The organism is Arthrobacter sp. 05L421 (assembly GCF_056397785.1).
This window is the reverse complement of record NZ_JBFTOC010000026.1, coordinates 1-41,914: the sequence shown is the minus strand read 5'-3', so window position 1 is coordinate 41,914 and position 41,914 is coordinate 1. Positions and strand designations below refer to the sequence as shown.

Genomic DNA, 41,914 nt, shown 5'->3' with positions numbered 1-41,914 from the left:
ACCCTCAAGGGGCAATTGTTTTTTCGAGTCACGCGCCAGGCAGAACGGCCGGCATCAACACTGCCAGCTAGTCCCAGACCAGCCACTGCAAGACTCACAGTTGTTTTTTGGTTGCTGGCAAGCTCGCTTGCTCGGCGGCCGACGGAGCCTTGTCTACCCGCAGGGCAAGACCCGTGGAATTTGCGGAGGAAATCAGCGACGAAGGAGCGCCGGAGAAGATTGCACGGGCCGCAGGCCCCGGGAGGAACGACCGGGGCTAGACGGGGTGGAGCGGACGCCTAGAATCCGGAGGACAGCAACCAAAAGACGTCGTAGACAAGACAGGGCCGGGGTCTCCGGAGCTCTGCGACGGAGGCACCGGACCCAACAGCCGGCCGCGCCAGCGGACGCCCGACTCCCTGGCCGGAGCGCAGCGGAGATCAGGACGCAGGAACGGGTTGTGCCCCCTGAGGGTCAGCTGGAGCTCTCCGCGCAGCTCAAAGCTGTCCCCATTGGGTAAAACCCTTTCCCTTGAAAGCCCAGCTACGACCCTCGATAGTTCTTTTGTCAGCACTCCCGACTACACTGAATTAATCGAACATATATTCGAATAAAGGTGTGTTGTGAGCGTTACTGTCGGTCCCCGTGTGATAGACGCGGGCGTGTCGTTGTTGTCGGTGCTGATCTCCCCGGTCCCGGTCGCGGCCGGGTATCCCTCGCCGGCGCAGGACTACTTTGATGGCCGGATCGACCTGAACGAGCACCTGATCAAGGACATCACCAGCACCTACGTCGTGCGGGTGTCCGGGGAGTCCATGGAGGGCGCCGGGATCAGCGACGGCGATGAACTGATCGTGAACCGGGCGCTGGAACCGGTGGACGGGTCCGTGGTCGTCGCCGTTCTGGACGGGGAACTGACGATCAAGCGGCTGCGGATCACCGCCGCCGGGGTGGTGCTGCAGGCGGAGAACCCGGCGTACCCGGACATCCGCGTCGCCTCGTTATCGGACCTGGTCATTTGGGGCGTGGCGACGCGGTGTCTTCATCATGTCTAGGGCGGCGGTGATGCGGCGGATGCCGCAGATCGCGCATGTGGACGTGAACTGCTTCTACGCCAGCGCGGAGCGGGCGTTCGACCCCTCCCTGGAAGGGAGGCCTGTCATCGTACTCTCGAACAATGACGGCTGCGCGGTCACCCGCTCCCCGGAAGCCAAGGCCCTGGGCATCCCGATGGGTGAGCCGTGGTTCAAACTCGCCCCGCGGGCCAAGGAATGGGGCCTCGTGGCGCTGTCGAGCAACTACGAGCTCTACGGGGACATCAGCGCCCGCGTCATGGAGCTGCTGGGCCGCTACTCCGCCTGGCTGGAGGTCTACAGCATCGACGAGGCCTTCCTCGGCGTCAAAGGCACCCCGGCCGAACTCCTCGCCCTGGGCCGGACCATGAAAGCAGCCGTCCGCCGCAACGTCGGCGTTCCGGTCTGTGTAGGGATCGCCGCCACGAAGACTTTGGCGAAGCTGGCCAATAAATGGGCGAAGAACAACCCCGCCTTCGACGGGGTCTGCCACTGGGACTCCGTCCCCGCCGACCACCGGGAGGCTCTGATGCGGCGCCTGTCCGTCATCGAGATCTGGGGGGTGGCGACCCGGCTGACCAAACGCTTGAACGTGATGGGCATCTTTTCGATCCTGGACCTGTCCCGGGCGGATCCGGTGATGATCCGGGACCGCTTCTCCGTGGTCATGATGCGCACCGTCCTGGAACTGCAGGGCACCCCCTGCATCCCGATGGAGGAAGAGCGGCTCGGCCGGGACCAGCTCATCTTTTCCCGTTCCTTCGCCGCACCCATCACCACCGCCGCCGGGATGCGGCAGGTCATGTCCGTCTACGGACAGCAGGCGTCGGCGCGGCTGGCCAAACACGGGCTTCAAGCCAAAGTCCTCACCGCGTTCGCCGGCACCTCCCACTTCAACCCGAAAGACACCTCCTACCCCTCCGTCTGCATCCCGCTGCCGATGCCCACCGCGGATCCGGTGATCCTGACCAAGGCCGCCCACGCGCTCCTGCCGCACATCCACGAAGGCGTGAGGTACGCCCGCGCCGGGATCATGGTCACCGACCTCCGGCCCACCGGCAACCAGGCACCCCTGTCCCTGTTCGAGAACCCCCACGAGGAACGCCGCGTCGGAACACTCCTGGAGGACGTCACGCGCCGATACGGGCGGGGATCCATCGGCCTCGGCCACGCCGGAATCAAGGCCGGCCTGGACTGGAGCATGAAACGGGACATGCTCTCCCCCCGCTACACCACCCACTGGGACGAACTCCCCCTCGTCAAAGCCGCCTAAACCCACCACTCCACCCGCACGACCGCACCACGAAAGAACAGTTATGACCCTCACATCCGAAGCCCCCAGCCGCACCAGCGAAGTCATTCAGGTCCGCTTCGACCCGGACGGCAGTCCCCTCGCCGTCCGGCACGACGGACGGATCTGGATCGTCGATCCCGACACCGATTCCCAGCAATGGTTCGCCCGCGACTCATGGTGGGAGACCCGCCGCACCGCCGCCATGGGCAGCGGCGACATCGTCAGCATCGAATACTGGCGCGTCCAGGTCCTCGGCGCCAACTCGGCCCTGCGGACCTTCACGTTCCGCCGCGAACCCCTGGCAACACAGTGGTTCCTGGAAAGCATCAGCGACTAGGCAACAGTGACCCCGCAAACGATCAGTGATCAGACCTGGGCCGGGATCCGGACCGAGTTCACGCTGCCGGCCCTGGAGCTGGGCATCCCGCACAACTGTGAGTCTTGACAGTGGCTGGTCTGGGACTGGCTGGCAGGATAGGTGCAGGCCGTTCCGCCCCGTCGATCACCTGAAAGCCAGCCCTGTTCCCCTGCTCCGTACGCTCGAATCCTTCCGCTGGCGCTAACGCCTGCCCTTGACGGCCCCGGCGGGGTGCGTAGCGTTGGCCCATGGGACTCCTCTACGACAACCCGGACCTCGCCGCCATCACGCTGACGCGGCTCGCCGCCGAAGAATCCGAGGGCCCCGGCACCCTGGAGGGGCGCATGCGCGACTACCTTAGGGACCTCGAACAACGCAATGGGACCGCCTACCTGGAGCTGATGGCCATCACCCTCGCCCGGATCCACTTCAGGTCCCTAGACGATCTGGCGCGGGCCACCAGGGCAGACTCAGCAGCCCTGCTGGATGCCGCCGAAGTCGACGCCTTGGAGGCCCTGTAGATTGCGAGTGGGCATAGGGTGTTCCGGCGGAGATATCCGGCACGATTGAAGGCAACGGGCTGGAAGAGAGGCAGCAGCTTAGCGGCGCTTCACGCGCAACCGTTTACCGCTATCTATGGCACGGCGCGTAACGCCGCAGGAGTGTGCGCATCATCTGAACGCGGCACGGCAGGTGCTGGCCGTACCGGAAACCAGAGACTGACAACGACCGGTGCTTGGAAGCGAGGCTGCCTCTACCAACACTCATGTAGTTCGTGCTCTTTTTCGTAGGGCGTTATGGTGACGCGACACTTCGAACACTGGGTTGAATGGATAGTCGACCGACAGTTACACCCGTTGCATCCCGGACATTTCGGCTCATCGCACTGGCGGCACCAGTCACTGTCGGCGTCTGAGCAGTGCTCATCGACGGCGCACCCATCGTTGCCGCAGAGGTACCAGGCGATCTCAATTTTTCCCATCCCAAAACGGTGAACCGGAGTGAGGGCAACGAATACATGCGTTGCCTCTTCATCGAGAACGGCCTCCACTTTCATGTCGTGGAGCTCGCCTCCCCTTTGGTAAACCATCCCTTCCGAAAAGACTCTGCGGTGTAACAAGCCATCGCCGGCTTCTTTGGCTAGCCGGGCGAAGCCGGGCTGGACCATTCCTCGTTTTGGTGGGTACTGCTCATACGTCACCTCAGCCTGCACGACTTTCCCCTCGAGGTCAGCAACGGCCAGAATCCACTTTTCCCGGTTCCTCAAGGTCCCAGCTACATGTTTCAACACGGCTGATCGAGAAGCAGCTGAATCGGAGTAGAGGCAGGCCATCACCAGGGCCGGAGACTGAACAGCCTGATCTGAATTTTCCGCCGGCAGAGAGCGCAGAAGGACCTCCGCTGCAAACTGGTCGGAAACACTTTCCTCGACTTTGCGTCGCTGCAAAGGGTGAATGTCGTCCATTAGGACAAAACCCCATTCAGCGTGGTTCTGCTGGTGGTGGTGTCCGAGTTCATGAAGGAGTGTGAAGTTGTTGCGTCGTCGTCCGGACGGATGCAAGTAGATGGTTCTGGTCTTGCGGTCGTAATATCCGCCGCCACAAGAACCGTTAGGGAGTGCATCTTGAGTGCTTATGATCAAGTCGGGCATCTCCGCAATGGCTGCCCAAGGATCCTCCTGAAGCAAGGGAAGATCGAGCTCCCGCGCATCGCCCAGCAGAGCCTGCGCTATGCGCGAATAATCTCCTGACGCAGCAAGCCCGCGCCAATCCGTCACTTTAGATCCTTCGGTCTTGGACTGTGCGTCGAACGGCATCACGCAGCTTATTTTCCATCATCTCGTCACTGTCCTGACGTGCAGCCAAAGCGTAAGCGCTCCTTGCCGATTCGGTTCGCACTGACTCCTCATCAGTTTGGAGTTCGTTGCAAGCCCACTCCACATCAGCTTTGTATCCCGGGTGTGAAAGCAAATGCCACCAAGTGGAGGAAGGGTCGTATCCCTGGATCTGATCGCGGGACACCTCTAGGTGGTCAAGTAGAAGGGCGGCCAAGTCCTCCGGCAATGCCTCTTCGGCATCCCAAAAAGTGCGCACGTCGGCCACGCTCAGATGCAGTGCATCCGCCATGCCGCGTGCGCTTCCGCCAATCTTCTGGACTTTCTCTTTGCTCAAGAAAAACGATCCTTCGTCCGAGCGACCTGTATGGAAACACAGGTCCGTCCAATGGCGGGTTAGTTCCTGAGCGGCTTCCAGATTTCCAGGTTCGCTGGCAAATCCTGGGGCAACCTGGACGTCCGGCTCCTCATCCTCATCGAGGCATGCGGCGATACGTCGAATCTCTCGCGGCGGCAATAGGTGGCCCAGAGGTCTTTCCAGAAGGTGCAGACCCAGGCCTGTTTCCCTCGTCGGCCAGACGGTGACAGTTACGCCGAGAGAACTTTCGACGAGGAAACCGGGGGCAAAGGATGGCTCGGATGGTAGGCCTACGGGCCATCCGAGAATGAAGCCGTTCTTAACAGAAGCGACTAAGACATGGCCCAGGAGTTCTCCATCCCAGGCGAGGGTCCACATGTCGCCGGCCCGAACTTCATAGTCTCCAGTGCCGGAGAGCCAAAAGGCAGCGGCCTGCGCGTTCAGTACGTCGGGAACACTCACGGATGAATGGTTCTCCGGATCAGTTCCACCAAAGCCAGCCAACTGCTACTCGTACTCCTCGGTTTTATTGGTGTCGATTTCTGTATAGCTCTAATAGCTGAGATTTTTCAGGTTCATTGAGTCCGCCTCGGAACTCGCAAGCGGGCGTTCCGGTCTTTTCGCGCAACACGTCATGCAGCCAGCGCAGTGACCAATGGCCATCTTTGTCTAGCTGAAGTGCGGTCTGGGCCGGACTTGATACGTCACCGTCCCACGGCCGACCATCCGTGCTTGATCGGGCCATGGCCTTCCAGGTCTCAGAATCTGGCTTTCCTTTGGCAACACAAGCCATCGGCCGGGAGCGCTTACCGACACTAATCGGCTTAGTCGTGGTGTTTCTAAAAACATAGTAAACGTCCCCATTGTCGGGTTTGCTATCCGGCATGGCTCCAATAATAGGCTGAGTATTCCACGACCCGAGTGTCTTCCTGTTGTAACTGTGGTTGCGCTTCACCTTGGCGACGTGCCCGATGAACTCGACAATCGTCCGATGCCGCTACAACGGCCGGATGGCAGAGCCTGGACCAAAACACCCAGCGTCAGCTCGAGGGCATCCAACTGCACCTGATGTTCACCGACACAGCAGGGATGCGTGTGCGGCCAGCCTGTCCCAGGTGATCATGTCAGTTGTCCGTACTTTCCAGGAAGGCGTCGGCCGCGTCTGCCACCTCTTTCAGTCGCCCGTTGCGAAGAGACTCTGCCGGAGACTTTCCCCCCAACCGAGGATTGGGTCCTATGAACCAGTTGCTGGCGGTGTTGTCATTCTCCGATTGGCTGAGTTCTGTCCAGATGCGGTATGCGAGCATCAACCTCTGCCTTGATTCTTCGCTAGGTTGCGATCCGTCGTCGGTGGACCACTCTTGAGGAAGTTTCTGGTCGTTGACGTTTGCCAGCGCCGCCACCGTCACGGGGCCAAGGCGGCTTGTCAGCTGTCGAACAATTTCATGGATATCCATACGCATGGACTTAACGAATACTTCACGCCTCGTACGCGACACGGTGAAAAGGGGTGGTCTATCGAAGGGAGCCGGAGTGGTTGGTACCTCGCCCTCTAGCGACGGGACGCTTCCCGATTGCATTGCATCCAATTCGACTCGTTTTGCAGCAATGTCCTGTGACCCTGGACTGGTAGGCGTCAGGTACGAGATGGAAGGAAGGGCAGGAATGGGTCCGAGCGCCGGCTTGTTATGCAGCGGCCGTTGATGGATGCTTCGTAGGAGCTGTTCCATCCCAGATGCGTCAAGACTTTTCACATGAAAACGTCGGAGCCTGTGGAGGTCGAGAGGAACGGCCTCCATCTCGACTCCGGGTAGTAGCGCAATGACAGTCCGCCTTTGAAAAGCACTCTGGTCGCTGTTAAAGAGGCCCTTGAGAGTGTCTGCTTCGGCTACAGCGCCGGCGCCTGATTTAGGAGAGTTGGTTCCCTCCCATCGCTGCCTCCAAGCAGCGGAGGCAGCAATAATAACCAGCTCGCATTTTTGAACTTCGAGCTGTCCCCAGCGCGTCCAGTCGATGGACGCATCGTTTTCGTTCCAAAGGTCCAGATCAGCGTCGACACCATTGAGCCTTAAGAGCGTTGCGAATTCGACGACGTTACCGATCCACTTCTCGGCCTGTCGGTCGGACCAGTTCTGGTCGCGATGGGCCCAACTCACAAGTGCTGTCGGTGCGCTGGAACCAATCATGGATCGAGTTTACGTTCCCCAGGCAATGAGTACTGGCGATTGGCCCCCTAAGCGACGGTCGCCGACAGCAGTTTGCATGAGATTGCGTCCGAATCAGCGACTCCTGTGCATCTGGCGCTGTCGTGATGATCTCATGTGACGCTTCAGAGTGTCGGGATTATTGCAAACGAAGGATTCCGAGAACGCATCGAATCGAGAATCCCGGGGTTGATCGCTCATGGAAGTGGCGCGACGTCCTCCCGCGGAAAATTGGCTCGACGAAGAAAAGCGGCAGCCAGCACCCCGGTTCTCACAAATAGTTCTCGAATCGGTACAGTCGAACTAAGACCCCGAACCGAGTTTTGAGAAGAGAACACCCCCATGACCACGCACCGCATCGGCTACGCCCGGGTTTCCACCCGGGACCAGAACCTGGACCTGCAGATCGCAGCCCTCAAGAATGCCGGATGCGACAAGATTCACGAAGACACGATCAGCGGCACGAAGTCCCAACGCCCCGGACTTGACCAGGCGCTGGACAACCTGCGCGAAGGTGACACTCTGGTGGTGTGGAAGCTGGACCGCCTCGGCCGCAGCGTGAAAGACCTCCTAGATTTCGCCGGCAGACTGAACGACCGCGGCGTAGGATTCGTCAGCCTCACCGATGCGATCGACACCACCACGGTCTCCGGACGCTTCTTTTTCAACGTCATGGCATCCCTGGCCCAGATGGAACGGGAACTCATGGTCGAACGCACGCAGGCCGGGCTGCAGGCCGCACGCGAACAAGGACGAGTCGGCGGCCGCAAACGCATCATGACGGATGCCAAGATCCGCTCAGCCCGAAAGCTCCTCAACCAGGGAACACCGCCCCGAGAGGTCGCAGACACCCTAGGAGTCTCCGTGCCCACCCTCTACCGATGGGTCCCGGCAACGGGCGCGACCGAGGCACCAAAGAAGTAGTTCCTGCTGGTTGGTGCAGGCGACTTCTGAAAAATGACTGTTGGTGCACAGGACTATTGAGCAGAATGCATTTCCGTGCAGGGCGCTTCTGACATTTCAATGTCCATACTCGTCTGCACTATCTGGCAAGCTGTTGCAATGATCACAGAACGGGAGCCTCAAGACTGGCGTGAGCTGCAAAGGGAGGTCGCTCGCATCCTTGCTGAATGCGGCATGGAATCCGAGGTCGAGAAGACGCTCACACTGGCCAGGGGAACAGCTGAAATCGACGTATTTGCAGTGGAAACCATCCGAGGCCGCACAAGCACTATCTTCTGCGAGTGCAAACTTTGGAAGAGCTCAATCCCGCAGACTGTGATTCACGCGTTTCGCACGGTCGTGGCCGACGGTGGCGCAAATGTTGGCTACGTCATCACCTCGAGTGCCTTTCAGTCGGGGGCTCTCACTGCTGCGGACCTGACCAATTTGCGCCTAGTGACCTGGCACGAGTTTCAGACTGAGTTCGAAAGCACCTGGATTGAAAGCTACCTTCGGCCCGAGGTGACAAAGCGCCTCGACGACTTCATGACGTTGACCGAGCCGCTCTTCCCGAATGCGTTCGATGAATTGAGCGAACCGGAGCAACAGAAATTTCTGGAACTGCGAGAGAAACACTGTGAGCTGGGGATTATTGCGATGGAGTTTTCGTCGTACGTCGCGCTCCTCGGCCGTCCCCTTCCCACTCTTCCTCTTAGGGGTCGATTCACACCAAGTTCCAAGGCCGAAATCCCAGCCGGTCTACTCGATGCGACGGCTTATGGAGATTTCTTGGACATTCTCATACCTTCCGGCGAGCGGGCAACCGCCGAGCTTAGGGCGGCTCTGCGGTCCGAAAAAACCTCTTCTATGGAGCCCTAGCCGATGAGCATCCCCGCCCGCGGGTCGTATCCAACTTGCGAGCACTTCGGTGAGCAGATCCGCGGCAGCAAGCTCGGCCACAAAATGACAAGAGAGTGGTACGGACACCCGAATCGGAAGCCGAAAGATCGACTGAAACGCGAAGTGTTCGGCGAGGAATTCTGGGCCGCCTCGGCTTGGGTGTACCGGGACGAGGATTACACACAGCACTCGGATGCTTACCTGCTGGTCCAGCGTGACGCAGCACTGGTGAACTTCGACCTGTCCATGAGCTACTTTGCGTCCCTGGACGTGGACGAGTTCGAGGAGGCCCTGGGGCACGTCCTGGCCAAGGGACGGACTTTCAAGCCAGTTCAGTCGTTGAAGGATTGGGACGGCGTGGCCGGCGCATACGTAATGGTCTTTGACGAGTACCGGCAGTTCTACGTCGGTAAGGCGGACGACATTCGTAGGAGGATCAAGCAACACTGGGGCACCCGCAAGCACTTTGATCGGCTGGTCTACGGGACTAAATACGACTCAATCTTCCCGGCAGACGAGTTGCGCGCTTTGGATACGACGCGGATCTTCGCTGCCCGTAGTAAAAACCCATTCGCGGTGGAACAACGCGCTGAGAAAGCTGCCGACCAGCGCTTTTGTCTGAACCGCATGAACGGCGGTTCTCCGAGCCCGATGATGTTGATGCTTAGTGCCCTCAATCCGCACCGCCGGCCAAACGGCGTAACTGCGGATCCCATGTCATGGGATGACTACGACCGAGCGTGGGACGGCGTCGTAGAAACAGTTGCCCAGGCAAGAGCCTCTGGTGGTTCCAGCCTGGCCGCCCAGCTCGCCGGCTTGGACATGACGCTCTATTCAGTCGCCCGCAAGGACGGCACTCGGTTCATATGGTCAAGGAGGGACGCTATCGCTGGCGCCGTTGCCCGCGGCGAGCTGAGCGTGGAGGAGTTCGCTGCGTTCCTAGAAGCTATGGGCGAGACGATCATCTGGCCAGACGACTGACGCGCAGCAAAATGCGGCCCCGTTCGTGCTGACATATGACTCATTCCCGACGCCTCCAGCAACAGCAGCCAGGCTGGGTATCTTGCGGCGTGCCCATCAATTCAATTCACTCCTCACGGTTCCACCTTGACGAGCGGGGCGAGGTTGCCACGCAGTGCTTTCGCTAGGATTGATTGTCCTAATCGGTCAAGATGCCGACTCGCAGCGTCAATCTGGCACAGTCCGTTCCGGCTGACCCGTAGCAGCTCTCGAACGCGGCGAACAATTTCTCTCTGCTCCTCAATGGGCGGCAAAGGCACCGGCATGGCACCAAGTTTGGTGCCGTTGATATTCGATTGGCTGACGCCGTCGGTTTTGACCTGACGAGCCCATGCTCGACCCCACGCCGAGTTTAACCAGAAGTTGACGAAGTCCGGCTCAGCTACATCCGTAGCAAATCGGACGCGGATGAGATAGGACGCAAAAGTCATGGCGTCGCCTTCGTGGAAGACTGCGCTCTTGCCGACCAACTCTGGGCTATTCGTTCGATTGAACAGTAGGTCCCCGTCGGCCAATAGGAGCGATTGGACCTGATCATCGAGGGGGCAGTATTTTAGATCGCTAGTATCGAGCACCCCCCCTTGAAGGTTGCCCATACGGAGCATTGGCACTCCTGTGGGGCTGGTGTCCGCCTTGCGTGAGGTTCCATACTCCAACAAAACCGAAGCCTGGCCGACGGTGCTCATGACATAGCTATCTGGCAGCTCGGGGTGACCGAGCTCTGGGCCTTCGTCCGCACCCGTCTTGCGGCGCTTAGCCCTGCGATCACTCAGTCGCTGAAGAGCATCTGCAACGGTCGGGGCTTCGGGATTCTCCAACCGCCAGTCAGCAGTTAGCGTGCCGGCGCATGCTGCTACCAAGACCGCCTGGCGGTGGTTCGTAAGTAGATTTCGGGCACGGCTGAGATTTTCTCCAACGATCTTGCGGCTTTCCTCCATGGCAGACAGTCGCTGCACTATCCGGCGCTGCTCCGGAAGGGTGGGCAGTGCCACTTCGAACTGCGCTATGGATTTCCAGGACGTCCGCGGAAGCTCCATGCCAGCAGACGAGTGGTGCGCAAACTCAACGAAGGCATTCGAGTTCATGATCCGAGCTAGATACTCGACCGTCAGGTCAGGCGTATCTTGGAACACAAGGATGTCAGTTGAGGCAATCCCGTCGAAGTCCGGGAGCGCTACTTTGTTCAGATAGGGCCGGAGCTTGCCATAGAGCAAGTCACCAGCCCTAAACTTAACCTTCTCGCTCCTGACGTCCTTACCGCGACCGTGGCCTAAAATACGGCGACTGTGAGCCTCGATGTGTTCTAAGCCGATATAGGCCGCGTCTGGCATATCGGCTGGTGAGACCTTCTCTGAAACTGGCGCAGTAACGGATCCAAGCCGTCGCCAGCGCCAACCGTCTGGCAGGTCGGCGGGGTCCATCAAGCGTCTACCTCGTCTCCGACGAAGTGTCGCAGCTCTTCTATTTGGGCCACAGCCGCCTGCAATTCGGCCAGGGCGGCGCTCAAGAGCTCAGCCGGATCGCCCATCTCATCCGGATCGTCGAGCTCCTCGTCGCGCAGCCACTTGAAGCTGTCGATCTTGTAGTCGCGCTGCTTGACCTCATCCATACCAAACACTCGCCAGCGGCCGTCGATCGACGTGCTTTCGCTGCGAGGAGACACGCCATTGGGGTCCGTGCCGTAACAGGCCATGAATTCGTCAAAGAAGTCGTCCGTCAGCGGACGTGCAACCTTGGTGATCTTAGGGACATTCGCGCGGGCGTCATACAGCCAAACCTTGGTCGTTGGCCGGCCTTTAGTGAAGAAAATTACGTTGGTGTTTGTCCCCTCCGTGTAGGGGGTGAAAGTGCCCCTCGGACACCTCAGAATGGTGTGGACGTCGGCGTCCTTCATCAGAATCTCAAAGACCTCACCTGCCTTATCTGCGAAGAGAACGTTGTCCGGCACAACAACGGCCGCACGTCCGCCCGTCTTTAGGATCGTCAGGACGTGCTGCAGGAAATTAAGCTGCTTGTTAGCCGTCTCGATGGTGAAGTCTTCGCGTTGCGGTACCTGGCTCGCGCCTCGGTTACCGAAAGGCGGGTTGGTAAGGACCACGTCGAAGCGCTCGTTGCCAGGCATCTCATAGATGGAGTCACCAAGTTCAATATGTGGTTCAACCTGATGCAGGTAGAGGTTCATCAGCGCCAGGCGGCGTGGTCGTGCCACCAACTCCTGACCGTGATACGTCGCCGTCTTGACGCGGCGGGCGGTCTCACGATCCAGCGCGCCACCGGTCTGATCCTTCAGCCATTCGTAGGCAGCAACGAGGAAGCCACCAGTGCCACAAGCGGGGTCAGTGATTGAGAATGAACGACTGGCTCGGGGATCGGGCTGAATCAGGCTGACCATGGCACGGATAAGGGGGCGCGGCGTGAAATACTGACCGGCACCCTTTTTGCCTTCGGCAGCTGACTTCTCCAGCAGCCCCTCGAAGGCGGCTGCCTTAACGTCCACGCCAAGACTGGTCCACTCGGTCTCATCTATGGCTTTGACGAGACGCGCGAGCGTGGCCGGATTGGCTAGCCGATTTTGCGCGCCACCGAAGATGTCACCCAGCATGCCGGACTGTTTGCCAAGGGTGGTGAGGACTTTGGTGTAATGCTCGGTAAGGGTGGTACCCGACTGCTTACGCAGATGAGGCCAGTCGCAGGGGACCTGCGCCCGCTCACCGCTCTCCTCCGCGTACGCCGGCAGGGTAATGCCCTGTTCATTAGCCATCTTGAGAAAAAGCAGGTAGGTCAGTTGCTCGATGTAGTCACCGTAGTCCACGCCATCATGGCGCAGCGTCGAGGCATAGCCCCATAGTTTTCCAACAACATCGGTCATGCGACTGCAAGCTCCTCGTTTAGTTGTGCCAGCCACTCGTCCAGCTGACGGTTGAAGGCGCTGTTAGCTCGGCCCCAACCGCCAGGGGCGGAGAGGATTGGGATGAGGTTGAAGTCTTCACGATCGATCGACAGGTTTTCCACGAGATGCCGCTGGATCAGGGCGAGCCATTCCTGCTGCTCATCGGTCAAACTGCGGCCGGCTGTCACTTTGGCGATGGCAGCCTTGACGCGTTCCTCGGCCGTGAGTAGCGGCGCTGTCTCGGTAACGGCGTGCTTCACCATAGAGATGATGTCGACCAGCGACTTACTGTACTTGGCGCGGTGGGCCCGCTCCAAGTTCACCTCGGTAAAGTGCTCCGGCGCCCGGCTGAGCGCTTGACGCAGTTCATTCAGTGCCGCCGGGTTCCAGCCCTTGGGCCGCTGTAAAAGCACGCTGAGGGCGTCGATTGCACCCGCCTCTGCTCGCACAAAGTCAGCGAAAGCCGTTAGGTAGTCTTCGGGCTTGTACTCCTGGCCCCTTGCGCCGCGGATCATCCACTGGGAACTGACCTCATCGATTGCTGTAGTGGCGACGACAAAACTGCGGCTGCCGCGCGGATAGTTCTCTAGCAGCTGCAAGAAAGCCGGGTCGCGGAGCACCCGCATCGTGCTACTGAAGGCGTTTCGCAGAAGGGCTGGCAGCTGGCTTGACCAGTCACCGATATCGCCATCCGGTATGAACGCTGCGAAGGCGTCATAGGCCTCACCGCTCATCCGTTTTGCGACGCGCTGAAGCCTCTTGACCAGGCGTCGGACGTTGTGGTCACGGTCTTTGTTCTGCCAGATCTCCTCAATGATCTGTGCCGTTGTCTTGTTGTCACTTTCGACTGGCTCGGCGGTGATCCCGGTGGTGTTCTTGAAGTAGGCCAGCAGGCTACCGTCGAAGCAGTCGAACACCACGAAGCGGTCCTTGTCCGGCGCCTTGTCGCCGCCTAGGCGCGTTCCGCGGCCCAGCATCTGTTCGAAGAGTATGCGCGACTTGACGGGACGGAGGAAGACGAGGAACTCCAAATCAGGGATGTCGACGCCAGTCGTAAGTAGGTCGACAGTGACAGCAATACCCGGCTTGGGACGGTTACGGAATTCGCGGATTCGCTGCAATGGTCGATCGACCCGACCCGTTATCTTGGAAGCAAAATCATCGCCGCGACCGAAAATGTCACGTGCCATCTCTACCAGCTGGTCGGCGTGGGAGAAGTGCGGCAAGTCGTTGGCGGCAAAGATAAGCGTCTTAGGGAAGCGCCCGTTCTCGGTCTCGAAATCGTCGGTGTAGCTCTTCAGCTCTTCAAGGATCTTGCGGTTGGAGTCCGGTGCCGTGACCTTGCGCTCGATTTCGCTGGCATCGAAGGCTCGTTCGTCTTCAAGCAGATCGAGCCTCACGTCGCCAGTCTCCGGATCCACCTCGTCGATCTGATCTCCCTCCCGCAGGAAGACGCCGTTCATGCGGACGTCCGACTTGACCTTGACGACGTCATAGTCCACCAGGTACCCCTCGCGCACCGCCCGCTCATACTCGTAGCGGTAAATCGTTCGTTCAAAGTAGGCGGCAGTGTGGGCCGCCGGCGTGGCCGTCAAGCCGATCTTGATGGCATCGAAGTGGTCGAGGGTGTCACGCCAGACGGCTCGTTCTCGACCCGAATATCCGCGGTGACATTCATCGGCGATAATCAGATCGAAGGCATGGATGGGTATGTCTAGCTGCTCAACGTCGGCATCCACCTCGTCGTCGTCCATTCGCAACGCCGCTGCTCCGAACAGGTTCATCGACATGCGCTGGATGGTGGCTACGTAGACGAAAGCATCGCCCAACTTTGGCGCAGTTAGCAGCGACGCTGGCATAACAGTGGCGTCGAACTTGTCCTCCTCCCCAAAGTCACCGGCCTTGAAGGCCTGCGAGTAAACGGGGTAGATCTTGTCGAACTTGAGGCCCGGCTCAGCTTCGAATGAGGCAAAAGCTCTCACGGTTTGGGCGGCGAGGGCCCGGCGGTCGGCCAAGAACAGCACCCTGCGAGCCACGCCCGACTTCATCAGCCGGTAGATTTGGTTGACGCTCATGAGGGTCTTGCCTGTACCGGTGGCCATGGTGACGAGCATCTTGCGCTTACCGTCCACCAGTGCCCGCTCAATCGCTTGGTTAGCCTCGACCTGGTAAGGGCGAATACCCTGCTTGAATGGAATGCCACTGAGACTAGCCAGCTCAGCAGTGGAGTCCCGGGCGAGCATCTCGCTGAGAGCAGACGGTGTATGGAAGCCGGCGACCTGGCGGGACCGGCTCTGTTCTCTACGTACGTCGTGAAAGTGGATCTGCTCGCCATTCGTCGAGTACAGGAATGGAACGCCGAACTCACCGCGGATTAGCTTTGGCGCGGGGATGCCTCGCGAATAGCGCTCAGCTTGCGTGAGGACACCTTGCGGCCCGACTGTGGTCTTCTTGGCTTCGACGACGCCCCGTATTACCTGCTCGTCGCAGAGGACATAGTCAGCGGGCCCGGCTGCTGTCGGCCACTCCTCAACTGCGGTCGGCTGACCCGGCACGGTGTTATTCACGGCTCCCCTGGACGCGACCGTCCACCCCGCGTTTTTCAGACGGGGGTCGATCCGCGTCTTTCGGGTCTCTTCTTCGCTTGGCATATTTCCTCTAGCTGTATAAGTCTTTCCTAAGCGGTATCTGTACTGTCGCTGAGCATAGTCGAGACATGCAATTTGGAGCTTTGATATAGCGCTCATTGACGCGATTCCGTCGCCAGCCAATCAGACGAAGAATTCCTGCGGAACTCCCATCTTCTCTACAGTCTGAATGGTGCTATCGGAAAGAATTTGGATAGAACGCCCTGGCGCCAGGACGGGAATCCTTCGAGGAGGGTCCAGTGCCTGCCGGCCGCTCTCTTGTCATCCATCCCTGCTCGACTCGATCTCGAGTGAGACCTAACTATTTGTCATGAATCCGAATGGCCTGTTGGTCTTCTGGGATTCCGCGTTCGGGTCGGCGGAGCAAAAGCGGATGTTCAGCTATCCTTGAGCCGCCTGCCGCCGGGAAGATTTTCACCCCAGGACGGGTACATCTCTCCATTATTGTGTTCGGCTTCGCGACGGGCTGTCTCCGTTTCGATGGCTTTCGCAACGAAGTGGCTCCAAGTGTTATCCCCTTCGGCATAGCTCGTCGCCCGGTAGGCGGCCCGCGCCCGGTTCCGCAGCGCGGCGGGGATACTCACCGTCATATTCGCTGTTTCGGTTTCTTTGGGCGCTGCCTTCTTTGGCGTCTCCGGCCGGTGTCCGGGGAGCATCCGTGCCAGGGGCGCCTCGACGGCCGGCGCTGCGGTGCGTCGCGGGGGCAATCCGAGTGCGGGTCGGCTGGGTGTCGGTTCGGCGCTCACGCGTTGACCTCCTGGGATTCTGCGACGGCGATGCGGCGGGTAACTTCCATGGCGACCGCGTGGAGGTCCTCCGCCACGCTGGAGGCCGACTTTGGCCCGGCATTGCCGGCCTTCGCTTCACCGCGCAGGACCTCCCACCATTTCGGTCCCTTGCTGAGCTCCCGCTCGAGCTCGTGGGCCAGCAATCCACGCTCACGGCATGCCTGGGCCGTGGCCTCCGCGTGGCGGATGCTCATCGGGAACAGCACTTCGTCTGTGCCGAAATCGGCGGTGAGGTGGTCGCGGGTGACCTTGTGTACCTGCTTGGAATTCGTACCAGTACCGACGAGGACGACGCCCAGCAGGTCCAGCGAGGGATTCAGGCCGACGACGCTGTCCATGCGTGCCGCGACGGCGGCGACGCCCTTGCGGCTGGACATGTCTGTCTTCAGCGGTACCAGTGCGTAGCGGGCGGCAGCTACCGCGGCAGCCTGCAGGGGCTCATTTCCGGGCGGGCAATCCAGCAGGACCAGATCGTACTCCCCCGCGACGCTGGCAAGCAGTTTGGCCAGAGCCAGCTGCGCAGCGTCACGGTCCTTCTGGGCTTTGGCTCCAAGGAATGCCGCGGCATCGTCGAGATGGGGGCCGCCGGCAATGACATCCAAGTTGAGCCGTACGCCGGTCAGCAGGTCAGGTTCTCCCCCGAAACACAACGAAGCCGCCAGACTTCTGCCGCCGTCACCCTGGTCGGCGTAGCCGAGGTCCTCGGCCAAGTTTCCTTGAGGGTCCAGATCCACGAGGAGTACACGCGATCCGCCCTCGGCGAGGAGTCCACCTACGTTGGCCACCAGGCTGGTCTTGAAGACCCCGCCTTTGCCGTTGATTACCGCGATAACGCGGCTTAGGGCACCGCGGTCCAGATCGTGTTTCATCAAATCCCCTTCCAAAGTGAACCAAGCGTAACCAGCAAAACAGGCTTTACTTGTGAAGCTGGTTTCCGTGTCTTCACTTTTTTCACTTGTGAAACCAGTGAAGCAAGTACATACCTTTTGACTTTGTTTGCTTCTTTCTCTTTTTTCACTTGTGAAACCAGTGAAGCACGTGCATATGTGTTGACATGTCCGGCGTCTGCCCGCGCCGGAGCGTTATGCCACCCTCCACAGCGTCCCGATCAAGTCCAGCTCGCTTTCAGAGGGCGGGATCCAGTAAAGGTTCGATTCAGGATCTTCCACTTCGTGTTCTCCAAGGTCAGGTACTAGATTCCTGTCCAGCCAGGCGTGCCACGCTGCGCGCTGCATGCGATGGCGTCGAATCTGGGCTGCTGCGTCGTCAAGGGCCCCGAGTCGGCGGGCGAGCGCTGTCAGGCTGGTCCCGGCGGTAATGGTCCACTGACCGTGCCGGCGTTGGATCATGGTGTAGGTGCTCATGGCGCCCAGCGCCATTTCGACAGCTGTACGGCTGAGTCCTGTGGACCGGACGATTGCCGCTGTGGTGGGGGAGAAGCGTCCGCGTTCGATGGATTCGTAGACGAGGGCAGCGACGTCGCCCAGGGCACGGAATACAGGGCGGATGCCATGGATTTTTCCGCGACGCCAGGAGAGTTCCCGGGCAAGTTGTTCAAAGTGCTGGGGGAGTTGGATCAGGTAGGTGTCGGCGTTGCGGCCGCGGGCGTCAGCAATTTTGGTCAGGATGCCATCTGAGGCTTGCTGGAGCACCGGGAGGAGTCTGGAGATAGTGCCATGGTGTTTGCCCAGTGCAGTCGCGAAGGTACGGCACCCGACATCCAGCAAATCGGTCTCCATGGTCCGCATGTAACCGAGTACGGCCCGGAGCAACAGGCGCAGACTCAGGCCCTCGCGTCCGCGTTCCTTCAGTCTGTGGTCCAGCACCGCATAAAGGACATTTTCAAGATCGTTCACGAGCTGGTGCACAGCAGCTTTACTGCTGGTTCTACTGGCCCCCCCTGTGGGTTCTGGGGGGCTTGTGTCGTTAATACGGGTAGTCCTTATGCCTGCGACCTGGGTTCCCCGTTTTTGGATCCAGCGGCAGGCCTCGGCCCACTCTGTATCGATGAGGCGTTTCTGCCGGTCAGTGGTGGTGTAAAGGGCTGCGAGGCCGGGGAACTGGCCGCCAAGCTCGAGGCGAACCTGTTCCAGAGTCCAGCCACAGGCGGCGAAGTGGTTCAGGACCGCCATGCGGGCCTCTGACGGGCTGGCGTACTTGGCTGTGTCGTACAGCCCTGTACGGGCCAGCACACGCAAGGGGGACTGGCTCCCGGTGAAGGGAACGGGGCGAATACCGTGTGCCGTCGCGGCGGCCGTCATTTTGGCGGTGCGGTCTTTCAATTCGCGGACGCGCCTGATCTCCGGCGCCATGGCCAGCCGGAGAGAGGTGACAGCGCTGGCGGGATTACGGCGGCGCAGGATGTCATAGGCAGCGGCCAGGGGAGTGGTCAGGATCTGGTGGCCACCGGATTTATGCACGGAACCAGGAACCCGGATACAGCCGTCAGTGACGTTCTGGTGCGGACTGGGATCGAGACTCGGAGCCAGGAGGGTCATGGCTTCGACGAGCTCCCGGGCTTCAGGGCCGCTCATACGTTCCGCGAGCGGGATATAGAGGTGGCGTCCGCCACTGGGGGAGTGGTCCGCGACGTAGCGGATACCACAGCTCTCCAAGAGGGTCCCGAGGCGTTGCGCATCGTCATCGACGACGCCCTTCAGCGCTTTGGAGGTGTCCAGGTCAAGGCAGAGCGTAGCCACAGAACCGTCTGCACCGTGGATGACGACAGCCGCCGGCCGTGTCGGCAACGTCGCAGTGATCCGGGGCGGGTTCAGCGGCCGCGGGTACTGGAAGCGACCGCCGATCCAGCGTCCCAAGCGGTAAGTAGGCGCGCCGGCGACTAATGGGGCAAGAGCCCATGTCATTTCGGGCGTGACTTGACGCGCCGACTGTAGTGCGTCGGATGTTGACGACACGGCCGCTACAGGTACCATAGACAACAGCTAGTCCCTTCGGGGTATAGCAAATGGAGCGCCCCTCACGGGGAGCTTGATAAGTTCAGATCGCTGATCCGCCAAGATGTGGATCTGAACGTCATACTTTTTGAAGGCCCGCGAAAGCGGGCCTTCAGTTTTTAACTGGCCTTAGCGATAGGCAGGGCCTCCTGGCCAGAGATGCTGTCGAAGTCGATGGTCTTTAGGAAATCGATCACCAGGCGAGCCACAACATCGCTCTTGGAATCGCCCGTAATGTCTGAGAAGGCTTGCAGCTTCTGGGCATCAGCAGCCTGCATCCGCACGGTGATGTTCCGGCGGTCTCCCTTGAAGGGCTGTGGCATGGTGTCCTCATTCCTTGGTTTTCCATGGACATTCTCCATGGAACCGGAATCAGGTTCCCTTAAGTGGGATGTCGCTGCCGTGTCGCAGCAATCTCCACGAGGTCGTTCCCGCAGGTCGACCCCGCTATTCCCGTGCAGCCCCGGGTTCGCGGCTGGGCCGCAAGACGTTGATAGTGCCATGGTTCCAATATGTCACAAAATCAATAAATTTTAGTTATGGACCATTTCGCCGTCTCGAGATTATCCTGACCATGCCCGTCGAACGATGGATTCGACCTCGGCGGCATCGGCCGATGAGCCAGCGCTGGCGCTCAAGGTGCCACGGTACAAGTTCCTGGTTGCCAGTAGTGATCGGAAGTACTGTCCGCGGCGATCGATTCGTCGAGCCTGCACGCCAAGGAATCTAGCTGTTTCCCGCCGATTCATCCCGGAGACGATGCAGATTTTCACTGCCTCGAAGATAACCCTGTAGGCGGCTTCGTTTTCCTTGTTGACCTTGGCCAAGACGCGTTTGACCGCTACTTGGGCTTCTTGCGGCGTGGGATTCATGAGGCAGCCTTTCTAGTCGATCAAGAGGGCCGAGCGAAGCTCGGTCTGCGCTGTGCGGTTCTTCCGGGCGTAGGCGAAGAGTGCCAGACCTATTACTACGAAGGCCGTGGAGATGTAGGAAACAATCATGAAGAGGTAGGTGACGTCGCCGGTCGCGCTCAACTCGACCGGATAGGTGAAGGCGCGCATCAGTGACAGCGCAAAGCCGGCCGCGATAAGCCCGGACGCGAGCCGGCCGACCCGGAGGGGATTCTTGCGCGAGTCCCTGTAGGCGGGCCTGATGAGGGGGGCGACGATGTAGGCGACGTAGGCCAGCACGAGCCATGTATTCAAGCGCACGCTCGGCTGCTCAGCGTAATCCAGCAGCTGCGGGGACGGGATCGGGGCGTCGGTCGCCAGAAGGGTCCCAAGCAGGCCCGTGGCGACGATTCCCAGCACGGTCGCCCCTGGCAACCCGACAGTCCACCGGCGAGCGAACGGTGAGCCGTAGGCAATGCTGAGGTGACCGCCCAGGAACGCGACGGCGACGAGGGCAAAGTATTTGGATATCAGGTCCGTGCCATTGGTCAGCGGCATGAGCGACTCCATACCCATGTAGACCGGGGGCAGGAGCAGCAGATAGGCGAGGGTCAGGAAAATACCCGAAAGAGCGATGCTGCTGGCTTTTCCCTGCAGTGCGTGCTGGTGTCCGAGCACAGGGGTATTGATGCGTTTGAACGTCAGGCTGCCCAGGAGAATGAGCATCAGGCTTACCGGGACGACGGTGAGCGGGTTCATCCCAGGAGTTCCGTCATTTTCTCCGCGTATTCGCGGGCTTCCTTCCGCTGCTTCACACGCCTTTGCAGGAGATGAATGCGGGCAGAAATCGCCTCGACCAAAACATCGTCAGAAACTTCAAGCAGCTCATCCTCGCGTGCCCTGACCTGCCACCCTCCCTCGGGCGGCGTGATCAACTCAGTCACCACAAGGCCGGTCGCGTACGAGCCTCCACCAGCCCGAGACGCAGCAATCGCCAAATGAGGATTCAACTTATTTTCAGTGAGCTGTGTGGCGATATAGGTGAGCGCCATACCCGTTTCCTCGGACATCCTCTGACGGATATCCCCCGGGTCAATGGCATCGATCCAGGCTCGAACAGAGCCGCCATGAGGAAAGGCAATGAGGTCGATTCCCTTGCGCATCTCACGGGGATAGTGCTTTCGAGAGGTACGAAACTGCAGCTCAGCCATGAGATCGGCGTGATGGATTTGGCTCAAAACCTCTGCCGAAGAGGGCTCGATGGGCCGGGACTTAATGATCCGGTACGGACTGAAAACGCTGAGCGTGTCGATGACGTTCATGCCGATAGCCCGCGCAACGGCAATCACCGTGGACTCGGCAACATTTCCCCGCCTGAGCTGATTGTTCAGGGTGCCCCGATTAATACCGGTCAGCGTGCTCAACGCGGTAGGTGACGGGCTGACGGCGCTCCCCTCTAACCACTCCCTAAATTCGGCGGCTGAGACAGGCACGGACACTCCTTAGACAGAGGGCATAGACAAGCACGGACGATCAATACCTGCTAGGGTTGGACCAATAATTAAACTTTCTTGGATAGATCAAATCTTGGTTTAATCCATCGTATCTTCTGCACCGAGTTTAGCCGGGGCCCAGCTACGAGACATGACCGCTAGGCAACACAGCACTGAAGCACAGGGGGAAGCCGTGAAGCCGTCCAAGATGCTCAGCACCGGAGCCCTCGTCGTGACACCCGTGATGCTGCTCGGTCTGGTCTGCTCCATGGTGCTGTTGCTGGCCCCCGCAAAGCCTGCTGCGGCTGATTGCGGCCCTCCCGTTTCCGTTGTCATCGACGGCAGCACCAAGGTCGAGGGCTACACCCAGGAACAGCTTGAGAATGCCGCCGCCATCATGGGCGCCGGCAAGGCGCTGAACCTGTCCGCAAAAGGTCAGATGATCAGCGTAATGGTGGCCCTGGGGGAGTCAGGCCTGCGGGTGCTGGACACCGGCGACGGTGCCGGGCCGGATTCACGGGGGTTGTTCCAGCAGCGCGACAACGGCGCGTGGGGCTCCTACGCGGACCGCATGGACCCCGCCACGAGCGCGACCAACTTCATCAAGGCCCTGCAGGGCGTGCCCGGCTGGGAGCTATTGGAACCGACACTCGCCGGTAACAAGGTTCAGCGCAACGCCGACCCGTACCACTACCAGAAGTACTGGCCCGAAGCCGTCAAAATCGTCCAGGCACTCTCAAGCTCGAAGTTCTCCCTACAAGGCAGCGACTGCTCCGTCCCCGGAGAGTCCGGCGCAGGGGATGACTACCCGTGGAAGAACTCCCCGACCTGGTTGCAGGCCGGAGCGAACGCAGCCAGCACCTCACCGCTGGGCATGTACTACCGCGAGTGTGTCGACTTCGCCCTGTGGCGGGTGAACCAGCAGATGGGTTCCACCAGCGCACCGTTCAAGTTCGTCAACGGCACCTTCCGCCCGGACGGGCAGCAGCTGGGTTCCGCGGTGACGTGGAAGGCCGGCTGGGATGCCAAGGGCTGGCCCACCGGCAGCACCCCCAGGGTCGGGGCGGTTGTCTGGTACGCCCCGGGGGCCGGGGGAGCGGACCCGAACTTCGGCCACGTCGCGGTGGTCAAGAACGTCAGAGCCAACGGCACCTACGTAGAAGAGGGCTACAACGGCAACCCGGCCCCGGCGGACCACAGCTACTACACCCGGACAGTGGCCAACACCGTCCCCTCCGCTTTCCTGTACCTGCCCACTCAAGAGGAGAAGAAGTGAAGAAGCCCTTGACCCTGCTCGCCGTGGCGCTGCTCTGCGTGTCCTGCGCACCGGCGGCGAACACGACACCGGCGCCGGCGGCATCAACCAGCAAGCCAACGGCCTCCGCGCCGGTCTCACTGAGCGCCGACAGCGAACCCCAGGCACCGGGCGGCACTATCCCCGCCACGATCGGCATCACCTGGGATCAGGCCAGCAAGGACGAGGCCACGGACGTCGCCGGGAACGCCATGACGGACTTCGCCCGCCCCACGGTGGAGGACAAGCAGTGGGCCAATGACCTGGCCCGCTGGCTGACCCCGCAGGCGACCGCCGACTACTCGGCAGTGGACCCGGCGAACATCCCGGTCAGCCGCGTCACCGGCCCCGCCACCCTGAGCGTCGATGAAGCCAACGGCTTCGGCGTCATGGCAGCGGTTCCCACCAACGCCGGGACCTACACGGTGCAGTTGCTCCGCACCGGCAAGGACGCCCCGTGGAAGGTTAACCGCCTGACCCCGCCCTCGTCCTAAACGCCGCACCTCTGAATCTCACACACGTAAGGAAGAAGCTCATGGGCACCACCCCAACCGAAGTCATGGCCTTTCCCAACATCCGGGCCACCGTCCGCGACAACGGCACCGCCGAGGTCGTCGTCGCGGGCAACTCCCGCGTCGTCCCTGCCGGAGACTCCGTGCAGGAACTCCGCAGCAATGCCCTGGCCCTCGTCGTGGTTGAAGCGCAGACCCTGCAGCGCCCCGTCCGGGTCCGCATCGAAGACCCTGAGGGCCACGGTGAACTCATCGTCCACCCGGACAACAGGATCGAATCCGTCTCCTACGAGCCCGCTCCGGCCCGCCGCCAGGCAGAAGCCCCCGAAACCACATCCAAGACGGCCGCCCCGGCCGTTCCGGCGCCGGTCAACCGGGAACCGCAGACAGCAGCCGCCGTTACTGCGGAACCAGCGCCGACGCGGCGCAGTTTGAAGGAAACCTCGTTCCTGGTCAGCGCCCCGGTGCTGGAACCTGCCACCCAGGGCTGGCGGGGCACGCTCACGCGTCTGGGACTCCGCATGGATCCGTCGGCGGAGGAGATGGCCGAGCGCGACGATGTCCGCACGGTCAGCCAGCACTGGCCCGGTCCCCGGACCATTGCCGTGGTCAACCGCAAGGGCGGGGCGAACAAGACCCCCACGGTGGTCATGCTCTCAGCCATCCTTGCCCGCTACAGCGGCGCCGCCACGGTCGCATGGGACAACAACGAATCCCAGGGCACCCTCGGCTGGCGGACAGAAAAGGGCTCCCACGACCGCAGCGTCCTGGACCTGATCGACGCATCCACCGAACTGCTCTCCCCGGCAACGAATGCCGCCGAAATCGCCAAGTTCGTCCACCACCAGACCGCCGACAAGTTCGACGTCCTCCGCTCGGATGAAAACGAAGAAGGCGACCACGAAGTCACTGCCGAGGAAGTCGACATCGCCCACCAGGTCCTCACCCGCTACTACCGCCTCGTGGTCATGGACTCCGGCAACACCGCCCGGGCAGCGAACTGGCGCCGGATGATCGACCACACCAACCAGCTCGTCGTCCCCGTCACCGCCATCGAAGACCGCGCCGAAGCCGCCCGGCTGACCCTGCAGACCCTGGAATCCCGCGGCGGGCACGACGCGGAGCTGGCACGGGGCGCCGTCGTCATCGTCTCCGAATCCACCGACGCCAAACGCAGCATGAGCGGGGAAGCGCTGAAGCGGGCCAAGGACGAGGCGCAGCGGATCGCTGACGGCTTCGCCCCGTTCGTCCGCGCCGTCGTCCGGATCCCCTACGATCCGGCCCTGGTCAACGGACTCATCCGCTACGAGGCCCTGCAGCCTGCCACCCAGCGGGCATGGCTCGCGGCCGCGGCCGCGGTAGCCGCCGGCTTCTAAACCACCCACCACCGGACTTTGGAAGGAGGCAACCATGCAACAGACCTTGAACCCCTGGATCACCCACCCGGTCCCCGCCGAGGGCGCGGACACCGCAGCCCCGGAAGCGCACGTGCCGCCGGAGGCTGTGATCAGTGCGCCGCTGAGGGGAGTGGTTGAACCGGACGCCGCAGACCGTCTGGGCCACCGCACCGTCGCAGGTTCTGCAGCGCTGTGGGTCACCGGCGCCCATGGAGGATCCGGTGAAAGCCGCCTCGCTGACCTTCTCGATGGCGCGCGCGTCACCGGTCACTGCTGGCCTGTTCTCCACGAAGGCAGCAAGCCTCGGGTGCTGCTGGTCTGCCGTGCAGACATGCGCGGGCTGACAGCTGCACAGAGCGCACTGACCCAGTGGGTATCAGGCGCGGCACCCGAGCTTGATCTGCTCGGACTCGCCGTCCTGGCGGACGCACCGGGGAAGACTCCCAAACCCCTGCGTGACTTCGCCGCCATCGTCGGCGGGGGAGCCCCCCGCTACTGGACCCTGCCCTGGGTAGAAGCCTGGCGGCACGGGCACGCCACAACGCCGCCGCCGGGCCGCGAATACCAACGCTTCATCACTGACTTAGCCGCCCTGGCTACCAACACCACACCCAGCACCACCCACTGAAAGGTCTCACCATGAACCCCTTCGCCGTACTTGACGGAAACGTTATCCCCAACCCCACCCCGGTCGTCCCGGAACAGGCCAAAGGCTTGCTGACCGTCCTGAACTGGGCCTCCGGCATTGGCCTGGTCCTCGGCGTCCTGGGCGTGATCATCGTCGGCATCGGCATGGTCATCCAGCTCCGCCGCGGCGAAGGCGGCGAGTCCATCGGCAAGCTCGGCTGGGTCCTGGCCGGCTGCATCATCATCACCGGCGCCTCCGGCATCGTCCGTGCCTTCGCCTAAACCCGCAACTACCGGAGAGGTTCATCATGAGCGAATCCACCCAAAGCAGTACCGAACGCAGCCCGTTCACCAAGCCCGGATTCATCATCTCGGCCGCCCTGGTCATCGCACTGATCGCAGCCGTCGTCGTGATCTTCCTCCTCCCCAAGGCAGACAGCACCGCCCAGGCCGCCCCGGCCTCATCGTCGGCGGCTGCCTCCTCGGCGCCAACAAAGTCAGCCGACGCGGCTGGGAAGAGTGTTTGCGGGCTGCCCTCAAGCACGGAGACGGCTCTGGGCGCAGCGCCGAAGTCCAAGTGGGAACTCGTCGGCAAAATGGCAGCCCCCACTGACCCCAAGACATTCGGGCCGGGGCTGACGGACGACAGCGGATTCAGGTCCTGCTTTGCCCACTCGCCAACCGGCGCCGTCTACTCTGCCGTCAACCTGGTGGCCCTTGGCTCGTCCAAGTCACAGCAAATGAATATCAAGCTGGCAGACAAGCTCATGACTCCCGGTGCTGGGCGTGACGCAGCCAAACAGCAAGCAACGACGTTGGATCCTTCCACCGGCTCTAGTGACACCGTTCAGGTACGAGGCTTCCTGATCAAGTCCTACACGCCCACCGAAGCCAACGTTGATCTGGCTTTTCAAACCTCCGGCGGAAAATTGTTTCACGCAGTTCTTCCGCTCCAGTGGCTAGATGGGGATTGGAAAGTCAAGGTTTCCGATGCCGGACAGCTCATAAACGACGTTGCCCCGCTCAGCGACATGAGCGGCTTTATCGCATGGGCCGGAGTCTGACATGGCTGAGTGCGTTCCCCTGGATGTCATCTGTCAGGGCGGCAATGCGGTTTCCGGGATGCTCGACGACGCCATTGGCAATTTGGCGAAGTCGATCATGGAGGGCATGAGCCAGATGGTGACAACGCTCTCCACTTTCTGGGTGTCCATGCCCACGGCCAACCTCGCGTCCCAGGACGGGCTCACCCCCAGTCCTGTGGTCGGTTTCGTCAACTCCGAACTGGGGTACTGGACGCTGGCACTGGCTGTTCTATCGGTCATCCTGGGGGGCACCCGGATGATCTGGGAGCAGCGCGGGGCGCCATTGAAAGACCTGCTCCGGTCCCTGCTGACCCTCACGCTGGTCTCAGGTCTTGGGCTGGCGGTGATCTCCATTCTGGTGATCGCCGCCGACGCCTTCTCGGCCTCGATCATCGACCGGGCAACCGACGGCAAGGGCTTCGCTCACGCGATGGCCATCCTAGTGATGACAAACCAGACCGGAGTCGGGGTCTTCATCCTGATCATCCTAGGCCTGGTGGGTTTGCTGGCCTCCCTCGTCCAGATCGTCCTCATGATCGTCCGCGGCGGCATGCTCGTAATCCTCGCTGGCATCCTCCCGACCACCGCTGCGTTCACCAACACCGAGATGGGACGGCAGTGGTTCCAGAAAGCCATCGGCTGGACCATCGCGTTCATTCTCTACAAGCCCGCCGCGGCCATCGTCTACGCCGTGGCCTTCAAGCTCATGGGATCCTCAGGCGGCGGCAACGTCCTGCTGGGATCCGTCACCGGATTCGCCCTCATGATTGTCGCGCTGCTGGCACTGCCGGCATTGATGCGCTTCGTCACCCCGATGGTCGGAGCTGTCGCCTCCGGTTCCGGCGGGGGAGCCGGGGCGGCGGTGGGGGCCCTGGCCACCGGCGCCGTCTCCATGGGTCGGTCCGGGAGTGGACGCGGCAACGCATCGCCCACACCGGGAAGCCAGGCCGGCCAGAGCGCCAGCGCACAGGGCAGCAAGGGCGCAGGCGGCAATAACGGCAGCAACGGCAAACCCACCCCTGGCTCAGCTGGCCCCGGAGGGGCGCCCGGCCACGGCACCGCCGGAAGCGCCGCTGCCGCCGGGGCAGGCAGCTCAGGCTCGGTTGCAGGAGCCGGCGCTGGCGCTGGCGCTGGCACCGCCGGTGCAGGGGCCGCGGCAGGAGCGGCGAAAGCCGCCGGGCCGGCCGGAATCGCCGTCGCCGCAGGGGCACAAACAGCATCCATGGCCTCTCAGGCCGCACAACAGACCGCGCAGGATTCAACCGGGGAGGGCCCCAGTGGCAGCAATTAGTACCGAATACAAGGAACCGTCCTACGGCAACTGGCGCGTTCCCCGCTCCGCAGGATTGGGAAGCCTGGGCGCGATCGGCACCGGCATCGTTATGGCCGGGTTGTTGGCCGGGATCATCGGCTTCGCGATTTGGGGCCTGTTGCCGGGCCTGAGTGTCCTCGCCGTCGCGGGCCTGCTCGTGCTGCTGCTGACGGTCAAGGACAAGCACGGACAGTCCATCGTGGATCGGCTCGCGACGCGGATGAACTTCCGTCTCGCCCGTTCCGGCGGGACCAACCTCTACCGTTCCGGCCCGCTCGGGGTCACCGGGTGGGGGATGTTCCAGCTCCCCGGTCTGGCCGCGAAGTCCCGGCTGTATGAGTTCAACGACTCCTACAACCGCCCGTTCGCCATGCTTCACGTCCCGACCACGAACCACTTCACCGTGGTTTTCTCCACCGAACCGGATGGTGCGTCCCTGGTGGATCCGGAACAGGTCGACGCGTGGGTTGCGAACTGGGGCGGCTGGATCGCCGGACTCGGGGATGAGGCCGGCTTGGAGGCCGCGGCTGTGACCGTGGAGACCGCACCGGATTCCGGCTACCGGCTGCGCAACGAAGTCGAAATGAACATCCACCCCGACGCCCCGGAGGCCGCCAAGGCGATCCTCCGCGAGGTCGTCCGCACCTACCCGGAAGGCTCGGCCACCGTCCGCGCTTGGGTGTCCCTGACCTTTACCGCCGCGTTGCGCTCCGGATCCCGGAAGCGCGAACCCGAAGACGTCGCCCGGGACCTGGCCTCCCGGGTCCCCGGGCTCGGTGCCCGGCTGCAGGCCACCGGCGCCGGCATCGCCCGGCCGATGTCCGCACAGGAACTCTGCGAGGTCGTCCGGATCGCCTACGACCCGCCCGCGGCATTGATCATTGATGAAGCCCACGCCGCCGGGTCCCCGGTCGCCCTCACCTGGGGCGAAGTCGGCCCCTCCGCGACGCAGGCGGGCTGGGATGACTACCGGCACGACGGCGCTTTCTCAGTGTCCTGGACCATGACCGGCGCCCCGCGTGGGTCGGTGAACTCCTCGGTCCTGTCCCGGCTGCTGGCCCCGCACGGGGACATCGACCGCAAGCGCGTTTCCCTGCTCTACCGTCCGATGGATTCGGCCCGGGCCGCCGCCGTGGTCGAACGGGACCAGAACAACGCCAACGTCCGCATCAGCTCAGGGAACCGGCCCTCCGCCCGCGCCTTGGTCGATGCCCGCTCCGCCGCCCAAACAGCTGCCGAGGAAGCCCAGGGCGCCGGGCTGGTGAACTTCGGCATGGTCGTTACCGCCACCGTCACCGACCCGGACCGGCTCGCCGATGCTGTCGCCGCCGTCGAACAGACCTCCGGTACCGCCCGGGTGCTGTTGCGCCGGGCCTACGGCTCCCAGGACACCGCCTTCGCCGCGTCCCTGCCGCTCGGACTCGTCCTGCCCAGGCACATCCTGCTGCCCACCGAGATCAGAGAGGCCCTGTAATGCAGAAGCTCTTTCGCCGGAAGAAGATGAAGAAGAATCCGCTCCTTGACGGAGTGGAATCCGAAGCCAGTAGCCGCCGTGCGGCCACTGGTCGCCCGGCCCGGTTGCATGTCCCCGGGTCCCGTGGCTGGGGCGGGCGCGGGGGAGGGGCTGCTGCCCTGGTCCCGGCGGTGCGTGAATACCGCGGGACCACGGTGCAGGTCTGCGGGCTGTGGCCGTTTTCCTCGGGTACGTCTTCGCCCATGGTCGGGGTCCCGTTGGGCCGGCACGAGGAAACCCAGGCCACGGTCTGCTGTGACCCGATCAGCTGGTTCCAGCGCGCCCACCTGATTTCCAACCCCTCCGCGTTCATCCTCGGCAAGCCCGGTCTGGGCAAGTCCACGCTCGTGCGCCGCATGATGCTGGGCCTCTCCGGCCAGGGTGTCCACCCGCTCGTGCTCGGGGACCTCAAGGGCGAACACGTGGACGCCATTAGCGCCATCGGCGGGCAGGTCATCGAACTCGGCCGGGGACGCGGCTACCTGAACATCCTCGACCCGGGCCAGGCCATCGAGGTCGCCCAGCTCCTCGAGGAACAGGGACAGCACGAGGCCGCCGTCCGGGTCCGCGCTGACGCGCACGGCCGTCGCCTGACAATGGTTGTCTCCCTGATCACGATCAGCCGGAACAACCCGCCCACCGATCAGGAACAGACGATCCTGGACCGGGCCTTGCGGGTCCTCGATGACCGGTTCGACGGTGTTCCTGTCCTCAAGGACCTCCTGGACGTGATCATCTCCGCCCCCGATGAGCTGCGGCAGGTCGCGCTGGACCGCGGCGATATGGCCGTCTACCTGCAGGAAACCCGTGCCTTGGAAGCAACCCTGCTGGGCCTGACCGGGGGCGGGAAGCTGGGCGAAATCTTTTCCCGGCACACCACCAACCCGATGCGGCGTGACCGGGCCGTGGTCTTCGATGTCTCCAGCATCGATGAGACAGAAACGGACCTGCAGGCCGCCGTGCTGCTGGCCTGCTGGTCCTACGGCTTCGGTACCGTCAACGTTGCCAACGCTCTCGCCGACGCCGGGCTGGAACCGCGGCGGAACTACTTCGTCGTCCTGGATGAGCTCTGGCGGGCACTGCGCGCCGGCAAGGGCATGGTGGACCGGGTGGATGCCCTGACCCGTCTCAACCGGTCCGTAGGTGTCGGGCAGGTCATGATTTCCCACACCATGTCGGACCTGCTGGCGCTCCCGGCAGAAGAGGACCGGATGAAGGCCCGCGGCTTCGTCGAACGCTCCGGCATGGTCATCTGCGGCGGGCTTCCCGCCTCCGAGATGCCGCTGCTGACCGCCGCGATCCCGCTCTCGCGGCAGGAACAGCAGAAGCTCATCTCCTGGCAGGACCCGCCCGCCTGGGACTCCCGCGGCGGCGACGTCGAACCTCCCGGACGCGGGAAATTCCTTATCAAGGTCGGCGGCCGCCCCGGCATCCCCGTCCAGATCGGCCTCACTTCCATCGAGGCCTCCCTGAACGACACCAACAAGCGCTGGCACGCCCCGGCAGAATCCCTGGCCGAAGCGGCCCCTCCGGTCCAGGAAGAGGGTGCGGCATGAGTGCTCCGAACCGTAAAGGCACAGGCCTCGGCGACGGACTGGGGATTTGGCTGGCCGTCGGCGCAGCTGTCGTCATTGGGGGCGGCAGCTGGGTCTCGGCCCACCTCGGATCCTGGATGGCCGGCCTCGCCTCGCCCCCGGCCCACCCGATTGATCTGGTAGCCGGACTGGCCAAGGGCCGGGTGCCTTGGCCCGTCCAGTCCACCATCGTCGCCTGCGCGCTCCTCGGAATAATGATTTCCCTGACGGTGACGGTCGTGGTGGTCCGCTCGCGAACAGCGCACAAGCGCACCCGGGTGGATAAGGCCGCCGTCCACATGGGCCGCGGCAAAGACCTCGATCACCTGGGCACCAAAGGGGCCACGGCCACGGCCGTGCGTCTCGGCGTGGAGAACTCCACAGGGGTGCGCCTTGGCCGCAGCGTCGCCGGGAAGCGCCCGCTGTGGGCCTCCTGGGAGGACATGCTGATCCTCATCGCCGGTCCCCGCACGATGAAGACGACCTCCTACGCTGTCCCGGCGATCCTGGACGCACCCGGCGCGGTGATCGCGACATCGAACAAGCGCGACATCGTGGACGTGACCCGTCCGATCCGGGCAGCGGCCGGCGCCGTCTGGGTTTTTGACCCGCAGGCCGTTGCCGAAGAAGAGTCCACCTGGTGGTGGAACCCGCTGTCCTACGTGAAGAACGAAGCGACGGCCGGGAACCTGGCGCAGCATTTCGCCAACGGCTCCCGGGAACCCGGGACCAAGCCTGATGCCTACTTCGACCCGGCAGGGCAGAACCTGCTCAAAGCTTTCCTGCTCGCCGCCTCGCTCGACTCGGCCCCGGTCACGCAGGTCTACACCTGGTTGACGCGCCCGCACGATGAGGCCCCCGCAGGGCTGCTGAGAACCGCCGGCTTTGACCTGCTTTCTGACATGGTGATGGGCCACATCCGGGAACCGGAGAAGCAGCGGGCCGGTGTCTACGGCACCGCCCGGCAAATGGTTTCCTGCCTGACCGACCGCGAGGTCAGCCGTTGGGTCACCCCGGCCCGGGGCACGACGGTGGACACCGACCCGCGGCCGCAGTTCGTGCCCGAGGACTTCGTGCGCGGCAAAGGCACGCTCTACAGCCTGTCCCGTGAAGGTGTCGGCACCGCCGGGCCCCTCGTCACCGCCCTGACCGTCGCCGTGGTGGAAGCGGCCGAAAAGTACGCCACGTCCCAGCCCGGCGGCCGGCTCTCGACCCCCTTGCTGGGGATTCTGGATGAGGCTGCGAATGTCTGCCGGTGGAAGGCCCTGCCGGACCAGTACAGCCATTACGGCTCCCGCGGGATCATTCTCATGACCATCCTGCAGTCCTGGTCCCAGGGCGTGGAGGTCTGGTCCCTGGAAGGCATGCGGAAGCTCTGGTCCGCGTCGAACGTGAAAATCTATGGCGGCGGCGTTTCCGAAGTCGGATACCTCGACGAGCTCTCCCGCCTGATCGGCCAATACAGCTACATCAACGTCTCCCGCAGCCACAGCAAACACGGGTCCTCCTCCTCGCGGCAGGAGAACAAGGACGAGATCCTGTCCGTTGCCGACCTGACCGCTCTGCCCCGGTTCCGGGCCATCCTGCTCGCCTCCGGCGCCCCGGCCACCATGATCGAAACCATCCCCTGGATGAACGGCCCCCACGCTCAAAAAGTCAAAGACTCCCTCGCCACCACAGTGAACGTCGAACGTGAGCCGGTGGCCGTTCCGGCGCATAACCCCTGGACAGACGGGGACATCGCGTGAGTGCAGAGTTCGGAGACGCGTTCGGCGACGAAGAGGCCCAGCCCACAACAAGTGGCCACCGCCATGACGAGCCTCAACCGGAGCTGGTCTACTCCAGTGCCGTCGAGTTCTTCGCCGAGCTCCTGGCCCAGTCCTACGTGCGGGAAGTCAACGAAGGCGCGGCCTCCGCCTGGTGCCCGGAATGGTACAAACACCCCGAAGCCCTGATCCGGATGGAAGCAATCTGGCGCGCCTGGGAACACCTCCGGCTGGAACCCGCCCTCGGCGTCAGCACCTGGTGGCTGAACCACGCAGACCCCCACATGCGCGCCCTCATGGACAAAGAAGGACCGTTCAAGAAGTGCGCATACGAGGGGCATAAGTCCCCCTCTGCGGAGAAGGCATCCCTGCCGCACGTCGTGCCAGAGGCGGGGATCTTCGACTGACTGACGGGGGCCGGTGGCCTGACGACGCGATAGGTGAGGCATGGACAGTTGTTCTCTGCGGGAAGGCCTTCTTAGGAAAATTGCGAAAGTCGAATTGATGGGCTACACTCGAATTTGAGAGTTGCAATCAGCAGCCTACAACGCAATCTAGGAGGATCTAATGACCGACATTAGGACTGAACCGCCCGCCGGGCCGGAGATTAAGAAGGAAGAGGACTTCGTTATCGTCCTCAACGGAGTGCAGCACGACTTGGAATCGGCGATCCTGCACTACGAGGAGCTGGTAGTGATCGCCTTCCCGGTACCACCCGCCCCCGACACCCGGTACACCGTTACGTACCGGAAGGCCAAGGATCCGAATCACGAGGGCAGCCTGGCTCCAGGACAGTGGGTAGAAGTCAAGAAGAAGGGAACGATTATCAATGTCAAGACAACTAATCGCTCGTAGCCCGGACCTGCAGCGGCTCCAGGACGAGGGTTATGACGTCGAGGTTCGTTCCAACCACCTGCTGGTCAAGGTTCCTTACGTAACTTCAAACCGTGTCGTTTCCCACGGATTCCTGGCATCAGAGCTGACGATGAGCGGGGACAGGACAGCGGCCCCCAGCACCCATGTTGTGTACTTCATCGGAGCGACAGTGGAGGAAACACCCTGCGACGACACGGGGAGACGCCTGGACGACTTGATTATCCAGTTCGGGCCCATATCCCTCGGGTCGGAACTAGTGGCAAGCGCGATGTTTTCCCACAAGCCGGACCCCACCTACGGTGACTACTACGAGAAGATGTCAACATACGCCGACATGCTGTGGGCCTACGCTCAAGCCGTTAGTCCAGAAGTCAGGGTCAGAACGTTCCCGCCGATCCTGGCAGACGAACACGAGTCGGTCTTTAGGTATTTTGATTCGGCCACAAGCCGCGCCCGCATCGGCGCGGTGACCGACAAGGTGCGTCTCCGGAAAGTGGTGATAGTCGGAGTGGGAGGCACAGGTTCGTACATCCTGGACTGTGTGGCCAAGACACCCGTGGAGGAGATCCATCTATATGACGGCGACAGAATGCTCACACACAACGCGTTTCGCTCGCCAGGGGCTGCTTCGGTCGAAGAGCTGAGAGCTGCGCCCTTCAAAACCGAATTCCTACAGACCAAATACGAGGCCATGCGCCGAAACATAGTAGGACATCCTGCTTATGTGGATGCGTCGAACATCAGCGAGCTCCAGGACGCCGACTTTGTTTTTCTGTCAATGGACGCCGGTCCCGCCAAGAAGCTGATCGTTCAAAGCCTTCAGCAGTTTGGAGTCCCCTTTGTGGACACTGGTATGGGCGTCTACCAAGTCGGAGAATCAATCGGCGGCCTCATTCGGACAACGGCTAGCGCATCCGGGAACACACAACACCTCTGGGACAACGACCGCGTCTCGTTCGATGACGAGGATGATGACGAGTACGGCCAGAATATTCAGATCGTGGAGCTGAACATGCTGAACGCCGCCTTCGCCGTGATCAAGTGGAAGAAGCTCTTCGGTTTCTACACTGACTTCGAAGATGAGTTTTCAAGCGTTTACACGACCGACGGTAACCACTTGCTGAACCTGGACCAGGCGTCATGAGGCTTCAATCGCTAGATCCCGAATTCGTCGAGTTCATTCCTTCGGACCCGGTCCACGGCAAGCTATACATTTCAATGGTCTACGCGACCACTGTCCACCTGTGCGCGTGTGGATGTGGCAACAAGGTGGTGTTGCCGCTCAGCCCAGCTGAGTGGCAGCTCACTTACGATGGCGAGGGGGTTGATATCAGGCCTTCCGTCGGCAATGGGGGGTTCCCCTGTCGTTCCCACTACTGGATAAGCTGCAACAAAATTCGATGGTCCACTCCCCTTACGGGCACACAAATAGCCACGAGCCGACGGCGGGACGCAGCTGCGCTGTCCGCCTATATCTCGAGCAAGGATTCCGAACGGACCGCTCAGCAGACCCCTTTCATAGATGAGCCAAAGACCCACCGTTTCCTCCACGAGCTCCGAAAGTGGCTGAGAATCTGAGGCTTCGTACCTACGATCGTGGCGCGTTCCTCACGGCGTGGCTCTTCAGACGCCTTAGAATTGAACTTGTAGTTGTCAATTGCAAGCTTCAAATCATCTTGGTTATGAACGCAACTTGCATCGCTACCGAGAGGAAGAAATGAATCTAAAGGGGTGGTTTGACGCCCAAGCCTTCTACGCTGCCCTCGATGCGGAGCGGACGTCACGTAGTTTGAACTGGAAGCAAGTGGCCTCGCAATCTGGAGTTAGTGCCTCCACTCTTACCCGAATGGCCCAAGGCAAGCGGCCGGATGTGGACGGCTTGGCTGCCCTGGCGGCGTGGTCAGGACTATCTGCCGATGACTTCGTTCGGCATGGCGACGACAATCGTCCGGAAGCTCAGCCGCTAGCTATGATTTCCACGTACCTCCGCAGCGACAAGCACCTCACCCCGGATGCAGCCTCAGCTCTGGAGGCCGTCATCAAGGCCACTTATGAACAGCTACGGACCCGTTGATAGATGGTTGGAAAAGCCGGCTTCGTCAAAAGTCATGTTAATAGGATCGCCTTGGAGACTCGCGCTGAGCTAGGTCTCGGCAACCTTGATCTCTTGGACCCCCTATCACTGGCCGAATTCCTTGACATCCCGGTCCTTGGCTTATCTTCTCTGCAATCGCAGGAACCAGCAGGCACCCACCATTTCCTGCAGGAGGACCCCCAAGCGTTCAGCGCTGTGACAGTCTTCAGCGGCCCGAAACGTCTGGTCGTGCACAATGACGCGCACGAATCTGGCAGGCAGGCTAGCAATATCGCCCATGAGCTGTCCCACGGCCTGCTGCAGCATGCACCCACCCCCGCTCTTGATTCCATGGGTTGCCGTGATTGGGATCAGGTTATTGAAGACGAAGCCCAGTGGCTGGCCGGGGCTCTCCTGATAACTGAAGAAGCTGCGGTATGGGCCGTCCGCCAAGGGTTGGACCTGTCCCAAGTCGCCCAGAGATTTGGGGTGAGCGTGGACATGGCCAGATGGCGCATCAACATGACTGGCGCCAGAAAAAGAGTTTCCCGACGGTCTGTGTAATCCGTCCATGAATAGCACGCAACTCGCTTGCGAGTGTGTGTAGGTCACAGCCCTTGTAAGTAGGCGGCTGTCAACGAGCCGAAGTTCATTTGCCACGGCATCAGCTAACGCTCGAGTCCGTCGCGTTCCAGCGTTCTTCCCTTGCCGCCAGGCTTAGTCATCTTCGAGGTCTTGGCCAACGAAGGCTTCTGAGCCACGGCAGCCGACGGGTGGGTGCCCTGGTGTTTGTCTGCCAGGAGCCGGGAGTTGACCGCTTCCCGGTCACCCTTGCCTTCCAAGCTTCCGGCCAGTTGCTGACGCCGCTCAGGAGAGTCGTAGGCACGGGCGGCCTGCTTTTCTTGAGCGGCGTTGTCCTGTATGTCGGCTCCAGCAACCGCAGCGACGACCACCAATTCATCGGTGCGCGCGGCCGCTCCTTTGGTCCGTTCGCTTTCGGCTTCGGAGCGGGCCTGCTGTACCCGAGTGAGGGCTTCGGAAACGGATGCCTCGTCCGCACCGGTGTTGTTCACGTCGATGCCGTATCGGCTCTGGACCTGGTCGCTGATTTTCCCGGCCGCCTGCGCAGCTTCGGGGTCGTAGGCCTTCCACGCTGTGGCCGTCTCGTGAACCCGTTCGATCATTTCGGGGGTGGCTTTGTCCCACCAGTCATCCCGGACGACTGGTGCCAGCTGTGCTCGGGCTGCTGCGCGCTGGGCGTCGAAGCGTTCCTGCAGCTCCCGGGCCCGCTGTTCCTCCGCTGCGGCGATGGTGCGCTGTTCCTGCTCGCGCATTCTGGCAAGCTGCTCGCCGATCCGGCTGGCAACCATCAGCCCGGTACGCATCGCCCCGTCAACTGCATCTTCCATTCCGTCTGCTTCGCTCATGCTCTTCCCCTATCGCTCAATGCTTGGTTTGTTCTTGCCTTGGGTCTCGTCAGTCCGTGACTGCGTTCCCTGCAGCTGCGCTGCGTCCGGTCGGGTCAGAACGGGAGGCAGTGGTGAGCCGCCTCGTGAACGTTCGACCAGGAGCCTTGATTTGAGGGCTTCCTCGGACGCTTCCGGGTGCTGTTGGCCCAGCGTCTCCATCGACATCGGCTTTGCCCTGAGTGTCTGCGCGGTGGCGCTGGCTTCTACGACCTTGCTGGCGGCCCGGACGGCTGTGGCAAGTCCCCTGACCCGGCGCAGATCGTCGGTGGCCTTGTGCATGTCGTGGATGGCCCGTGCTGTCTGGGCGAGCTGCCGGAACATGAGGGCATAGGCGGCGCGGTCGCTCTTGGAGGTCGCGGCCAGGAGGATCATGGTGGCCCCCCGGGCCGACGGCAGGGACACTGCCAGGCGTGCCGGATAACGACGCAGCTGGGCGGATTTGGCGAGTTCTCTGGCGGCGTCTGCCAGCGGTCCGGGCGTCGGTTCGATCCGCTTGGACCATGCACCGAACGCCGCCGATGTCTCGCGGGCCGCCTGCGCCCAGGCGGCATGATCATCGTGCGGGGTGGTGGCCAGTTTTTCCCGGAGGGAACTGACGTCGTTGGCGTACTTGTTCCACAGCTCAGCCGATGGTTGCAGCATCTCCCGGCCGGAGCTTACGGGCCGGCGGTTGCGCGCGGCAGCGTTCCATTCCTCGACAGCGATGGCCGCCGATTCAGGGGTGCTCTCCCACTCCGCCCGGAGCTTGGGCAACGCCAGGTCGCGTCCCAAAGAGTTGCCTCCGAACCACACGGCGCGTTCTCCCTTGCGGGGGCGCTCGGCCACGGAGTAGCCGGTCACGACGTCAGTACGGCCGGCCGCGTATCGGGGGCGCACGAGCATGCCCTCTTGGCGTGCCCGGCGGACAAACTCTGCCTCGTCTGTCGATGCTCCGGCGCAGACGCGCACCTTGCGGGCGAGGCTGTGGCGCTCGACTTCCGGCAGTCCCTGGCGGATGGCTTTGGACTGTTCGGCCGGGGTAAATCCGCGTTCGGCTCGCAGGGTCCCGACAGCGTTCAGTCCGTACTTCTTCTCCAGTGTTCTGGCAGCTTGTTGGGACTTGTATTTACTCTTCCAGCCGTTCCATTTGGTGCCGTCGTCCCGGACCATGCTGGCCACGATGTGGATGTGGTCGTTGCCGTTCTTGCTCAGTCCGTGGCGGACCGCGACCCACCGGGCGGGGGCTTTGCCCCCGTCCTCGGTGAAGTCCATCTCCTTCATGAAGTCGTTCGCGATGGCACCCCATCGCTCGTCGCTGAGCTGGCCTTCTTCTGCGGCCAAACTCAGAGAGCAGTGGAAGACGTGTCCGCCATCTACCTCGGTTTCGAAGAACTGCTTGGCCCGGTCGAGTGCGTTGGCAATATCCAGCGCAGCATCACGGTTCAGCTCGTTGTCGTCGTGCCAGGCCATGAGCGCCGAATCGCCCGCGACGAGGTGCGGTTCTTCGTGCTCGTTTGCCCGCCCCGGTCCCGCGAGATAGATCATCAGACCTGCCATGCGGTCGCCCTGGGTAATGTTCGGAATCACGTCGAAACTACCGCCCGGCCATGTCGGCAAGCTGACGGTCAATCCGGATAATGACAGTCCGTGCATGAGCGATGGAAGCAGCAGCTTCCGCCGGCACTTCCCCCGTCGCATTCGCGTGGCGTGCAATCTGGTTGATGTTGTTCGCAACAGTCCCGACAAGACGCTGCAGCGTAGAAAGCTGCATGAACTGATCCCGCCGTTCCGACGGATTCTCTGTGCCCTCGCTGAGCGCCGCCTCGATCAAAAGCCGCGGGATCGTCACGCGGTGCTTCTCCGCCAGGGCAAGAAGCTGAGCTTCCTCTTCCGGGCTGACCTTGACCTCGTGACGGTGCATCCGGCCGCCGTCAACATTCGCCCGCCGACGGCGGGACTTCCAACCGGCGAAGCCACTGCCTTCACTCACTTGTCTCGCCCTTCGAATTTGCCAGCGCAGCGAACCCGGAAACCCGGGGACCACACTGACAAGTGTGCCGCATCCAAGACGACAAGTCGAGGATCGAGCCAACTTAGCCGGGCTAAGTTACCAGCTTGCTCCGTGCGGATGCGGTTGCCCGTTTTCGGGACCTCGTGCGTCGCTCATGTCCCCGAGCGTCTACGCATTCTGCGGATAGGCTGGTGGGCATGGCTACCTTCGATATTGAACAAACACGCAACCAGGCCCGGGCCCTCCTTGATTCACGCATTGAATCGGTCACCGCTCTCGTGAAGACTCGTCAGAGGATCACCGACCTTAAGGAACAGCTTGCGGAAGCCGAGCGTGAAGACAAGCGCGCCTACGTACGCGCCGCCAAAGACGGCTGGAGCCCAGAAGAGCTGAAGAAGCTCGGGCTCGAGCCCGGTGCAGCCACGCGCCGTAACAGGACAGCCGGCCGTTCCGCCGGCGACGGTTCAACCGCCAACTCCGGGAACACTGCGGCCGCGGCACAGTAACATTTCCCTTCGCCCACCTGTGCACGTCAAAAGCTAATTCCTTCGGGCTTTTCCCGTACACACCTGGACGACGGGGCCCAACTAACCGGCTGCACACAACCGCCAGGTCACCGCTGCCCCCTGCCTCACCGCCGGGGCCGGCGATCATGCACAGTCTCCAGCGCGGCGCAGTCTTCTGGGCTCCCTCAAACAGCAAACTCGAATACATTTTGATCACCCGTTCACATACACGGGTGGGAAGTTGGGTCTCATGATTACGCAACAACATCTGAGTCAAAGTCAGATCGATTGGTCCCGCATCAAGGAGGTGGACTTTAATGCTTTGGTAGAGGTTCTTCTCATCAAGAAGCACAGCCAACCGCCGTACAAAGTTGACGTCGTTAGAGGGCACGGCGGCGACACGGGGCTCGACGTTGTCGTGTGGCTTGACGATAGGGCCTGGAGGATCTATCAGCTCAAATACTTCCCGGGGGGAATGTCCGGCCCGCTCGTGCAACGTCGACAGCAGGTGAAGGGCTCGTTCGATACGGCTTGGAAAAACCACCAGCCGACCGAATGGATCCTGGTCATCCCCGAAGATCCCCACGCAAACGAGATAGCCCATGTAAAGGGCCTCGCGGCTGGCAAGGCGGTGAAAGTAGAAATCTGGGGACAGAAAAAACTCATCGCCGCACTATCTGACTTTCCCGAACTTGAGACTGCCTTCACCAAAGACGAGATGCTCGAGCTGCTCGTGAGGATGGTCCTGACAAAGGACGGTGACGACAATAGTGAGAACGCTGTGCTGGGGGTCTCCAGTACGGACAACCGCAACAACTCCGGCTATAACCTGATGGTGCAAAACACTGGCGGCATAGATGCAGAGGACGTAACGCTATCCATAGCGACCGACGACAGTGAGTTCCCTCCGTCCATAGTCTCCCCAAAGCCCGCGTTGATCACGGCAAAGGGCAACTGGATGTTCAAGCTCAACTGGAGCAGCGCATCGACCAACAATCTGCTCGTCTCGTTGGCTTGGACTCAGAATGGATTGCCGCGCACTGCTATCCAAAGCATTTCAGTGACAGGAGTGCAACCCATGAGAGCATCCAAGACATCAACCTAGAGAGCAAACACGTTTCCAGGCATCTCTCCGTTCTTCGTCCGTCCTGCCGACGTCGTTGCGGCTTTGTTGCGGGAGCAAGAGTGCCGCACGGATACTTCACCTCTGTGGATGACGCCAGGGGCTGGCTGAGCCAACTGCCGGTTCCGGATGCGTTGGAAGAATCTGCCCTCTAGCGGGGGCGCCGAAGCGGCGAGGCATGCCGGGTGCGGACTTTCTTAAAGGCGAAAGGGCCGGCGCCGTTGGGCGTCGGCCCTTCCTGTTTCCCTTGGGCAAAGGAAATCTGTGGTTCAGCTTAGCTGAATGGTTTGCGGTGCGGCCCCGGGACCGGTACCTCGTTGTTCCTGGTCCCGCGGCTGGCGGTCGGCCGGTCGCTTGGTCGCGGTTAATGGCGGTCCGTCGCTGGTGAGTGGCCGCTGTGGTTCGCCCCGGGCGGCGGACCGCCCGACCTCCGGAAGGTTCCTGGCCCTGCCGGGGGTGAGTGGGCCGGGCGGCTGCATTGGGGGTCAGCCGCCCGGCTCACTTTTCAGGTTACTCGGTGTCGGCGGTGTACTTGTCGAGGATGATCTGCTCCACGGCACTTGCAGTGTAACCCCAGACAGTGAGCTGGTTCAGGTATTGGAAGTGCCGCCTCTCGGCGGACCGCCAAGAGTCTTTCTGGATGGTCTTCTCATACCCGGCGCAGATCAGGGCGATCAGGGAGAACTCGGGCCGGGCCGTGCTCTTGGCCGTGTGGTCCCGCAACGGGTTCCAGCCCCACCGGTCGGTGTCCTCCCCGGTCTTGGCACCGATCATCTCGGTGGCGACCTTACCGTCGTAGCCGCTGGCGGTTTCGGGGTCGTGGGTAATGGCGTGGACGGTGAAGTACTGCCAGCCCTTCGGCGCGGTCTTCCGGGACAGCAGGGTCTTCACAAATTCACGCCTGACCTTGGTGGCACTTTCCATCTCGCGATTATTGGCGATCAGGGTCTTCCGCTCGGCTTTCTGTTCCTCGGTCATCGGACCTTTCTGCGCCTGCGTGCCGCCGTCGTAGCGTTCGTACCTCGGGGTGAAGCCCAGGTCCTTCCAGCCGGTGATGACGGGGTTGGCTTTGTGCTGGCCCCGGTAGTCGGTGCTGATCAGGTAGGCGTTGGCGTCCTCGTCGGTGGCCGGTTCCCCGTCGGCCCGCTTCGCGGCCGAGACGTACAGGTTC

Annotated in this window: 40 protein-coding genes and 1 pseudogene; 25 read left to right on the top strand and 16 right to left on the bottom strand. The window is 61.9% G+C overall.

Going from position 1 to position 41,914, the window contains the following annotated elements:
- The first annotated feature begins 602 nt into the window (after positions 1-602).
- The 4 genes from AC1DKQ_RS20140 to AC1DKQ_RS20125 all read left to right on the top strand — a co-directional run bounded on the left by AC1DKQ_RS20140 (position 603) and on the right by AC1DKQ_RS20125 (position 3,225).
- Complete coding sequence (locus AC1DKQ_RS20140; protein ID WP_476919984.1) at positions 603-1,034, top strand: LexA family protein; 432 nt, start codon at positions 603-605, stop codon at positions 1,032-1,034.
- Complete coding sequence (locus AC1DKQ_RS20135; protein WP_476919983.1) at positions 1,027-2,325, top strand: Y-family DNA polymerase; 1,299 nt, start codon at positions 1,027-1,029, stop codon at positions 2,323-2,325. The genes AC1DKQ_RS20140 and AC1DKQ_RS20135 overlap by 8 nt, the downstream gene beginning before the upstream one ends.
- A 43-nt stretch (positions 2,326-2,368) precedes the next feature.
- Positions 2,369-2,683 carry a hypothetical protein gene (locus tag AC1DKQ_RS20130; RefSeq protein ID WP_476919982.1) on the top strand — a complete coding sequence of 105 codons (315 nt, stop codon included), beginning with the start codon at positions 2,369-2,371 and terminating at the stop codon, positions 2,681-2,683.
- A 269-nt stretch (positions 2,684-2,952) separates the two neighbouring features.
- On the top strand, positions 2,953-3,225 hold the full coding sequence (locus AC1DKQ_RS20125; protein ID WP_476919981.1) for a hypothetical protein: 273 nt from the start codon (positions 2,953-2,955) through the stop codon (positions 3,223-3,225).
- 233 nt (positions 3,226-3,458) lie between these two features.
- On the opposite strand, the gene AC1DKQ_RS20120 is transcribed toward AC1DKQ_RS20125, so the two are convergent.
- The 3 genes from AC1DKQ_RS20120 to AC1DKQ_RS20110 form a co-directional block, all read right to left on the bottom strand.
- Positions 3,459-4,523 carry a M78 family metallopeptidase domain-containing protein gene (locus AC1DKQ_RS20120; RefSeq protein WP_476919980.1) on the bottom strand — a complete coding sequence of 355 codons (1,065 nt, stop codon included), beginning with the start codon at positions 4,521-4,523 and terminating at the stop codon, positions 3,459-3,461.
- Positions 4,483-5,358 (bottom strand): hypothetical protein, encoded by an 876-nt coding sequence (locus AC1DKQ_RS20115; RefSeq protein WP_476919979.1) that lies wholly within the window; start codon positions 5,356-5,358, stop codon positions 4,483-4,485. The genes AC1DKQ_RS20120 and AC1DKQ_RS20115 overlap by 41 nt, the downstream gene beginning before the upstream one ends.
- A 662-nt stretch (positions 5,359-6,020) precedes the next feature.
- Positions 6,021-7,082, bottom strand: coding sequence for an SEFIR domain-containing protein (locus tag AC1DKQ_RS20110; RefSeq protein WP_476919978.1), 1,062 nt, complete (start codon positions 7,080-7,082; stop codon positions 6,021-6,023).
- A 360-nt stretch (positions 7,083-7,442) separates the two neighbouring features.
- On the opposite strand from AC1DKQ_RS20110, the gene AC1DKQ_RS20105 reads away from it, so the two are divergent.
- The 3 genes from AC1DKQ_RS20105 (at position 7,443) to AC1DKQ_RS20095 (ending at position 9,923) form a co-directional block, all read left to right on the top strand.
- Positions 7,443-8,024 carry a recombinase family protein gene (locus AC1DKQ_RS20105; protein ID WP_476919977.1) on the top strand — a complete coding sequence of 194 codons (582 nt, stop codon included), beginning with the start codon at positions 7,443-7,445 and terminating at the stop codon, positions 8,022-8,024.
- A 138-nt stretch (positions 8,025-8,162) separates the two neighbouring features.
- Complete coding sequence (locus AC1DKQ_RS20100) at positions 8,163-8,921, top strand: restriction endonuclease (RefSeq protein ID WP_476919976.1); 759 nt, start codon at positions 8,163-8,165, stop codon at positions 8,919-8,921.
- A gap of 3 nt (positions 8,922-8,924) precedes the next feature.
- The gene (locus tag AC1DKQ_RS20095) at positions 8,925-9,923 is read left to right on the top strand and encodes a GIY-YIG nuclease family protein (RefSeq protein ID WP_476919975.1); all 999 of its coding nucleotides are present in this window, start codon (positions 8,925-8,927) and stop codon (positions 9,921-9,923) included.
- Positions 9,924-10,036: 113 nt separating this feature from the next.
- Here AC1DKQ_RS20095 and AC1DKQ_RS20090 read toward each other — a convergent pair whose 3' ends face one another.
- The 9 genes from AC1DKQ_RS20090 to AC1DKQ_RS20050 form a co-directional block, all read right to left on the bottom strand.
- Positions 10,037-11,383 carry a restriction endonuclease subunit S gene (locus AC1DKQ_RS20090; RefSeq protein WP_476919974.1) on the bottom strand — a complete coding sequence of 449 codons (1,347 nt, stop codon included), beginning with the start codon at positions 11,381-11,383 and terminating at the stop codon, positions 10,037-10,039.
- Positions 11,383-12,831 (bottom strand): class I SAM-dependent DNA methyltransferase, encoded by a 1,449-nt coding sequence (locus AC1DKQ_RS20085; protein ID WP_476919973.1) that lies wholly within the window; start codon positions 12,829-12,831, stop codon positions 11,383-11,385. The genes AC1DKQ_RS20090 and AC1DKQ_RS20085 overlap by 1 nt, the downstream gene beginning before the upstream one ends.
- Positions 12,828-15,503 carry a type I restriction endonuclease subunit R gene (locus AC1DKQ_RS20080; protein WP_476919972.1) on the bottom strand — a complete coding sequence of 892 codons (2,676 nt, stop codon included), beginning with the start codon at positions 15,501-15,503 and terminating at the stop codon, positions 12,828-12,830. The genes AC1DKQ_RS20085 and AC1DKQ_RS20080 overlap by 4 nt, the downstream gene beginning before the upstream one ends.
- Positions 15,504-16,242: 739 nt before the next feature.
- The gene (locus AC1DKQ_RS20075) at positions 16,243-17,157 is read right to left on the bottom strand and encodes a ParA family protein (RefSeq protein WP_476919971.1); all 915 of its coding nucleotides are present in this window, start codon (positions 17,155-17,157) and stop codon (positions 16,243-16,245) included.
- A gap of 213 nt (positions 17,158-17,370) precedes the next feature.
- Positions 17,371-18,987 carry a hypothetical protein gene (locus tag AC1DKQ_RS20070; RefSeq protein WP_476919970.1) on the bottom strand — a complete coding sequence of 539 codons (1,617 nt, stop codon included), beginning with the start codon at positions 18,985-18,987 and terminating at the stop codon, positions 17,371-17,373.
- A gap of 374 nt (positions 18,988-19,361) precedes the next feature.
- The gene (locus tag AC1DKQ_RS20065; RefSeq protein ID WP_243182081.1) at positions 19,362-19,565 is read right to left on the bottom strand and encodes a hypothetical protein; all 204 of its coding nucleotides are present in this window, start codon (positions 19,563-19,565) and stop codon (positions 19,362-19,364) included.
- A 240-nt stretch (positions 19,566-19,805) separates the two neighbouring features.
- Positions 19,806-20,114: a hypothetical protein gene (locus tag AC1DKQ_RS20060; protein ID WP_476919969.1), complete on the bottom strand. Its 309-nt coding sequence runs from the start codon at positions 20,112-20,114 to the stop codon at positions 19,806-19,808.
- 12 nt (positions 20,115-20,126) lie between these two features.
- Entirely contained in the window at positions 20,127-20,891 is a 765-nt protein-coding gene (locus tag AC1DKQ_RS20055; protein ID WP_476919968.1) for a hypothetical protein, read from the bottom strand.
- The gene (locus AC1DKQ_RS20050; protein ID WP_476919967.1) at positions 20,888-21,625 is read right to left on the bottom strand and encodes a hypothetical protein; all 738 of its coding nucleotides are present in this window, start codon (positions 21,623-21,625) and stop codon (positions 20,888-20,890) included. The genes AC1DKQ_RS20055 and AC1DKQ_RS20050 overlap by 4 nt, the downstream gene beginning before the upstream one ends.
- A 208-nt stretch (positions 21,626-21,833) precedes the next feature.
- On the opposite strand from AC1DKQ_RS20050, the gene AC1DKQ_RS20045 reads away from it, so the two are divergent.
- The 16 genes from AC1DKQ_RS20045 to AC1DKQ_RS19970 all read left to right on the top strand — a co-directional run bounded on the left by AC1DKQ_RS20045 (position 21,834) and on the right by AC1DKQ_RS19970 (position 36,219).
- Positions 21,834-22,901: a CHAP domain-containing protein gene (locus AC1DKQ_RS20045; RefSeq protein ID WP_476919985.1), complete on the top strand. Its 1,068-nt coding sequence runs from the start codon at positions 21,834-21,836 to the stop codon at positions 22,899-22,901.
- The gene (locus AC1DKQ_RS20040) at positions 22,898-23,413 is read left to right on the top strand and encodes a hypothetical protein (protein ID WP_476919966.1); all 516 of its coding nucleotides are present in this window, start codon (positions 22,898-22,900) and stop codon (positions 23,411-23,413) included. Before AC1DKQ_RS20045 ends, AC1DKQ_RS20040 begins: the two co-directional genes overlap by 4 nt.
- 41 nt (positions 23,414-23,454) lie before the next feature.
- Entirely contained in the window at positions 23,455-24,807 is a 1,353-nt protein-coding gene (locus tag AC1DKQ_RS20035) for a MinD/ParA family ATP-binding protein (protein ID WP_476919965.1), read from the top strand.
- 34 nt (positions 24,808-24,841) lie between these two features.
- Positions 24,842-25,456: a DUF6668 family protein gene (locus AC1DKQ_RS20030; RefSeq protein ID WP_476919964.1), complete on the top strand. Its 615-nt coding sequence runs from the start codon at positions 24,842-24,844 to the stop codon at positions 25,454-25,456.
- A gap of 11 nt (positions 25,457-25,467) precedes the next feature.
- Positions 25,468-25,737, top strand: coding sequence for a hypothetical protein (locus tag AC1DKQ_RS20025; RefSeq protein ID WP_476919963.1), 270 nt, complete (start codon positions 25,468-25,470; stop codon positions 25,735-25,737).
- 26 nt (positions 25,738-25,763) lie between these two features.
- Complete coding sequence (locus AC1DKQ_RS20020) at positions 25,764-26,519, top strand: DUF8175 domain-containg protein (protein WP_476919962.1); 756 nt, start codon at positions 25,764-25,766, stop codon at positions 26,517-26,519.
- 1 nt (position 26,520) lies between these two features.
- The gene (locus AC1DKQ_RS20015) at positions 26,521-27,831 is read left to right on the top strand and encodes a TrbL/VirB6 family protein (RefSeq protein WP_476919961.1); all 1,311 of its coding nucleotides are present in this window, start codon (positions 26,521-26,523) and stop codon (positions 27,829-27,831) included.
- The gene (locus tag AC1DKQ_RS20010) at positions 27,818-29,326 is read left to right on the top strand and encodes an SCO6880 family protein (RefSeq protein ID WP_476919960.1); all 1,509 of its coding nucleotides are present in this window, start codon (positions 27,818-27,820) and stop codon (positions 29,324-29,326) included. The genes AC1DKQ_RS20015 and AC1DKQ_RS20010 overlap by 14 nt, the downstream gene beginning before the upstream one ends.
- Positions 29,326-30,921 (top strand): helicase HerA domain-containing protein, encoded by a 1,596-nt coding sequence (locus tag AC1DKQ_RS20005; protein WP_476919959.1) that lies wholly within the window; start codon positions 29,326-29,328, stop codon positions 30,919-30,921. The genes AC1DKQ_RS20010 and AC1DKQ_RS20005 overlap by 1 nt, the downstream gene beginning before the upstream one ends.
- Positions 30,918-32,687 carry a type IV secretory system conjugative DNA transfer family protein gene (locus tag AC1DKQ_RS20000; protein WP_476919958.1) on the top strand — a complete coding sequence of 590 codons (1,770 nt, stop codon included), beginning with the start codon at positions 30,918-30,920 and terminating at the stop codon, positions 32,685-32,687. Before AC1DKQ_RS20005 ends, AC1DKQ_RS20000 begins: the two co-directional genes overlap by 4 nt.
- A complete protein-coding gene (locus AC1DKQ_RS19995; protein ID WP_476919957.1) occupies positions 32,684-33,112 on the top strand; it encodes a DUF4913 domain-containing protein in 429 nt (142 codons plus the stop codon). The genes AC1DKQ_RS20000 and AC1DKQ_RS19995 overlap by 4 nt, the downstream gene beginning before the upstream one ends.
- 160 nt (positions 33,113-33,272) lie before the next feature.
- Positions 33,273-33,560 (top strand): multiubiquitin domain-containing protein, encoded by a 288-nt coding sequence (locus AC1DKQ_RS19990; RefSeq protein ID WP_476919956.1) that lies wholly within the window; start codon positions 33,273-33,275, stop codon positions 33,558-33,560.
- Positions 33,535-34,725, top strand: a complete 1,191-nt coding sequence (locus AC1DKQ_RS19985) for a ThiF family adenylyltransferase (protein WP_476919955.1) — start codon at positions 33,535-33,537, stop codon at positions 34,723-34,725. The genes AC1DKQ_RS19990 and AC1DKQ_RS19985 overlap by 26 nt, the downstream gene beginning before the upstream one ends.
- The gene (locus AC1DKQ_RS19980; protein WP_476919954.1) at positions 34,722-35,159 is read left to right on the top strand and encodes a ubiquitination-like system serine protease family protein; all 438 of its coding nucleotides are present in this window, start codon (positions 34,722-34,724) and stop codon (positions 35,157-35,159) included. The genes AC1DKQ_RS19985 and AC1DKQ_RS19980 overlap by 4 nt, the downstream gene beginning before the upstream one ends.
- A gap of 79 nt (positions 35,160-35,238) precedes the next feature.
- Positions 35,239-35,655: a helix-turn-helix domain-containing protein gene (locus tag AC1DKQ_RS19975; protein WP_476919953.1), complete on the top strand. Its 417-nt coding sequence runs from the start codon at positions 35,239-35,241 to the stop codon at positions 35,653-35,655.
- 51 nt (positions 35,656-35,706) lie between these two features.
- Entirely contained in the window at positions 35,707-36,219 is a 513-nt protein-coding gene (locus tag AC1DKQ_RS19970) for an ImmA/IrrE family metallo-endopeptidase (protein ID WP_476919952.1), read from the top strand.
- A 104-nt stretch (positions 36,220-36,323) separates the two neighbouring features.
- On the opposite strand, the gene AC1DKQ_RS19965 is transcribed toward AC1DKQ_RS19970, so the two are convergent.
- Genes AC1DKQ_RS19965 through mobC form a run of 3 tightly spaced genes read right to left on the bottom strand, consistent with a single transcriptional unit; the run spans position 36,324 to position 39,093 of the window.
- On the bottom strand, positions 36,324-37,082 hold the full coding sequence (locus AC1DKQ_RS19965; protein ID WP_476919951.1) for a hypothetical protein: 759 nt from the start codon (positions 37,080-37,082) through the stop codon (positions 36,324-36,326).
- 9 nt (positions 37,083-37,091) lie between these two features.
- On the bottom strand, positions 37,092-38,690 hold the full coding sequence (locus AC1DKQ_RS19960; protein WP_476919950.1) for a relaxase/mobilization nuclease domain-containing protein: 1,599 nt from the start codon (positions 38,688-38,690) through the stop codon (positions 37,092-37,094).
- 7 nt (positions 38,691-38,697) lie between these two features.
- Positions 38,698-39,093: a plasmid mobilization relaxosome protein MobC gene (mobC, locus tag AC1DKQ_RS19955; protein ID WP_476919949.1), complete on the bottom strand. Its 396-nt coding sequence runs from the start codon at positions 39,091-39,093 to the stop codon at positions 38,698-38,700.
- 218 nt (positions 39,094-39,311) lie between these two features.
- Here mobC and AC1DKQ_RS19950 point away from each other — a divergent pair, with 218 nt between their 5' ends.
- Complete coding sequence (locus AC1DKQ_RS19950; protein WP_476919948.1) at positions 39,312-39,620, top strand: hypothetical protein; 309 nt, start codon at positions 39,312-39,314, stop codon at positions 39,618-39,620.
- Positions 39,621-39,870: 250 nt separating this feature from the next.
- Positions 39,871-40,725 carry a hypothetical protein gene (locus AC1DKQ_RS19945; RefSeq protein ID WP_476919947.1) on the top strand — a complete coding sequence of 285 codons (855 nt, stop codon included), beginning with the start codon at positions 39,871-39,873 and terminating at the stop codon, positions 40,723-40,725.
- A gap of 528 nt (positions 40,726-41,253) precedes the next feature.
- On the opposite strand, the pseudogene AC1DKQ_RS19940 reads toward AC1DKQ_RS19945, so the two are convergent.
- Positions 41,254-41,914: pseudogene (locus AC1DKQ_RS19940) on the bottom strand (ParB/RepB/Spo0J family partition protein); the annotation flags it as partial.

Excerpts from the sequence above, each read along its gene's own strand:
- AC1DKQ_RS20005 (WP_476919959.1), top strand. The coding sequence starts at position 29,326 with ATGCAGAAGCTCTTTCGCCGGAAGAAGATGAAGAAGAATCCGCTCCTT.
- AC1DKQ_RS20110 (WP_476919978.1), bottom strand. The coding sequence starts at position 7,082 with ATGATTGGTTCCAGCGCACCGACAGCACTTGTGAGTTGGGCCCATCGC.
- AC1DKQ_RS20075 (WP_476919971.1), bottom strand. The coding sequence starts at position 17,157 with ATGAAACACGATCTGGACCGCGGTGCCCTAAGCCGCGTTATCGCGGTA.
- AC1DKQ_RS20100 (WP_476919976.1), top strand. The coding sequence starts at position 8,163 with ATGATCACAGAACGGGAGCCTCAAGACTGGCGTGAGCTGCAAAGGGAG.
- AC1DKQ_RS20095 (WP_476919975.1), top strand. The coding sequence starts at position 8,925 with ATGAGCATCCCCGCCCGCGGGTCGTATCCAACTTGCGAGCACTTCGGT.
- AC1DKQ_RS20030 (WP_476919964.1), top strand. The coding sequence starts at position 24,842 with ATGCAACAGACCTTGAACCCCTGGATCACCCACCCGGTCCCCGCCGAG.
- AC1DKQ_RS19980 (WP_476919954.1), top strand. The coding sequence starts at position 34,722 with ATGAGGCTTCAATCGCTAGATCCCGAATTCGTCGAGTTCATTCCTTCG.
- AC1DKQ_RS20015 (WP_476919961.1), top strand. The coding sequence starts at position 26,521 with ATGGCTGAGTGCGTTCCCCTGGATGTCATCTGTCAGGGCGGCAATGCG.
- AC1DKQ_RS20060 (WP_476919969.1), bottom strand. The coding sequence starts at position 20,114 with ATGAATCCCACGCCGCAAGAAGCCCAAGTAGCGGTCAAACGCGTCTTG.
- AC1DKQ_RS19950 (WP_476919948.1), top strand. The coding sequence starts at position 39,312 with ATGGCTACCTTCGATATTGAACAAACACGCAACCAGGCCCGGGCCCTC.
- AC1DKQ_RS20105 (WP_476919977.1), top strand. The coding sequence starts at position 7,443 with ATGACCACGCACCGCATCGGCTACGCCCGGGTTTCCACCCGGGACCAG.
- AC1DKQ_RS19985 (WP_476919955.1), top strand. The coding sequence starts at position 33,535 with ATGTCAAGACAACTAATCGCTCGTAGCCCGGACCTGCAGCGGCTCCAG.
- AC1DKQ_RS20085 (WP_476919973.1), bottom strand. The coding sequence starts at position 12,831 with ATGACCGATGTTGTTGGAAAACTATGGGGCTATGCCTCGACGCTGCGC.
- AC1DKQ_RS20025 (WP_476919963.1), top strand. The coding sequence starts at position 25,468 with ATGAACCCCTTCGCCGTACTTGACGGAAACGTTATCCCCAACCCCACC.
- AC1DKQ_RS20080 (WP_476919972.1), bottom strand. The coding sequence starts at position 15,503 with ATGCCAAGCGAAGAAGAGACCCGAAAGACGCGGATCGACCCCCGTCTG.
- AC1DKQ_RS19990 (WP_476919956.1), top strand. The coding sequence starts at position 33,273 with ATGACCGACATTAGGACTGAACCGCCCGCCGGGCCGGAGATTAAGAAG.
- AC1DKQ_RS19965 (WP_476919951.1), bottom strand. The coding sequence starts at position 37,082 with ATGAGCGAAGCAGACGGAATGGAAGATGCAGTTGACGGGGCGATGCGT.
- AC1DKQ_RS20125 (WP_476919981.1), top strand. The coding sequence starts at position 2,953 with ATGGGACTCCTCTACGACAACCCGGACCTCGCCGCCATCACGCTGACG.
- AC1DKQ_RS20130 (WP_476919982.1), top strand. The coding sequence starts at position 2,369 with ATGACCCTCACATCCGAAGCCCCCAGCCGCACCAGCGAAGTCATTCAG.
- AC1DKQ_RS20020 (WP_476919962.1), top strand. The coding sequence starts at position 25,764 with ATGAGCGAATCCACCCAAAGCAGTACCGAACGCAGCCCGTTCACCAAG.
- AC1DKQ_RS20055 (WP_476919968.1), bottom strand. The coding sequence starts at position 20,891 with ATGAACCCGCTCACCGTCGTCCCGGTAAGCCTGATGCTCATTCTCCTG.
- AC1DKQ_RS20045 (WP_476919985.1), top strand. The coding sequence starts at position 21,834 with ATGCTCAGCACCGGAGCCCTCGTCGTGACACCCGTGATGCTGCTCGGT.
- AC1DKQ_RS20135 (WP_476919983.1), top strand. The coding sequence starts at position 1,027 with ATGTCTAGGGCGGCGGTGATGCGGCGGATGCCGCAGATCGCGCATGTG.
- AC1DKQ_RS20065 (WP_243182081.1), bottom strand. The coding sequence starts at position 19,565 with ATGCCACAGCCCTTCAAGGGAGACCGCCGGAACATCACCGTGCGGATG.
- AC1DKQ_RS20090 (WP_476919974.1), bottom strand. The coding sequence starts at position 11,383 with ATGGACCCCGCCGACCTGCCAGACGGTTGGCGCTGGCGACGGCTTGGA.
- AC1DKQ_RS20035 (WP_476919965.1), top strand. The coding sequence starts at position 23,455 with ATGGGCACCACCCCAACCGAAGTCATGGCCTTTCCCAACATCCGGGCC.
- AC1DKQ_RS19945 (WP_476919947.1), top strand. The coding sequence starts at position 39,871 with ATGATTACGCAACAACATCTGAGTCAAAGTCAGATCGATTGGTCCCGC.
- AC1DKQ_RS20000 (WP_476919958.1), top strand. The coding sequence starts at position 30,918 with ATGAGTGCTCCGAACCGTAAAGGCACAGGCCTCGGCGACGGACTGGGG.